Consider the following 57,671-nt stretch of genomic DNA (forward strand, 5'->3'; position numbering starts at 1 on the left):
CAACGCACCCACGGCCAAATGCAACGCCACCAACGACGAACTACACGCGGTATCCACAGTGACCGCCGGACCCTGCAAACCCAAGGTGTAGGACACGCGCCCGGAGATCACGCTGGAGGCGTTGCCGCTACTGACATATCCGTCGAGCACATCAAGCCCGTGGCGCTCGTAGTCGCCGTAGTCGGAACTCATCGCGCCGACGAAGACGCCGGTGTTGCTGCCGTGCAGCGTCTCCGGCCGGATGCCCGCGCGCTCCAGCGCCTCCCAGCAGGTCTCCAGCACGACGCGCTGCTGGGGGTCCATGGACTGCGCCTCGCGCGGGGAGATCCCGAAGAACCCGGCGTCGAATAACTCGACCTCCGATAAGAAGCCGCCCTGTCGCGAATAGCTCTTCCCCACCGCGTCCGGGTCCGGGTCGAACACACCCAGCGCGTCCCAGCGCGCCGGGAACTCACCGATCGCGTCCCCACCCGAGGACAGCAGCTCCCAGAACGCCTCCGGCGAGTCGACACCGCCCGGCAGCCTGCACGCCATCGACACCACGGCGATGGGCGCGCCGCGCTGTGCTTCCAGGTCCGCAGCGCGCTTCTGCAGCGCGCGAATGGCGGGCAGCGCCAGCTCCATCCGGTCCTGGCTTGGGTTAGTCATCACACAACCTCGATCCGGTTCGGCGTCGCCAGGCTCAGAGTTCGAGCCCGAGCAGGGCGTTGAGTTCGGCGTTGATGTCATCGAGCGAGCGGTCGTCCGCGCTCGCCGGGGCAGCCGCGGCGATGGGCACCCCGAGCGCGGACTCGGCCAGGCGCACCATCTGGTCGAGCAGGCCGCTGTCGGCCAGCCGCTGAGGCGAGACCCGGTCGAGCGCCCAGGCGAGCCGCTCGCCGGGGTCCTCCCCGGAATCAGCGGCGCCCGGCGCGAAGTCCAGCAGTTCCAGGAGCAACCCGGTGATGGCGGCCGGGGTCGGGTAGTCGAAGGCGAGCGTGGCGGGCAGCGGTGTCCCAGCCGCCGCTGCCAGCCTGCGGCGCAACTCGACGGCCATGAGCGAGTCCAGTCCGATCCCTTTGAGCACCCCGTGCGGGGAGAGCGACTCGGCGTCGGCGATGCCGAGCACCGCGCCCACCTCAGCCAGCACAACCTTCTCGGCGAGTGCGGCGCGCCCGGCGACAGGCGCGGCGAGCAGCCGGTCGCGCAGCGTCTCCGCGGCCCGCGCGGGCGCGGGCCGCGGAGAGCGCCGGACCAGGGCGCGCACCATCGCGGGGACCTCGTCGGGCTCGGTCCGCGCGCGCAGGTCGAGCCGGACCGGCACCAGATGCGCGGCATCGGCCGCGAGCGCGGCGTCGAGCAGCCGCAGCCCGTCGGCCACCGAGAGGGGCGCGATGCCCTGCCTGCGGATGCGGTCGAGTTCCGGCAGGCCAAGGTGCGCGGTCATGCCGGCGCCTGTCTGCGCCCACAGTCCCCACGACAGGCTGGTCGCGGGCAGGCCCTGGGCGCGCCGGTGCGCGGCAAGGGCGTCGAGGAAGGTGTTCGCGGCCGCATAGGTGCCCTGCCCAGCGGTGCCGAGCGTGCCCGCCACGGAGGAGAACAACACGAAAGCGGTCAGGTCCAGGTGGGCTGTCAGCTCGTGCAAGTGCGCCGCACCATCGGCTTTCGGGGCGAGGACGCCACGCAGCCGGTCGGCGTCCTGACCGGTGAGCAGGCCGTCGTCGAGCACGCCTGCCAGATGCAGCACCGCCGTCCAACTGTCCGAAGTAGACAGTACGCGGGCGACGTCGGCGCGGTCGCCGACGTCGCAGGCGAGCACGTCGACCGACTCGGCGCCCGCCGCGCGCAGGGTCTCGGCCAGGTAGGCCGCGCCAGGGGCGGCGGGGCCGCGGCGCGAGATCAGCACCAGCCTCCGCACACCGTGGTCGCGCACCAGGTGTTCGGCGACGGCGGCACCCAGTTCGCCGGTACCGCCGGTGATCAGCACCGAACCATCCGGGTCGAACGCGACCGACCCGGCCCCGGCCGACGCCCGGACCAGGCGGGCGGCCAGCACCTCGCCGCCGCGCACGGCCAGTTCGGGTTCGTCCGCGACCGCCAGCGCCCGGTCCAGCCCGACGCCGTCGGCGACGTCGATCATCCGGATGACCCGGTCCGGGTGCTCGCGGCGAGCGGTGCGCAGCAGCCCCCACAGCGGCGCCTGGGCCAGACCGGCGACCGCGTCACCGGGAGCCGCGGCCACGGCGTTCCTGGTGAGCCACACCAGATCCGCGTCGGCCAGGCGTGACTCGGCCAGCAGCGCTTGGAGCATCCGCAGCGCCGTGGCCGCCGCGTCCCGCACGACGGACTCTCCGGTGGCGTCCACCAAGACGACCACGGGCCGGTTTCCGCCGTCCAGATGCCGCCGCAGTTCGTCCAGGTCGGCGACCGACGGCAGCCCCAGCAGGCCGGTCCCGCCCAGCACCAGGGCAGGTGGCGCGGTGGGCACGGCGAGGGGAACCGGCTGGAACCGCACCCGATACAGGTCGCGGACCCCGCTCGCCGCCCGAATCTGCGCGGCGGTGGCGGGACGCAGCCGCAGCGTGCCGCGCAGCACGGGCCTGCCCGCGGCGTCCGCGGCCCAGATCGCGGCGCCGGAGCCGTCCACGAGGTCGAACCGGACCCGCAGGGCGGTCACGCCGTCGGCGTGGAGTTCCACATCGGACCACTCGAACGGCAGTTGCACCTGCCCGGGCTCGACTGGCAGCACGGCCGCCAGCGTGTGCAGTGCGGAGTCGAGGGCGGCCGGGTGCAGCCCGAAGCCGCCCGCCGCGACCGACGCGGGCAAAGCGACCTCGGCGTAGGCGGTGTCGCCATCCCGCCACAGGCCGGTGAGCCCCTGGAAAGCGGGCCCGTAGCCGAGACCTCGCTGCGCGAGTTCAGGGTAGAGGCCGCCGATGTCCACGGCGTCCGCCGCGCTCGGCGGCCATTCGCGAAGGTCCGGCGCGGCCGGGGCCGCGCGGTGCTCGGCGAGCGTGCCCGCCGCGTGACGCGTCCAGTCGCCGTCATCGCCTTCGGGCAGGCTGAACAGCTCGATCCCGGTCCCGTCGACGCGGACTTGCAGCCGCACGGGCCCGGCCAGCACCAGCGGGTGCTCCAGGGTCAGCTCACCGATCCCGGCCGCGCCCACCGCGACCGCCGCCGCGACCGCGACGTCCAGCAGCGCCGTGCCAGGCAGGACCACCGACCCGAAGACCGCGTGGTCGGCCAGCCACGGCCAGTCCGCAGGCGCGATCCGGCCACTGAGTACGTGCCCGGCGCCGTCTGCCAGCGCGACGACCGCCGAGAGCCATGGGTGCGCGCCTGGCTCGGCCGCGGCACTCGGGCGCGCCGGGTCGGTCCAGTGGCGGGTGCGCCGGAAGGGATAGGCGGGCAGTCCGACCGGACGCGCGGACGACACGGCGAGCACCTCGTGCCAGTCCAGCCGGTGGCCGTGGCCGTGCAGCGTCACCGCCGCCGCCAGCGGCGACTCCGCGCGCAGGGACGGGACGAACACCCCGTCCGCCAGCGTGGCGGCGGCCATCGCGGTCAGCGTGGAGCCGGGACCGCATTCGAGGAAGCCGCCGATCCCCCGATCTCGCAGGGCGGCCAGGGCGTCGGTGAAGCGGACGGCCTCGCGCGCCTGCCGCTGCCAGTGGGCGACCCAGTCCGCGTGCGCGGCGTGGTCGAGCGGCTGTCCCGTCAGAGTGCTGATGACCGGCGTGTGCGGGGCAGCGAACCGGCAGGTGGCGGCGACAGCGCCGTACTCGGCGAGCATGCCGTCCATGTGGGGGCTGTGGAAGGCGTGCGACACGCGCAGCCGCCGGACCTTGCGCCCGCGCTCGGCGAACCGGTCCGCCAGCAGTTCCACTGTGGACACCTCGCCGCTGATCACGGTCTGGTGCGGCGTGTTCAGCCCGGCCACCGCCACCCCCGCGACGCCGTCCAACTCGGCGCGCACCTCGGCTTCACCGGCCTCGACCGACACCATGGCGCCGCTATCGGGACACTGCTGCATCAGCGCGCCGCGCGCCGCGACCAGCCGGGCGGCGTCGGTGAGCGACAGCACGCCGCCCGCGTGCGCCGCGGCGATCTCGCCGACCGAGTGGCCTGCCAGCGCCGCGGGCTCAAGACCCCACGAGCGCCACAGCCGAAACAGCGCGATCTCCACAGCGAACATGGCGGGCTGGGTGTATGCCGTCTGGTGCACCAGGTCCGATCCGCCGAGCACCAGATCGGCCAGCGGCCGGTCGAGGTGCTCGGCGAATGCCGCGCCCACCTCGTCGAAAGCCTCACGGTAAGCGGGGTATCGCTCGTACAGCGCCGCGCCCATGCCAGGGTGCTGGTTACCCTGGCCGGTGAACAGCACGGCCACGGAACCGTCCCCGGTCAAAACCGGGGCCGTGCCCGCGGCCACGGCCCGCAGTCGGGCCGCCGCGTCGGCCGAGTTGGCGGCGACAACGCCCGCGCGGTGCGTGAAGTGGGTGCGGCGCAGCGCGGCGGTGGCGGCGACCTGGGCCATGGCGGCATCCGGGTGCTCGTCCAACCAGGACGCCCAGCGGTCCGCCTGCGCCCGCACCGCGGTCTCGTCCTTGCCGGACAGCAGGACCGGCCAGTCGCCCTCGGCGGCCTCGGCGGCGGCCTCGATGGGTGGCTCCTCCAGGATCAGGTGCGCGTTCGTGCCGCTGAGCCCGAACGACGAGACCCCGGCGCGGCGGACCCGGTTCGCCGTTCGCGGCCAGGGGGCAGGCTCGTCGACCACCCGGACCGGCAGTTCGGCCCACTCGATGTGCTGATTGCGCGGCGAACTGTGCGCGGTGGCGGGCAGTTCCTCGCGCCGCAGCGACGCCAGGACCTTGACGACGCCCGCGATGCCCGCGGCCGACTCCAGGTGCCCGATGACGCTCTTGGCCGTCCCGATGCCCAGCGGCGCGGATCGCCTGCCGCGGTGCACCTCGGCCAGTGCCCGCACCTCGACCGGGTCGCCGAGCGCGGTCCCGGTGCCGTGGCACTCGACGTAATCGAGGTCCCCCGGCTCCAGCCCAGCGGATCGCAGCGCGCCGCGCAGCACCTCCTGCTGGGCGGACCCGTTCGGCGCGGTGATCCCGCTGCTGGCGCCGTCGTGGTTCACCGCGCTGCCCCGGATCACACCGAGCACGCGGTGTTCGGCCGCCACGGCCGCCGACAGCCGCATCATGGCGACCATGCCGACACCCTCGCCGCGGCCGTAGCCGTCGGCCGCCGCGGAGAACGTCTTGCTCCGCCCGTCCGGCGACAGCGCGTGCGAGCGGCTCAGCGCGATGAACGAGCCGGGGTCGGCGAGCACCTGAACTCCGCCCGCGACGGCGAAGTCGCACTCGCCGTTGCGCAGCGCCGCACAGGCCAGGTGCAGCGCGACCAGCGACGACGAGCACGCAGTGTCCACCACCATGGCCGGACCCCGCAGCCCGAGGTGGTAGGCGACGCGGCCTGCCAGGAAGCTGGGCAGCGCTCCGGTGAGCGTGTAGGTGTCCTGCGGGTCGCCCGCGCGGTGCCTGCCGTACTCGCCCGGACCCGCGCCGACGAACACACCGGTGGTCGAGTCGCGCAGGTCAGCGGGCCGGATGCCCGCGTCCTCCAGCGACGTCCAGGCCGCCTCCAACACCAACCGCTGCTGCGGGTCCATGGGCGCGGCCTCGCGCGGGCTGATCCCGAAGAACGCGGCGTCGAATCCCGCGATGTCCGGGAGCAGCGAGGCGGACCGGACGTAGGTCCTGCCTTCGGCGTCGGGGTCGGGGTCGTACCAGGCGGCAATGTCGAAGCGCTCCGCGGGGATCGCCGTGACGGTGTCGCGGCTCCCGGCGAGCACGTCCCACAGGCTGTCCAGGTCGTGCGCGTCGCCCGGCATGCGCAGCCCGACGCCGACGACCGCGATCGGCTCGTCGGCGCGCGCCCGCGCCGCTTCGGTGCCCGGAATGGCGACGTCGAGGCCGAGTTCGGCCAACAGCCAGCCGATGACCGCATCGACGTTCGGCTGCTCGTAGACGATGGTCTTGGGCACCGCGACCCCGACGCGCGCGGCGAGGTTTGCGCTGAAGGCGACCGCGAGCATCGAGTCGAAGCCCAGGTCCGTGAAGCCGGTGAGCGGGTCGAGCGAGTGCGGGTCGCGGACTCCGAGCACGGCGGCGGCCTCCTCTGCCACCAACTCCCGCACCGCCGCCGCGGCCATGTGCGCCGCCGCGACAGCGGTCGCGGTCGGCCGGGCCTCGGCTATCCCGTCGAGCAGCGGCCGAACGCGGTTGAGCCGATACGCCGCGGCCGCGGGCGACCAGTCGATGTCGGCCACGACGAGGGACCGCCCGGCCACCACGGCCGCGTCGAGCCCGCGCAGGGCGTGGTCCGGCCGCATCGGCCGCAGTCCCATGCCGCGGAGCTGGGCCTCGGCGGTCCCCTGGGCCATGCCGCCGCCCGCCCACGGCCCCCAGGCGACGCTGACGCCCGGCAGTCCCAGCGCCCGGCGGTGCGCGGCCAGCGCGTCCAGTGCGGCGTTGGCCATCGCGTAGTTGCCCTGTCCCGCGTTGCCAAGGACACCGACGACGGAGGAGAACAGGACGAACGCGTCGAGGTCGCGGTCCGCGGTGAGTTCGTGCAGCCACCGCGCGGCGGTGACCTTGGGCCGCATCACCGCGGCGACCGCGTCCGCGTCGAGGTGGGTCAGCAGGCGGTCGCCCAGCACCCCCGCGGTGTGGAAGACCGATCGCACCGGCGTGCCTTCGCGATCGAGCCGGTCGACCAGCCGCGCGAGCTGGTCCCGGTCGGTGACGTCGCACGACTCCTGGGTGACCCGCACACCCGCCGCGAGCAGCTCGTCGCGCAGTTCGGCCGCGTCGTCGGCGCCCCGCCCTCGGCGGGACACGAGCACCAGATGTTCGGCCCCTCGGTCCGCGAGCCACCGCGCGACGTGCCGGGCGAGCGCCCCGCTGCCCCCGGTGACCAGCGCGGTTCCGCGCAGTGCGCACTCGCCGCCCCCGGCGAAGCGCCGCAGCCTGCGGGCGAACCTGCCCTCGGCGCGCAGCGCCACGTGCTCCTCGCCAAGGTCGGCGGCGACCGTGCCGAGTAGACCGTCCACTATGGACTGATCCAGGGTCTCGGGCAGATCGATCAGTCCGCCCCACCGCCCCGACGCTTCCAGAGCCGCCACGTGCCCCAGCCCCCACGCGGCAGCCTGTCCCAGCCGAGGGGCGACGTCTTCGGCGCTCACCGCGACCGCGCCCTGGGTGAGCGCCCAGAGCGGCGCTCGCACCCCCGCGTCGCCCATGGTCTGCAGGACGGCCAGCATGGTCAGCGCGGCGGTTTCCTCGGTGGCGTCAGTGGGGACGATGACGAGGATGCCGCGCGGGCTGCTGTCCAATTCGGACAGCGTCGCGGCGAGTCCGGGCCGGTCGACCGGCGGGAGAACGCGGAGCGTGCCGCCCGCGGCGGCGATCGCATCGGTGATCGGGGCGACGACGGGATGGTCCGGTGTCGCCACCATCAGCCAGTCTCCACCGGCGGCCCCGGTGGGGGCGGGCGAAGGCGTCCAGTGTTCCTCGTAGATCCAGGCGGCGGCACGGTCGGCGTCCGGGCGGACCGGGGCCGCACCTTCCACCCAGTAGTGCTCGTGCTGGAAGGCATACGCGGGGACGTCCGTGAACGGCCCGGTGCCGAGGATCGCGGCCCAGTCGAGTACGCAGCCGCGGGCGTGCAGGGCCGCCGCCGCCGCCAGCGGGTCCGCGCCCGGGATGGCCACGGCCGCGGGCAGTGTCGCGGCGACCATCGCGGTCAGCGTGGTGCCGGGTCCACACTCCAGGAACAGCTCGGTGTCGGCCACTGTGCGCAGCGCGTCGGCGAACCGCACCGGGCCGCGCGCCTGGTCCGCCCAGTACGCCGCGTCCGGCAGGCCGAGCACCGCGCCGGTCACGGTGCTGACGACCGGGATCGCCGCTTCCCGGAACTCACAGCCCGCGGCGATCAGGGTGTACTCCGCCAGCATCGAATCCATGTGGGCACTGTGGAACGCGTGCGAAACACGCAGCTCGCGGGTCTTGCGGCCCGACTCGGCGAACCGGTGCGCCACGGCGGCCACCGCGTCCGCGTCGCCGCTGATCACGGTCTGGTCCGGTGTGTTGATCCCGGCTATCGACACCGCACCCCGATGTTCGGCGAGCGCCGCCCGCACCTCGTCCTCCCCCGCCTGCACCGACACCATCGCCCCGCCGCCGGGGCACTGCTGCATCAGACGCCCGCGCGCGGACACCAGCCGTGCCGCGTCGGCCAGCGACAGCACACCCGCGACGTGCGCGGCGACCAGCTCGCCCACCGAGTGCCCGGCCAACGCCGACGGCCGCAGCCCCCAGAACTGCCACAGCCGGAACAGCGCCACCTCGAAGGCGAACAGCGCGGGCTGGGTGTACCTGGTCTGGTGCACCAGGTCCGAGTCCCCCAGTACCAACTCGACCAGCGGTCGGTCCAGGTGCTCGTCGAACGCCGCGCACACCTGGTCGAGGGCTGCCCGAAACACCGGGTACCGGTCGTAGAGCAGCGCGCCCATCCCCGACCGCTGACTGCCCTGACCGGTGAAGAGCACGGCGGGCTCCCCCGCCCTGGCCTGCCCGGCGACCACGCCTGCCCGCGTCCGGCCCGCGGCCACCGCCCGCAACCCGTCGACAGCCTCGGCGACCGAGTCGGCCGCGACAGTCGCCCGGTGCGAGAAGTGGGTGCGCCGCAACAGCGTCGTCCGTGCGGCGGCCGCGAGATCACCGCCGCTGTCGAGCCGGTCGGCCAGCCGCGCCGCGTTCTCGGCACGAGCGGCCTCGGTCGCGCCCGATACCGCCAGCACGACGGTCTCCGCGGCCGCGGCCGTGCCGGTCACCTCCGCGCGGTCGACAGCGACACCGTCCGACCACAGGCGGGTGGCCGTGGCCTCCAGTGCGGCCCGACCCGGGACGTCCCGCTGCAGGGTCGACACCACGGCCGCGCCGGGGTCGTCGGCCAGCGTGCGCTCCAGTGAGCGGCGCAGAACGGGGTGCGGTCCGATCTCGACAACCCGCAGCCCGCGCGGGGACCGCAGTTCCGCGACCACCTCCGCCACGCGCATCGGCTCGCACATGTTCCTGGCCCAGTAGTCCCCGTCCAGGGCGGAGCCTGCCAGCACGTCCCCGGTCACCGTGGACCAGAACGGCACGGTTCCCGGCCGTCCCGCCACGCCCGCGAGCCGCGCCGCCACTTCAGGAACCAGCGCCCGCAGGCCCGCGCCGTGCGCGCCATAGTCGATGTCGACCCGGTGGACTCCAGGCACCTCGGCCGCCACCGCGGCGAGGGCGTCCTCGTCCCCGGACAGGCAGACCTGGCCCGGCGCGAGGAATCCCGCCACGGTCGTCCCGGTCCGCTCCGCAACCGATCGAGCGTCCTCAGTGGACAGATCGCACACCAGCACGCCGCCTTGCCCACTGGCCCGCGCACCGATCAGCTCGGACCACCGGCCGATGACCTCGGCGCCCTCGGCGATCGTCAGCGCCCCCGCGCACACTCCGGCGGCGACCTCCCCGATGCTCTGCCCGAACACCCCGTCCGGCCGGATCCCCCACGCCCGCAACGTGGCGGCCAGCGCGACTTGGACGCTGAAGATCAGCGGCTGCACGACGTCCGCGCTGTCGCCGCGCGTGCCGCGCACGAGTTCCGCGCGGACCGACCAGCCCAGGATCGGCGCCAGGGCCGCGTCGCACTCGGCCAGCGCGGCACCGAAGGCGGGCTCGGCCAGGAGATCGCGGCCCATCCCCCGCCACTGCGAGCCGTGGCCGGAGAAGGCGAACACGACCGAGGGCGCCCCGGTGTCCGGCCGCTCGGGCCAGGTCAGCGCTTCGCGACGGGACGGCGGCTCGGCGAGGGCGACGTGCGCGTTGGTCCCGCCGAAGCCGAAGCCGCTCACGCCTGCGAACCGGCCCGCCTCCCGCCACGGTTGCCGCTCGGTCACCACGGCCAGCTTCGCGCCGTCGAAGTCGATGTGGGGATTGGGCGTGTCGAAGTGCAGGCTCGGCGGCAGTTCGCCGTGATAGAGCGCCAGCGCCGTCTTGAGCATCCCGGCGACGCCCGCCGCCGGTTCGAGGTGGCCGAGGTTGGTCTTGACCGAGCCCACCCACAGCGGGGCCGTGCGGCCCTCGCTGAACACCGCGCCCAGCGCGGCGGCCTCGATCGGGTCGCCGAGCGGTGTGCCGGTGCCGTGCGCCTCGACGTAGCCGACGCGCGCGGGCGACACGCCCGCCTCGCGCCAAGCCGAGCGCAACACATCGATCTGTGCCCTCGGGTTGGGCGCGGTGAGCCCGTTGGACGCGCCGTCGTTGTTCACCGCGCTGCCCCGGATGACCGCGTAGATCCGGTCTCCGTCGGCCACCGCGTCGGCCAGCCGCCGCAGCACCAGCACGCCGCAGCCTTCGCCGCGCACGTAGCCGTCGGCGTCCGCGTCGAATGCGCGGCACTGCCCGGTGGGGCTCATTGCGCCGAACTTGGTCATCGCGACCGTCGTGTTCGGGTGGAGCATGAGGTTGACCCCACCCGCCATGGCCAGGTCGGACTCGCCGCGCCGCAGGCTCTGCACCGCCAGGTGCACCGCGGTCAGCGACGAGCTGCAGGCGGTGGCGACGGCCATCACCGGCCCGGTGAGGCCGAGCGCGTAGGCGATTCGAGCGGGGATGATCGAGTTGTCGAAGCCGACCGCCGAGTGCGTCTCGATGGCGGCGGCCCGCGCCCCGGTCGCCAGGTGGTACTCCTGGGCCATCGTCCCGAGGAACACGCCCGTCCGGGTGTCGGCGAGCGAGCCGGGCACGATCCGGGCGTCCTCGACGGCCGCCCAGGCGACCTCCAGGGCGAGCCGCTGCTGGGGGTCCATCTGCCGGGCCTCGGCGGGCGAGATGCGGAACAGGCCCGCGTCGAATCCCGCGACGTCGTCGAGGAAGCCGCCTCGACGGGTGCTCATGGCGCCGGGAGCGCGCGGGTCCGGGTCGTACCACGCCTCGGCGTCCCAGCGCTCCCCCGGCACCGCGCCGACGGCGTCCACGCCCGCGCACAGGGCTGCCCACAGGGCCGCCGGGCTGTCGATCCCCCCCGGCAGCCTGCACCCCATGCCGACGATCGCGACCGCGTCCTCGGCCTCGGCCGCCCGCGTCCGCGGTGCGGCCGCGCTGTCCGGCGCGCCGACAAGGTGGGCGGTGAGCGCGGAGATGGTCGGATACCGCCACACCGTCCACACGGGAACTTCCCGGCCGAGCAGTTCGGACAGCTCCCGCACCAACCGCACGGTCCCCCCGGAGTCCACGCCCAGCTCGCGCAGCGGCCGGTCGGTGGGCACGCTGTCCCTGCCGGTCAGCCCGGCCACGGCCGCGCGCAGCAGTTCGGTGATCTGCTCGGGACCAACGGCGGTCTCGCTCATCATCCATCCTCGACGTCGGGAGATCGTTGGTGCGAAAGAGAAAGTGCGAGGGCCCCGCCGGAAAGCGGGGCCCTCGCACGCATGTTGTCTGTCCTTAGTGGACTGTCAGCCGGTCGGCTCCGGGGTGAGCGGACCGGCACCGCCGTACTTGCTCACGATGCTCGGCGTCAGCTTGCGCGAGCCTGCGATCGCGGCGTACACGCCCACGGCCTCGGTCGGGGTGCGCTCCATCGTGGTGCGGTCGACGCGGTACAGGCCGAACCGGGGCGGGTAGCCCTTGAGCCACTCGAAGTTGTCGAGCAGGCTCCAGTGGTAGTAGCCGCGCACGTCGATGCCCTCCGCGCGGGCCTTGGCGATCTGCTCCAACGCGCGCACGAGGTACTCCGCGCGGCGCTTGCCGCTCTCGGTGGCCAAGCCGCTCTCACTGACCACGAGCGGGATGCCCGGGTAGCGCTCGGCGACCTCCTTGAGTACCGGGTACAGGCCCTGCGGGCTGGACTCGTACCCCATGGTCGGCACGAAGTAGGTCGGGTCCACGTGCGGCAGGCACGGCGCGGCGGGGCACGCCTGGACGTCGATCACGGGGAACGCGGGCAGCTCCGGGTTGGCGCTGGGGTCGCTGATCCCGTTGCGCACGTAGAGCTGCGGACCCAGCCAGTCGAGGGTGCCCTTCCACTCGGGGTGGGACTCGTCCATGACGCCGTCGAGGTTGTTGTCGAAGGCTCCCTGCCACAGCGAGTCGAGGAAACTGAAGTCGAAGTACCGCTTGAACCGGTCCCGGGCGGCGATGTCCAGCGGGTTGTCGCTGATCTTCCCGTCGCGCACGGCGGCGTACTGCTGGACGCCGTTGGTCAGGCCGACGCTCGCGGCCACCCGGTCGCGATCGGAGTCGGTGCGGTCCGCGCCCTTGACCGCCCGGTACATGGCCACGTGCGCCCGGGCGTAGTTGCGCAGCGCGCGGGTGAACGTCTGGACGGTCTCCGGCGTGAGGTTCGCCTTGCCCGGCGGGCCGATACCGAAGGAGTGGGCGAAGACCATGTAGACCATCGGCTCGTTGACCGTCACCCATTCGTCGACGACGTCGCCGAAGCGCTGGGCCAACAGGCGCGCGTGCTCGGCCATCTCCTCGACGACCAACTCGCCGCCCCTCGGGTGGTCGAGACCGCACAGGTTGGCGTCGCCGGGACCGTTCGCGCAGCCCGCGTCGGCGGGGTCGTCGACCCACACCGGGTTGGCGAAGTGGTGGATGGTGACCATCGGCCGGATGCCGTTGGCGCGCAACGCCGTGATCAGCTCGCGGTAGTGGCGCAGCGCCGACTCGTCGATGACGTCGCGGCGCGGCTCGACGCGGGCCCACTCGATGCCGAACCGGTAGGAGTCGAGGTTCATCCGCTTGATCAGCGCGATGTCCTCGATGGCCAGGGTGTAGCCGTCCACACCCTCGCCGACGAACTCGTTGTGGCCCAACCCCTCCGGGGCAGGCTGGGTCCACTTGTACCAGTCGGTGTTGTGGTTGTTGTCCTCGATCTGGGTCGCCGACGTGGCCACACCGAACCGGAAGCTTCCCTGCCCGGAGGGCGCCGACAGCGACCCGATCCCGGCGAAGCGGTGCTTCCCATGGCGGGCCGCGGTGTCGGCGGCGTGCGAGGCGGGTGTCATCGCGACGGCCACCAGCACCGCCGCGATCACGGGTAACAGTTTCTTGCTCACGTGACTCCCAACCAGTTTCGCTATGTGGTGCTGACGAACTTCTCGATCGCGTCGGCGGCGACCACGGGGCCGCTGACCGCGCGCATGTCATCCCGCAGCTCACGCACCCGCGCCGCGACCGCGGTGTCCGCCGCGACCGAGGCCGCCGCGGCGGCCAGGCTCTGGGCAGTGACCCGCTCGCGCGGCAGGTGCGTGCCCAGACCCAGCTCCTCGACCCGCAGGCCGTTGGCGCGCTGCTCGTTCATCTGCGGGATCGCGACCATCGGGACGCCGTTGTACAGCGCCTCCATGGTCGAGTTCATGCCGCCGTGGGTGACGAACAGGCTCGCGTGGCCGAGCACGTCGAGCTGCGGAACATGCCTGCTCACCTGGAAGTTGGCGGGCAGCTCGCCCAACTCGGCCGGGTCGACGTGGTCGCCGACGGCCATCACGACGTCCCAGTCGGTGTTCCCGAACGCCTGCAGGCACAGGGTGAAGAACTCCGGCCACCCGGTGGCCGCGGTGCCCAGCGAGATCAGCAGGACCGGCCGCCCGCTGCCCGACGGCGCCCAGGTGCCCTGGAACTTCGACCGGTCGCCGAGGCACGGGCCCGCGAAGACGAACCGGTCATCGAAGGTGTCGCCGTCGTAGTGGAAGCGGCGCGGCACGTAGATGATGCCGAGCTCGGCGATCTGGAAGAAGAACTCCGGCGGGGTGATGCCCGGCAGGCCCATCTCCGGCAGCACCTCGACCAGCTTGCCGATCATCTCCATGATCCGCGGGTCGGTCAGCTCCGCCATCGGGAACCGCTCCTGGATGTTGAAGTGCTCGTTGATCCCGTAGGTCGGGAACATCCGAACTCCGGGAATCCCGTTGCGGGCAGCGACGAACCGGCCACCCCAGGCCATGAAGTCGTGCAGGATCACGTCCGGCCGGTGCTGCCGGTAGAAGCCCTCGACCTGCTCGGTCAGCGCCAGCGCCTCCTGCAGGCACCGCATGCCCTCGCCCGCGTTGGCCTCGGCCGTGTACGGACTGGTGTAGTAGTCGCCGAAGATCGAGTTGTAGCGCACCGGCTCGGCGCCCGCCGCCGCCAGCGACGGGGCCAAGTGGTCTGTCGCGGTGGCGGTGACCCGGTGCCCGCGGCGGGTCAGCTCCTCGATCACCCCCAGCGTCGGGTTGACGTGGCCGTACGCCGGGAAGTTGAAGAACGCGATGTGCAGTGACATGGCTCCTGCCTCAGGTCTGGGGTGGACGGGATCGCGGCGTGTCGCGCGGGCGGGTCAGAACGGCACGGTCATGCCCAGCGCCCCGCGCAGCGCGGCGAGTTGGCCGCCGTGGAAAGTGTCGTGCATCTTGGTCAGCGACAGGGCAGAGCCCGCCTTGCCGAGGCGGGTGCGCCAGTAGTCGTCGAACTGCTCGCCGACCGGCTCGCCGGGCGGCCGGTGCAAGTCCGCGACGGTCATGCCGCACACCAGCTCCCGCAGGCGCTCGTGGGTCTCCCGGTAGATGCCGAACATCTCGGCCACCGACGGCGCGGTCGCGTAGTCGACCTTGCCGCCGTCCTCGGCCCACAGGTCGAAGAACGGCAGCGGGAGGTTCAGCCCGGCTCCCTGGTACAGAAACGAGACGTAGTCCTTGGCGCAGGCCAGGTGCCCGAAGAACCACAGCAGCGGTTGGTGTCCCGGCGGGGCGGTGCGCGCGGTGTCCTCGTCGAACCCGTCGGCCAGCTCGCAGACCATCTCGTAGCCGAGCTCGAACTCCTGCAGCAGGTGCTCGGTGAGGGCCCCGTCCGGGCCCGCGTCGATGGATAAGGTCATGCCCTCTTCTCCCTGTTCACCGGTCGTGCCTTGCCCGCGGCGCGCTGGTCGGCCAGCCGGGCGCGGACCTCGTCGAAGGTGGGCAGGTCCCGGGACTGGCTGGTCCACCGGATGCCCTCCCAGGCGTAGGCGAGGTCGTTGGTCCTGCGCACCGCGTTCATGTGCGGCTTCGAGGTCAGGAACGTCTCCAGCGCGTCCTCGTCCGCCCAGACGGACAGTGCCCGCGAGCTGTTCCAGCACTTGCGCGACCAGGCGAAGGTCGCGCCCAGCAGACCCTTGCGCTGCCACAGGTACTCGATGAGCACCTCGTTGATCTCCCCGGCTATCTCTTCGGCACCCGGCTTCGGCCAGCCGCCGGAGGTGGCGACCACGTGCGGCCGAGGCAGCGGCCCGAGCGGCAGGTGGGTCGCCGGGTCGATCATCGGACCCGTCCACGGGATCAGCGCTTCCAGGTCGGACTCGTCGCAGGCGGCGAGGCCCGCCACCGTGTCGGGCACCGGCGCGGTGACGATCTCCAGTTCACTCATGACATCCCCTCGCAAGCTCGCTCATGACTTTCTCCGCACCGGAACCCGGACGTACTCGGAGACGATCAGGTGCAGCGTGATCAGCTTGGGATCGCCCGCGATCTCCAGGGTGGGCAGCACCGGCAGCAGCGCGCGGAACATCGCCCGCAGCTCGACCTTGGCCATGTTCGCCCCGACGCAGCGGTGCTCACCGTTGGCGCCGAAGGCCAGGTGGCGGTTGGGCGTGCGCGCGATGTCGAACCGGTAGGGATCGGTGAAGACGTCCTCGTCGCGGTTGGCGGAGGGGAAGAACAGCGCGACCGTGTCGCCCTTGCGGATGCGGCTGCCGCGGATCTCGACGTCCTGCCGGGCGGTGCGCAGGAACGCGATGCCCGTCGACGTCCACCGCAGCATCTCGTCGATGGCGCTGTCGAGCAGGCTCGGATCGTCGATGAGCCGCCGCAGTTGATCGGGGTTGCGCAGCAGGGCGTCGACACCGCCCGCGACGACGTTGCGGACGGTGCTGTTGCCCGCCTGCACGAGGTTGAAGAGCTGGTAGGAGATGTCGTGAAACCGCAGTGGATCCCTGCCCACCCGGGCGTTGACCAGCTTGCTGAGCACGTCGTCTCCGCCGTTGCCCGCGTTGGCCATCCGCTCGCGAACCAGCGTGGACATGTAGCCGTCCAGCTCCATCATCGCGGCGAAGAACTTCCGCTGGGCGTCCTCGCCGTCCTCCTGGAAGTCCTTGTGGAAGGCGGAAACGGTGTCCTTGTGCAGGTCGAACAGCCGGTCCCAGTCCGCGCGCGGCGCGCCGAGCAGCTCGAACAGGGCGGCCAGCGGGAGCCTGGCTGACAGGTCGTGGGCGATGTCCGCGGTGCCTTCGGCGTCCAACCGCGCGGTGAAGTCCGCCACGTGCTCGCGCGCCAGCTCGTAGTAGTCCGCTTCCCGCTTGGCGGTGGCTCCCGGGGTGAACAGCGAGTACATCGCGCCGCGGATGTCGCGGTGCAGGGGTGCGTCCATGTAGCCGAGGGCGGCCGGGTAGTCCGGGCGGTGTCCGTTGGCCTGCGCCCGGCGCTCGCGCTCGGTCTCCCACGGCTCGATCTCCTCCGGCGTCTCGATGGCCGTGCGCTGCGCGCAGGAGAACAACTGGGTGTTGCGGGAGACGAACTCGATGTCGGCGTGCTTGGTCAACGCCCAGAACGGCTCGTAGTTGGGCCGCTGGTACCAGTACGCGGGCGCTTCCTGGCGTAACTGGTCCCACGCCGCCCACGGGTAGCCCTGGTCGTCGTAGATGGTCTCGCTGGTGATGTCGATCTGGTCGAGCGTCGGCATGGTGTGCTCTCCGGGCGTCTCAGCTTGGCGTGTGCGCGCGCAGGAAGTCGGCGGCCGCCGAGGGGTCAGGGGTCTCGCACAGGGTTGCTCCTGGGACCTCGGCGGCCAGGCGCTTGCCGAGGGTCTCCGGTTCGGTGCGGGTGCGGCCGGGGACGACCAGCAGCGGTGCCGGGAAGGCGGGCAGCCACTCGTCCGGCACGGCGAAGCAGGCCGGGCCCGCGGGCCAGATGCCGTCGCGGAAGCGGATCAGCAGCGAGATGTACTTCTCCCGGCGCAGCGCGCGGATCTCGGTGCGGAAGGCGGGCTCGTCGTGCAGGCGCTGGGCGAACGGCCCGGCGCCGGGGTTGGCGGCGAAGCGGCCGTCGCGTTCGGCGGCGGCAACCACGGCGTCCATGCCCTCACCGTCGGGGTTGTCGAAGTTGTCCGCCCTCGGCAGGCGCATGGCCTCGTCGAACGGCTCGAAGAAGTCGCCGATGGTGTTGGTCGCGTCGCGGCCCGCCGGCTCCTGGCACACCACCGCCGCCACCCGCTCGGGGGCGTCGTGGACCAGCCGCAGCGCGTGCGCGCAGCCGCTTCCGGCGGCGAACACGTGCGCCCGGTCCGCGCCGACCGCGTCGAGCACGGCGAGCTGGTCGCCGACGGTCTGCTCGTAGCGAAACGGCAGCGCGGGCGCTGCGCTGCGCCCGGCGTGCCGCTGATCCATGGCGATGACCTGGAAGTGCTCGGCAAGCTCGCGCACTGGGTCGAAAGCGGTGGCATCCCACGACTCGATCTGGCTGCTCACCCCGCCGGGGGCCAGCAACAGCACGGGGAACCCCGTGCCGTGGGTCTCGTAGTGGATCCGCGCACCGTCCGGCCGCACGATCTCCGACATTGGTCCTACTCCTTTGACAATGGGGCAGTGACAGCGCCGAGCAGCTCGGCCGCCATCGCCGCCGGGTTCTCTATGGGCGCGGCGTGGGTTCCCTCGATGTGCCGGAGGGTGAACTCGCCGTCGGTGAGCTTGCGCCAACCCGCGACGGTGTCCTCCCCGACCATCGGGTCGTCGCTCGCCGCGACTGCGATGACCGGGATGTTCAGCGATTCGCGGTGGTCGGCCGCGAGCGCCGCCTGGTGCGTTGCGGCCAGCTCGGCGTCGGCCCGCAGGTGCCCGGCGTAGGCCGCGAGCAGGACGCGGTCGCCGAGCACGGCGTCGGGCAGCACCCCGGCGAACGCATCGGCCAGCTCGTCGAGCCCGACGGCGTCGAGGTCGGCCGCCCGCTCGGCGAAGCGACGCAGCCGGGGCGGCGCCTCGGTGAATGGCGGCAGCGCGCACGCGGTGACGAGGGTGACCGGCGGGCAGTCCGGCGCGGCGGTGAGCCGGTGGGCGACCTCCCAGGCCATCCAACTGCCCTGGCTGTGCCCGTAGAGCACGATCGGGCGGTCCAGCCTGCCCGCGAGCGCGGCGGCGATGCCGTCGGCGACGGCGGCCATGTCGGTCGCGGGCGGCTCGTCGGCGCGGCTTTCCCGGCCGGGCATCTGCACGCCGAGGAGTTCGATGTCCCCTGGCAGGTGCCTGATGAGCGGGACGTGGGTGTCCGTGGTGCCGCCGTTGCCCGCGAAACCGACGATCCGGGCGGCGGGCGCCCGCGCGGGCCGCAGCACGCGCAGCCACGAGCTCTGTCCATCCTGGACACTGCCGGTCAGCTCGCCGAGGATGTGTCTGCCGATGGTGGCGCAGCCCGCGTCCCGCAGCAGGTGCGCGGGCACCGTGTGACCGGTGCGCCGGGCGAGCCTGCGACCGAGCCCGGCCGCGGCGAGCGAGTCCAGCCCGAGCTGTTGCAGCGGCTGGTCTTCCGGCAGCTCCGCCAGGTCGATGCCGAGCGCGGCGGCGATCTCGGCGCGTACGGCGGCGAGGACGTCGGCCCGGCCGGTCACGGTCTCCGGTGCCCTGGTTTCCGGGACCGTGCCGCGCTCGCGGTCCACCCAGTACCGCTGCCGCTGGAAGGCATAGGTGGGCAGGTCGGCACGACCCGAGCCGCCGTCGAACACGGCCGCCCAGTCGACCGGTTCCCCGGCGACATGAAGGGCGCCCGCCGCGGCGAGCACAGCGGCGGTCTCGGCGTCTCCGGTGAGCCCGGCGACCGCGACCCGGTCCGGGCCCGTGCACGCGGCGACCATGCCGGTGAGCACCCCGCCCGGTCCACATTCAAGGTAGCGACCGATGCCCGCATTGTCCAAAGTAGACACCGCGTCGGCGAAGCGCACGGCTCGCCTGGCCTGCTCGACCCAGTAGTCCGCCGATCGCATCCCCTGTCCCGGCGCGACATCTGGACCCGTCCATACCCCGGTCGCGGTGCTGACCACCGGCACAGCGGGCGCCGCGAACTCGCATCGCGCGGCCACCTCGGCGAACTCGGCCAGCATGGCGTCCATGTGGGCGCTGTGGAAGGCGTGCGAAACGGTCAGCTCCCGGGTCCGGCGGCCTTGTCCGGCCAGCGTGGCGGCGATCGAAGCCACCGCGTCCGCGTCCCCGGAGAGCACGGTCTGCCTCGGTGCGTTGAGCGCGGCGATGTCGACCCGCCCGCTCGCCGCGGCCACCAGCGGTCGGACCTCGTCCTCGCCCGCCTCCACCGAGACCATGGCGCCCTCGCGTGGGCAGGCCGCCATCAGCCTGCCGCGGGCGCACACCAGCCGGGCGGCGTCCTCGGCGGAGAGCATTCCCGCGACGTGGGCCGCGGCCAACTCGCCGACAGAGTGTCCGGCCACCGCGGCGGGCCGCACTCCCCAGGACTCCCAGAGCCGGAACAGCGCGACCTCGACGGCAAACAGCGCGGGCTGGGCGAACTCGGTGTCGTGCACGAGGTCGGACCCCGTGGCCAGGATCTCGCCGACCGGGCGGCGCGAATGCCGGTCCAGTTCGGCGGTGACAGCGTCGAACGACCGTCGATACACCGGGAACGCCGCGTACAGCGACTGTCCCATGTGGACTCGCTGGCTGCCCTGCCCGGGGAACAGCACCGCGAGTCCGCCCGGGACCGGGCCGCCCTCGGTCACCCCGGGTGCGGGCAGGCCATCGGCCAGCGCCCGCAGCGCGGCGATCGCGTCGCCCGCGACGCAGGCCCGCACGTCGAAGTGGGCCCGGTGCACGGCAGCCGTGCGCGCCACGTCGGCGGCGCGCACGTCCGGGTGCTCGGCCAGCCAGTCCGCCCACCGCCCGGCCAGCGCGCGCAGCGCCGACTCCGAGCGACCGGACAACACCAGGGGGTACGGCAGCGCGGGCGGTCCGCCTTCGGTGGGCGAGGGCGGCGCCTGCTCCAGCACGGCGTGCGCGTTGGTACCGCCCATGCCGAACGAGGAGACTCCGGCCCGGCGCGGCCGGTCGCCCGCATCCCACGGCCGCGACTCGGTGCCGATCTCGAACAGCTCCGGGTCGAGGCCGAGCTCGGGGTTGGCCCGGGCGAAGTGCAGGCTGGGCACGAACCGCCCGTGGTACACCGACAGCGCGGCCTTGATCAGCCCGGCGACACCCGCGGTCGCGTCGGTGTGGCCGATGTTGGTCTTGACCGCGCCGATCACACACGGCTCGTCGCGGTCGGCCGCGCCGAACACCCGTTGCAGCGCCTGGATCTCGATCGGGTCACCCAGCGCGGTGCCGGTGCCGTGCGCCTCGACGTAGCCGATGTCCGCCGGATCCACCCCGGCTACCGCCTGCGCCGCCGCGATGACCCTGGCCTGGCCCTCGACGCTGGGCGCGGCGAAGCCGACCTTGGCCGCGCCGTCGTTGTTGATCGCGGTACCCCTGATCAACGCGTAGATCCGGTCGCCCGCGGCGAGTGCGTCGGAGAGCCTGCGGAGGACCACGACGCCGGTGCCGTTGCCGAACACCGTGCCGTCGCCGCCCTCGTCGAAGGCGCGGCACGCGCCGTCCCGGGAGACGACCAACCCGTCCTGGTGCAGGTATCCGTGCTTGAGCGGGAAGGTCAGCGACGAGGCCCCCGCGATGGCGAGGTCGGCCTCGCCGCGCAACAGCGACGCGCAGGCCAGGTGCGTGGCGACCAGACCGGTTGAGCACGCGGTCTGCACCGTCAGCGCGGGCCCGCGCAGGTCGAGCCGGTGCGCGAGGCGGGTGGCCAGGTAGTCGGCCTTGTTGGCCAGCATCGTCTGGTAGAGCGAGGCGAGGTCGCCCGTGTCGTCGGCGAGGTAGCCGCCGTAACCCGCCCCCGCGAAGACCGCCACGTCGCCCGCGAAGTCCCCGGGGACGACGCCCGCGTCCTCGAACGCCTCCCACGCGCATTCCAGGAACAGCCGGTGCTGCGGGTCCATGATCTCGGCCTCGGCCGCGGAGTAGCCGAAGAACCCGGCGTCGAAGTGGTCGGCGCCGTCCACGTGCCCCTTGGCGGGCACGTACCGCGGATCGGCGAGCAGCGCGGGGTCGACACCCTCTGCCAGCAGTTCGGCCTCGGTGAACCGGCTGATGGAGTCCACCCCGGCGGTCAGGTTGGCCCAGAACACCGCCAGGTCAGGGGCGCCGGGCAGCTTGCAGGCCATCCCGACGACGGCGACCGTGTCGGTGTCCTCGGCCCGCCGCCCGGCACGCACCGGTCGCGCGGGCGGCCCGGCGGCCCCGCGCAGGAACCCAGCGAGCCTGCGCACCGTGGGGTGGGTGAACACCGTCGACAGCGGGAACTCCCGGCCCAGGCCCGCGCAGATCGCCCGGTGCGCCGCCAGCGCGGTCATCGAGGTGGCACCCAGCTCGAAGAAGCCGCGGTCGAGGTCCACTTCGGACTGGTTGAGCGCGTCCGCCCACGCCCGTGCGACCAGCGCGTCGACCGAGTCGGCGCCCGCCGCGGCCGGTGCGGGGACCGCCGACGACGGTGCCAGGCGCAGCAGCGCGTCGCGGTCGACCTTCTTGTTCGGGGTGTGGGGCAGTTCGTCCATCCGCACCAGCCGCGACGGCACCATGTAGGACGGCGTCCGCACGGCGATGTGGGCACTGAGCTCGTCGTCGGAGACCTCGCGCGCGGCCACCCAGTACAGACACAGTTGGGGGTCGTGCGCGACATCGCGGCGCACGACCGCCGCGCACTCGGCGACCGCCGGGTGCGCGCGGGCCACGGCCTCGATCTCACCGAGTTCGACGCGGTGCCCGCGCAGCTTGACCTGCGAGTCGATGCGGCCGCGGAATTCCAGGGAGCCGTCGGCGCGGTAGCTGACGAGGTCGCCCGTGCGATACATCCGGCCGCCCTCAGGGTCGGCGACGAACCGCTCCCCGGTGAGTTCCGGCCGGTTGAGGTAGCCGCGAGCGACGCCGGTTCCGCCGATGCACAGTTCGCCGTGGCCGCCGCGCGGCACGCGCGCCCCGGTCCGGTCGCGCACCGACAGCGTGGTGTTGAGGATCGGCTCGCCCAGGCTGACCTGGTCGCCGGGCTCGACGGTCCAGGTGGACGACCACACCGTGGTCTCGGTGGGCCCGTACATGTTGACGACCTCGCCGCCGCACACCCGGGTGAGCTTGCGGGCCAGCCCCGGGTCGAGCGCCTCGCCGCCGACGAGCAGCCGCTCCAGCCCCCGCACCAGGGACCGGCCCGCCGAGTCGGCGAGCAGCATCCGGGCCAGCGAGGGCGTGCACTGCAGGTGCGTCGGACGCTCGGCGAGATGGGCGGGCCACTGGCCGACGCCACCCTGGGCGACGACCACCCGGTAGCCCCGGGTGAGTGTCCACAGCAGCTCCAGCGTGGAGATGTCGAACGAGAGGCTGGTGACGGCCAGCCAGGTGTAGCCCGGTCCGCCGCCGACGCGCTCGTCCATCGCGTGGCAGAAGTTGGCGAACTGGGCGTGCTCGATCATCACCCCCTTGGGCTTGCCGGTGGAGCCGGAGGTGTAGATCACGTAAGCGAGGTCCGGCAGAGCGGGCCGCCGTGAGTCCACTGTGGATTCGCCGGTGTCCTCCACCAGCACGACGGTCCGGCCGTCGCGGACCACCGCGTCGGCGATGGCCGCGGTCGAGATGACGACACCGAGACCGCTGTCGGTCTGGACGTGGTCCAGCCGCGCGGCCGGGTAGTCCGGGTCGAGCGGCACGTACGCGCCGCCCGCCAGCCAGGTCGCCAGCACGGACACCGCCAGGTCGGCCGAGCGCGGCAGGTGGATGCCGACCAGCGACTCCGGTCCGACCCCGTGCTCGCGCAGCCGCCGGGCGAGCGCGGCCGCACGCGCCACGGTCTGCCGGTAGGTGAGTTCGCGTCCGTCCTCGACCAGGGCCACGGCGTCGGGAGTGCGGTCGGCCTGTGTCAGCACGAGGTCGAGCGCGGTTGCCTGGCCCGGTGCGCCGACCTGGCCGCCCCGGTCGCGCAGCCAGGCCAGTTCGGCCGGGCTGAGCGCGTCCAGTTCGCTGATCGGGCGCTCGGGCGTGCGCACGGCGGCCCGCAGCAGCGCTTCCAGGTTGGCCACCATCCGCTCGGCCGACTCGACGTCCAGCGCGGACGGCAGGAACTCCAACTCGCCGCGATAGCCCTCGGCGGTGGGCGCGAGCGTGAGACCCAGTTCGAACTTCGCCGCTCCGCGCACGTTGCCCGCCGTGCTCCCGGTCGCGGGCAGCCGCCAGGCGTCCGCGCCGTCCCCCACGGTGGGCAGTTCGGCGCTGACGTAGTTGAACGCGGCGCGGAACAGCGGATTCTCCCCGCCCGCGCGTTCCCCGCCCGCGGCCCGCACGATCTCCGACAGCGGCACGTTCTGCCGCTGCATCACACCCAGCACCCGCGGCGTCATCCGGGTCAGCACCTCGCCGAACGCGGGGTCGCCGGTCAGGTCGCAGCGCAGCGGCAGGGTGTTGGCCAGGAACCCCATGGAGCCCGCCATGCCCGCCAGGTCGCGATTGGCCCAGATGGTGCCGATGGCGAAGTCGTCGCGACCGGTGTACCGGGCGAGCAGCACGGCGAAGGCGCTGACCAGCACCGTGTACGGGGTGACCGACTCGCGGGCGGCGAACTCGGCCAGTCCGTCGCGCAGCTCGGCGTCCAAGGCGAAGTACACCGCGTCGCCGCGGGCGGGGCTGTCGCCGCGGGCCGGGAACTCCAGCCGGGGCACGCTCTCCAACTCGGCGGCGAAGTAGCCCAGCGCGTCGTCGAAGCGGCCCTCCTCCGCGCAGCGCCGCTCCCAGTCCGCGTAGTCGCCGATGTGGTGGGTGACCTCGGGCAGTTCAGGCGTGCCGCCCGAAGCGAAGCAGTGATAGGCGGCATGCAGTTCGCGCAGGAACAGCGTCAGCGACCAACCGTCGATGACGCTGTGGTGCGCGGCGAAACACACGAGCTGATCGGCACCAGCCACATCGAACACGCGGCAGCGCAGCAGGGACAGTCCACTCAGGTCGAAGGGCAGCAGTTCCTCGGCGCGAACCCGGCCCGCCAGCTCACCCGCCTCGGCGAGGTGCTCGTGCCGCAGGTCCACAGTGGCCTCGACGCGGACGGCCTGCACGAGCCGACCGTCGCGGTGCTCCAGGCCGGTGCGCAGCGCCTCGTGCCGCAGGGTGATCCATTCCAGCGCCCTGGCGAGCACGTCCGGGTCCAGCCGCCGAGCCACCCGCGCGGTGACGACGGCGTTGTACTGGGCGGTGCCCGGTCGCACCTGCTCCAGGAACCACAGCCTGCGCTGGCCATCGGTCGCGGGACGCACCGACCGCCGCGCCGCCCGCTCCAGTGGCGGCCACGCGGAGTGCTCGGGTAGTTCGCTGAGCAGCTCGCCGAGCAGGTACCCGCCCAGGTCCCCCGCGGTGGGCAGGCGGAAGGCGATGTTGGCGGGCAGCTCCCTGCCGGTCAACTCGGTCAGTCGGTTGCGCAGCCGCAGCGCCATCAGCGAGTCGAGCCCGTCGTCGGCGAAGCGCCGGTCGGCGGCGGACGGCTCGGACGCGCCCAGCACCACCGCGGCCTCGCGCCGGACGACCTCGGTGACCCAGTCGAGGCGCTCGCCGTCGCCGACGGCGGCCAGCCTGGCGGCCCAGGTGTCCGGTGTGGACGATGTGGGCCTGGTTTCCGCATCGGAACCGGCGACCACGGTCGCGCGGGCGTCGATCCAGTACCGCTCGCGCTGGAACGCATAGGTGGGCAGGGCGAGGGTGGTGGTCGCATGGCCGAGAACCCGCGCCCAGTCCACCGGGTGGCCCGCGCAGTGCAGTGCGGCCAGCGCGTCGAGGACCTGTGCCATGCCGCCTTGGTCGCGGCGCAGCGTGCCGGTGACCACCCCGTGGGTGTCCGCCGCGGCGGCGGCCAGCGCCACACTCATCACCGGGTGCGGGCTGATCTCGACGAACACGCCGTGGCCCGCGCCGGTCAGCGCGCTCATAGCCTGGTCGACCCGCACGGTCTGGCGCATGTTCCGGCACCAGTAGTCCGCGTCGAGCCGGTCTCCGGGGACAACCGCCCCGGTCACCGTGGAGTAGAAGGGCACCGTTCCCGCGGCGGGAACGAGCCCGGCGAAGTCGGCGGCCAGCCCCGGCAGCACGGGATCGATGTGCGCGCTGTGCCCGGCGACATCGACCGCGACCCGCCGGACGTAGACGTCGCGGTCGGCCAACTCGGCGTGGAGACGCTCCACCGCGTCGATGTCGCCGGACACGACCACAGATGTCGGCGTGTTCACCACGGCGATCGACAGCGCATCGCCGTAGGGCGAGGCCAGCGCCTCGACCTCGTCGAGGGAGAGCTCGACCTGCGCCATCGCGCCCTTGCCCGCGCATTGGCGGTACTGGGCCTGGCTGCGCAGGGCGGCCAGCCGCGCGCCGTCGGCCAGCGGCAGCGCGCCCGCGACGACCGCGGCGGGCACCTCACCCTGGCTGTTGCCGACCACCGCGTCCGGCGCGACGCCCAGCGACCGCCACACCGCGGCCAATCCGATCATCACGGTGAACAGCGCGGGCTGCAGCACGTCGATCCGGTCGAACGGCGGCAGGTCGGCGCTCTCGGGCTCGGCCAGCAGCCGCCGAACCGACCAGCCGGTCCACGGTCGCAGCGCGGCGTCGCACTGCTCGACCGCCGCCAGGAACACCGGCGACTCGGCCAGCAGCGCCCGGCCCATCTCCCGCCACTGGCTGCCCTGGCCGGGGAAGACAAAGACGACCTTCCCGCGCTCGCGGGTCTGCTGCAGGTCGGCAAGTCCATCCGCCAGCGCCGACAGCGCCCGCGAGGCGTCGTCGGTCCCGCCCGCGCGAACCGCGGCCCGCACCGGCAGGTGGGCGCGCCGCAGCGCGGCTGTCCTGGCCAGCTCCGGCAGCGACTCGTCCGGGTGCTCGGCAAGCCATCGGGACCAGCGCTCGGCCTGGGCGCGCACCGCCGACGGGGTGTGCCCGGACACCAGGATCGGGTACGCGTCGGCGGGCACCGGGACCGGCTTGGCGGGGATGTCCTGGGCGGTCGGGGCCTCTTCGACGATCACGTGCGCGTTGGTGCCGCTGATCCCGAACGACGACACGCCCGCGCGGCGCGGTCGGGTTCCGCGCGGCCACGGCCGGGGCTGGGCGGCCAGCTCGATCCCGCTGTCCGCCCACGCGACGTGCGGACTGGGCCGCTGCGCGTGCAGGGTGGCGGGAACGAGTTCGTTGCGCAGCGCCAGCACCATCTTCATCACGCCCACGACCCCGGCGGCCGCCTGGGTGTGCCCGATGTTGGACTTGGCCGAGCCGAGCAGCAGTGGCCGCTCGCCCGACCGGTCCTGGCCGAACACCTCGATCAGCGCGCCCGCCTCGATCGGGTCGCCGAGGCTGGTCCCGGTGCCGTGCGCCTCGATGGCGTCGATGTCGTGCGGCGACAGGCAGGCCGCGGCCAGCGCGTCGCGGATCACCCGCTGCTGGGCGGGGCCGTTGGGCGCGGTGAGGCCCTGGCTGCGGCCGTCCTGGTTGATCGCGGAGCCGCGCAGCACGGCCAGCACCCGGTCCCCGTCCGCGGTGGCGTCGGCGAGCCGCTTGAGCAGCAGCACCCCGCAGCCCTCGGCGAAACCGGCGCCGCCTGCCTCGGCGGCGAAGCTGCGGCAGCGCCCGTCCGCGGACAGTGCCCGCAGCCTGCTCGACTCGACGAACATCGCAGGGGAGACCATGACCGTCACCCCGCCCGCGAGCGCGAGGTCGCATTCGCGCCCGCGCAGCGCGGTTGCGGCCAGGTGCAGCGCGACCAGCGACGACGAGCACGCGGTGTCGACGGTGAGGGCGGGCCCGCGCAGTCCGAGCGCGTAGGCGACCCGGCCGGAGATCACGCTGCCCTGGATGCCGGTTCCGTGGTATCCGTCCAGCGCGTCGTAGTCGGTGACGGTGGTCGTGTAGTCCGAGCGCATCGCGCCGAGGTAGACGCCCGCTCGCCGCTCGCCGAGCTCGTCGGGGCGGATTCCGGCCCGCTCGAACGCCTCCCAGGCGGTTTCCAGCGCCAGCCGCTGCTGCGGTTCGAGCGAGAGCGCCTCGCGCGGCGAGATGCCGAAGGCGCCCGGGTCGAACAGGTCGAGGTCGGCCAGGAACCCGCCTTCGCGGGCGTAGCTCTTGCCCGGCGCATCCGGGTCGGGGTCGTACAGGTCGAGATCGTCCCACCGGGACGGGAACGGACCGATCGCGTCCACACCATCGGCCAGCAGGTCCCAGTACTGCTCGGGCGTGCTGATCCCGCCGGGCAGCCTGCACGCCATGGCCACGATCGCGATCGGCTCGGCCGCCTTCTCCACCAGTTCCGCGTTGCGCCTCTGCAACTGCAGGATCGCGGCCATCGCACGCCGTAACCGCTCTTCGGTCGTTCGGTCGTTCGCGTTTGTCATCTCTCTCCATCCGGGAGACCCCGGAATTTTTGCCGACGAGTCCAGCGCATCAGGAATGAGTGACGTCAACCAGTCCCGCGCCAACACGCTTTAGGCAGACCCCTGCCGCCTCATTAGCGTGACAGGGAACGCCCGCCACCGTCAAACAGGCTCCAGTCACACTCTAGCGATCCACTAGTTCGCCCGGAAAAACGGTACTGAGCTGGCCAAACGCAAACACCGCCGGTGCGTCCACATTGACGGAACCATATGTCTTCTTGCCAATGCCGGACACTCCTTGAGTGGTTCACCAGCGCAGGTCGAGGATGTCTGATATTCCGTTCGACCGCAGGTTCGGCGAATTCACACCAGCTTGTGCTAACGCGCGCAGCAGCGCCGGGATCTCCAGATTCACGGCCAACTTGCCGAGAATGACGCGGATCAGGTCTTCCGGGCACGGCGTCAACGGCCCGCGGCGCGTCCTGGTCGATCGGGCTCGGCCTGCGGCGCCCAGACGCAGGTCGCCCGCCGCGCCGAACAGCGCGCTAAGATAAAACCGACCAGCCTGTTCATCGACGACCAGCGACCCGCGTGTGCCCGAATGGAGCCCGCCAGATGGACTAACGTGATGCGGAGAATGCGCCGCCAACGAACGTGCCAAGGCTCGCGTTCGCCCGATCGTGCGCCGTGCACGGGCCTGAGCTGCCTCACGTCAACGCGACCGTCGTCACAGCCGGACAGTACAAACCTACTAATCGGTTTCTTTTTTCGGACCGTCCTGTCAGGATCTACCTGCGGGCGCCTCGACAACCTCGACCGCACTGCTCGCGGAAGGGACGACCACAGTGGCACAGCAAGAACGGGCGGAGCGGACCCGCACCCAGATCCTCGACGCCGCCGCCGCCGTGATCGACCAGCACGGCTTCCAGGGCGCCCGGCTCTCTGGAATCCTGGCCGAGGCGGGCGTCACCAAGGGCGCGTTCTACTTCCACTTCTCCTCCAAGGAGGAGTTGGCGCACGCGCTCGTCGACGAGCAGTTCTCCGTCGACACGGTGCCACCCGAGCCGGAGGCGCACGGGCTGCAGCAGGTCATCAACCTCACCCACCAGCTCGCGGACGCCCTGCTGACCAACGTCCGGGTCCGCGCCAGCGTCCGGCTGACCGTGGAGACCGGCAGCTTCGCCGCTCCGCGACCCGAGCCGTACCTGCGCTGGATCGAAGTGGCGCGCAAGCACTTGGAGGTCGCCCGCGAGCGCGGCGACCTGCACCTCGCACTCGACCTCACCGCGGTGGCGACGTGGGTGTCGGGCTCCTTCCTCGGCATCCAGATCCAGTCCGAGGTGCTGACCAGCCGTGCCGACGTGCACGAGCGCATAACCGACATGTGGTCCATCGCGCTTCCCGGCCTGGTGCCGCCGTGGCGGCTGGCGACCTTCATTCCGTCCGGCACGGACGCGCGTGCCGAACTCCCCGGAGGCCCCGATGCGGTTCCAGCAACTGAAGTTGGTCTGTCTCAATCTTGACGGCGTTCTACTGCCCGACACATTCAGCCCGGTCATCCACCGGGTCCTGACCGGCCACGGCGTGGCGTACACCGGCGAACTCGAACGGCTCCTGTTGTCGCAGCCCCGCGAGGTGGCGGGCGCGATCATGGCGTCGGCCGCGAGGCTGCCGTGGACGTGGCAGCAAGCCGTGTCCGAGTTCTTCGCCGAGCGCGAGCGGTACCTCGCCGACAACCCGATGACGCTGTCGAAGGGCGCGGGCGAGATGATCGATCTGCTGCGGGACAAGGGCGCGACGCTCATCTGCTACGGCGGCATGGACCGCGCCAACTTCGACACCTACCTCGGCCCGTGGCGGGACCGGTTCGCCGCGCCCCAGTACATCAGCACCAACGTCTTCCGGCCCGGCATCCGCGAGATCGTCGGCCGCTACGGCTTCGGCTACGACGAGACGCTGTTCATCGACGACGTCAACCGCTTCGCGGAGTTCGCCAAAGACCTGGGCGTGGCGTTCATCGGCATGCCCAACGAGCACCCACACAGTTTCCAGCGCGAGCACATGGTGGAAACCGGTGTGCGGCACCTGGTGTGGTCGCTGCCCGACGTCGACGAAGCCCTGCTCGACCAGATCGATCACGAGGCGTCAATCGGCAAGATCTGGACCTAGTGCGGTGACCATCAGCGCACCAGCCGTTCCGACAACTCCCACAGCGCCTCGGCCCGCTCGGGGTCGGACGCGTAGGCCAGGTGATGGCCTGCGGGCAGGTCGTGGCCGCTCGGCCAGGGTTCGGTGGGCGCGCAGTCCTCCACCACGCGCCCGCCCAACCCCGGCGTCACCGCGGCCCACACGGTGCTGGCGGCGGCTTGGCGCACGGTCTTCCAGCCCGCGTCGCGGCGCGGGTCTCCGTTGTCGTCGATCCACCCCTCGGCGCGCAGTTGGGCCTGGCTGAAGTCGCGGACGATGCTGGTGAACACCATGCCGGGCAAGACCGCGGTGGCCGTGTGCTCGGTGCGGCGGTCGAACTCCAGCGCGAACAGGGCGTTGGCGGTCTTGGACTGTCCGTACGCGTGCCAGTGGTCGTACGGGCGGCGGCGCCAGTTCGGGTCGTCGAGGTCGACGTCCGCGCGGCGGTGAGCGCGCGAGGACAGCACGATCACCCGGGCGTCGATGAGCCGAACACGTCGTGCCAGCGCGAAATGCCCGAGGTGGTTGACCCCGAAGTGCGTCTCGAAGCCGAGTCGCGTGCGGGTCAGCCCGGGGGTCAGCACACCGGCGTTGAGGATCAGCACCGACACCGGCCGAGGCACGGCCAGCGCGGCGATCGAGTCGAGGTCCTCAAGGTCGAGCGCGGCGAAGGCAACCTTGCCCTTGCCGGACATGCGCGCCGCGGCGGCCTCGCCCTTGGTGCGGTCGCGCCCGGTGACGAGCACGTCCGCACCCACGGCGGCCAGCGCCGCCGCCGTCGCCGCCCCGATGCCCGCCGTTCCGCCCGTCACGAGCGCGTAGTGACCGGCCAGATCATGGCCTGCCAGTACGTCGTCGGCCGTCGAGTGCCGATCCATCGTCTCTCCCCCGCGTGGTCCAGGGCCGTATTTTCGGGGGTGTCTCCCGATTGGGCAAGACTGTTTGCGCGGCACGGTTCCAGGTTCGGACGTTGGTGGACGGGTGAAACGGCGCCCCGCCGCGATCCGCCACTCGACGCGGTCGGCGTCCACCTCTACGGTGGCCAGCGGTGCTTCCGCACCGTCAGACGGTCCTTCCGGGACACTCCGCCAAGCGGCGGCACCACCCGCGGCCCGCGTACTGCCGATCTTGGGGTGAATTGGCGAATCTTGGGGTGAACACTGAGTCGATCCCGCGTATCCGGTCAGATCAGGGAAGCCATGGGACACACACGCACACACCACCTGCGCACGTTGACTGCCGCGCTAGACCTCCTGCGCGCCACCGCCAGCCGGTCGGATCCGCTGGACGAGGCGGTGCTGTGCCTGGTCGAAGCCGCTGTCGCGGCCGTGACGGCGGCGGAACGCGCACGGGTGGACTCCTGCCCGGAGGCGGCCCTGCGGGACGTGCTGGGCGCGGCCAGGGCTGCGGTGGGCGCCGCGACGTTCGCCATCGTGGCGGAACGTGACCATGGCGCCGCGGACAGACGTGTCCGCCGCGCTCGCGCGCACGACAACGGACACACCCGCCGAGTCGACGGCGCGCACGAACTGGTCCCCCGCGGCTCCTGATCGGTTCACCGTCGTGACCAGTTCCACTCGGTCAGGCCACGGGAGGAAGTCCGAAGTACTTCTCCGTAGGGGTGTCCATCGCGCGCAGCTCCCCGCCGTTGGTGATCATGATCTTGCCCCCGACAGTCCATGGCCTATCCCCCGCGGCGCTCATGAGCACACCGGTGCAGGTCCAGTGGACGCGGTACAGCAACCGTGGCAACAAGTCCACGGACAAATCCAGGGACACCCTGTCATCGGCCAGTTGCTTGCGCTTGGCGTCCAGCACGAGGGTGAGGTTCGCGAACCGCTTGGCGCTGTGAATCGGATAGACCTGGAGCTCGACATGGTTCGCCCGTGTGACGTAGTAGTACTGGCGGTCGAATCGCACCGTGAAATCGGCGCAGATCCGGTCGACGCGCTCGGAACCGACCAGCATAGTCGAGCGGAAGGTCAGTTTGCGCTCAACGGGCGTCACGCTCGAATCAGCCTCGGCTGTCCCGGTGTGCGGCTCACCGAGTACGTGGTACTCGATCCGCACGGATTCCGGTGGGCTGGCGGACTTGAATCCGTCAATCGTGAAGTTCTCCTCGCGGAGCAACGGCACACCTCTCGCGGCGCCACTGAGCGGGTAGTGGTCAGTCATGCGGACGGTCAGCAAGGCAGCGTGGAGCGCTTCGCCGTCGAGGCCGGTGATCTCGCGGACCGGACGGTCGAGGCTCGGCTGACGCGCGGGCCCTTCGCCTGCACCGAGGTCCAGGGGATTGGCCGGTGCCGGGCCGTCAGGAACACGCGGAACGGGCCGCCGCGCCGGGGTTGACATCACGTCGTCATCGTCCGAGGTGTCGGTGCCGGAATCCTCGCTATGGATTCGATCCGAGTCCGAATCGTCGGACTCCGATCCGGCCGAATCGGAGTCGTCTGGAGTCGCTGCCGCGGCCCGCGGAGCCAACTCGGCCTCCAGGCCGAGCCGTTTACGCATTTCGCGCGTATTCGGCGCCTTCTCGTACGTAGCCATGGCAAAGTCCGTTCCACTCGATCGAAGATCGAGCCTAACGAGGCCAAGCGCGACACCAGAACACGTCACCGGCCACTCCAGGGTGCCGCCTGCGTGACCCTTTCGGGCACAGGTGGCGGTTGCCCGTTACTCAGGGCCGGAGATCACCACCCGCACGAGTTGGTCCACGATCTCCTCGATGGCGCCGGAGCCGTCGACAGTCACGTCCGCCTGCTCGGGCGCCTCGTACGGCTGTCCGACACCGGTCAGGTTCGAGATGAGGCCCGCCTGCGCCTTCCGGTACAGGCCCTTGGGATCGCGGGACCGGCACACCTCCGCCGAGGTGTTGACCCAGGTCTCGACGAAGGTGCCCGGGTCGAACAGGGTTTTCGCGGCCATCCGGTCGGCGCGGAAGGGAGACACCAGGGCGACGATGACGATCAGGCCCGCGTCGCAGAGGAGTCGGGCGGCCTCGGCGACGCGGCGGACGTTCTCGGCGCGGTCGTCGCGGGAGAAGCCGAGGTCCTTGTTCAGGCCCGCGCGGACGTTGTCGCCGTCGAGCACATAGGTGTGCAGGCCCATCGCGTGCAGCCTGCGTTCCAACGCGTCGGCGATGGTGGACTTGCCCGCGCCGGGGATTCCGGTCAGCCACAGCACTCGCGGGGTCTGGCCCTTGCTCCGCGCGCGGGCCGCCTGGTCGACCGAGTAGCTCTGCGGCACGATGTCGGGGGTCCGGTACAGACTGCCCCGAACCATGCCCGCGGCCACGGTCTGCCTGCCGACCCGATCGACGAACAGGAAGCTGCCGGTGGCGCGGTTCTCCCGGTACGGCTCAAGAAACACCGGCCGGTCGGTGACGAACTCGACGGTGCCGATGTCGTTGATCCGCAGGGTCCGGGCGGCGGAGCGCTCGCCGGAGTCGGTGTCGAGCCTGCCGCGCACCGCGGTGACCGTTCCCTGGACGGTGAGCGGACCCACCACCGTCAGGTAGCAGTCGCCCTCGCGCAGCGGTGTCTCACCGGTCCAGACCACTTCCGCGGCGAACGCGGTGGCCCGCTGGGGCGCGAAACCCTCAGCGGTGCCAGGGGAATGCGCGATGAGCACGTCGCCGCGGGCGATGTCGAGTTCGTCGGTCAGGGTGACCGTGATCGGCATGCCCGCGACAGCGCGGGACAGTTCGCCGTCGATGCCGAGAACCCGGTCGACGGTGACCTTCGCGCCGCTGCGGGCCACGGTCACGGTGTCGCCCGGACTGACCGACCCGCCCGACGCCGTGCCCGCGTAGCCGCGGAGGTCGGCGCTGCGCGTCACGTGCTGGACGGGCAGGCGGAAGCCCCAGTCGTGCGGTCCCGACGCCTGTTCGGGATGCCATTCGGCCAGTGCCCGCAGCACCGACGGTCCCCGGTACCACGGCGTCCGGTCCGACAGCGCGGCCACGTTGTCCCCGCTCAGCGCGCTCACCGGGATCGCGACGACGTCCTTGAGTTCCAGTCGGTCCGCGGCGGCGCGCACCTGTTCCGCCTGCTCCTCGAACACCTCGCGGCGGTAGTCGACCGCGTCGAGTTTGTTCACCAGGACCAGGACCGTGCGCACGCCCATCGTCGCGCACACGGCGAGATGGCGCCGGGTCTGGCTGCGAATGCCCTTGGTGCAGTCCAGCAGGAGAATGCCGATGTTCGCGTTGGACGCGGCGACGGCCATATTGCGGGTGTATTGTTCGTGCCCGGGCGCGTCGGCCAGGATCACCCGGCGGCCGGAGGGCAGATGGAGCTGCCGATAGGCGACATCGATCGTGATGCCCTGCTGTAGTTCGGCCTCCAATCCGTCGGTCAGCAGCGAATAGTCCACTCGCCCGGTCGGAATGGTCGAACCGCCGCGGCGGACTCGGCGCGCGTAGTCCAATTCGTCGTCGGTGACGGTGTCGGTCTCCACCAGGAGCCTGCCGATCAACGTGGATTTCCCGTCGTCGACCGAACCACACGCCACGACGTGCACGACCGGGTGAAACAGTGGGCCCGACGCGACCTGGTCCGATGAGTGCTGTCCGCGGTCGCTCAAAAGTAGCCCTCCGTCTTCTTGCTCTCCATCGACGTCGAGCCTTCGCCGTCGATCAGCCTGCCCGCCCGCTCGGATCGGCGGTCCGCGGCCAATTCCGCCAGCAGTTCGTCCAGATTCTCGGCGGCGGACTCGACGCCCGCGGTCAACGGATAGCAGCCGAGGGTGCGAAACCGCACAAGGCGCTGTTGTGGCCGTTCACCGGGGCGCAGCGGAAACCGCTCGTCGTCCACCATGATGAATGATCCGGCGCGCTCGACAACGGTGCGCCGCGCCGCGAAATAGAGCGGCACGACGGGGACCCGCTCCCGACGAAGATAACGCCAGATGTCCTGTTCGGTCCAGTTCGACAACGGGAACACCCGCATCGTCTGACCTTCGGCGAGCTGGGTGTTCGCGGACCGCCAGAACTCCGGGCGCTGGTGCCGCGGATCCCAGCGGTGGCCGGGCTCGCGCAACGAGAACACCCGTTCCTTGGCCCGCGACCGCTCCTCGTCTCGACGGGCGCCGCCGATGGCCGCGTCGTGTCCGCCCAGGTCGAGCGCCTCGCGCAGGGCGGTGGTCTTCATGATTCGGGTGTACTCGTGCGCGCCGTGGGTGAACGGGGTCACGCCGTCGGCCGCGGCCTTGCCGTTGGTGTGCACGCGCAGGTCGAGGTCGAACCTGGCCGCGGTTTCGTCCCGGAATTCGATCATCTCGCGGAACTTCCAGCCGGTGTCGATGTGCACGACCGGAAAGGGCATGCGACCGGGGGTGAACGCCTTCACCGCCAGGTGCAGCAGCACCGACGAGTCCTTGCCCGCGGAATACAGCAGCACCGGTCTGCGAAACGCGCCCGCGACCTCGCGCAGGATATGAATGGACTCGGCTTCCAGGTGATCGAGAACGTGATCCGCCAGTACTTCCACGGAAGATGTCAAAGACATGCGCAGCCCGCCAAATTCGTGTCCGCCGACCCCAGTTCGGTTTCCTCGGACCGAGTCTCTCATGCTGGGAAGACAGCGGGCAACCGACTTGACACGCAGGCTAAACGGGTGCATGGCGACAGACTTGCGCCACCCTGGCGATTGCGAAAGGGTCGTCCGAGTCTTGCATTAGCACTCCATCGGCTGCCGCCCGCACGACATCGGGTCGGGGCCGAGAAGCGTCCGGCCACAAGCACAGCACCAGCAGGGGTGAGAGATGACAACGCGGACAGTTGCGGTGGTCGGCAATGGCGCGGCCGGTGTCATGGTGGGCGCGAACCTGGTGACCGAGTCCGCCGCGCGGGGCGTGGCACTGCGGGTGCTGCTGATCGGGCCCGGTCAGCAGCCCGCCCTCGGTGTCGCCTATTCCACCGATGATCCGCGGCACCTGCTCAATGTGCCCGCGGGTAAGATGAGTGCCCGGATCGGCGACCCCGATCATTTCGTGCACTGGCTCCGGGCGAATCGGACAAACAGCATTTCGCCGGGCGATTTCGTCCCGCGCGGCCAATTCGGCGCCTACCTGACCGACTTCCTCCGCTCGGTCGAGCGACAGGCCACGACGGCCCGTGTCGAGCACATCCGCGACACGGTTGCCCGGATCGGCCGACGCGGCTCGACGGGCCTGACGCTGCACCTGCGCACGGGCAAGGCGGTGCCCGTCGACGCGGTCGTGCTGGCCCTGGGGGCGTTGGCGCCCGGCTGCGACTGGGCGCCGGACGAACTGCGGGAGTCGGACCGGTTCATCGGCGATCCGTGGGCTCCCGACGCCTTGGCCGACGTGCCTGCCGACGACGACGTGCTGATCGTCGGAACCGGGCTCACCATGGTGGATGTCGCCCTCGCGCTGGATCGGCCCGGCCGGGTCGTGCACGCGGTGTCCCGCCACGGTTTGCTGCCCCGAGCGCACAATCCGACGGGCTCCCCGCCGCTGCCGCCGCCGCGCATCGCGCCCGGCGACGACCTGGACTCCGTGTGGCGCTCGATTCGCCGCCACCTTGAGGACTCCATTCGCACCCACCGCGACTGGCGGCCCGCGATCGACAGCCTGCGCCCGATCACCTCCACGATCTGGCGACAGCTCACCGACGTGGACCGGCGCCGGTTCCTCACCGAGCACAGCCGGGTGTGGGAGGTCCTGCGGCACCGGATGGCCCCGGCCGTCGCCGCCCAGGTGGCGGGTATGCGCCGGTCGGCTCGCCTGCGGATCGGCAAGGGCGCGGTCGCGGGCGTCGACCCCGGCGCGCGACTGCGGGTCCGGCTGCACAACGGCCGGGAGCTGGCCGTCGGCACCGTGATCAACTGCACGGGGCCGAGCTGCGATGTCGGGCCGACCGGGGACACGCTGGTCGGCAGGCTGCTCGCGGCCGGGATCACCGCCCGCGGTCCGCTCGATCTCGGCTTCGACACCGCCGACGACGGCCGCGTCGCGGGCTCCGGCGCGCCGGTCTGGGTGATCGGCGCGCTGCGCCGGGGCAACCTGTGGGAGACCACCGCCTTCCCCGAGATCCGGGCGCAGGCCGCCGAGATCGCCGCCGCCGTGCTCGCCACCGCGCCGATCCGGGTCGACCGCCCAGTCCTCGACCGCCCAGTCCTCGATCGCTATGCGCTCCCGCTGGCGGCCACCCGCGCGAGCGCCGCGGCCTACGACGCCGCGCTCGACCGGATCCTGCTGATCCGACCGGGCGCGGACGACCTCCTCACCCGGGCCGTGGCCGACGACCCGGACTTCGCGGTCGGGCACGCCGCGCTCGCGCTGCTGGGGCGCGAGTGGGGTGTCGGGGTCGACGTGCACCGGTCCCTGCGCGCGGCACGGCGCGCCGTGCGGGTCCGCGGCGGCGACCGCGACCGCAGCTTCGTCGCCGCGGTGACCGCGCTGGCGGCCGAACCCGCCGCGGCGGGCCGGGCCGCGCTGCTGCGGCACATCGACGCCTACCCCCGCGACGCGCTCGCGGTGAGCGTCGCGGTACCCACCATCGCCTTCGGCGGGGTCACCGCGGGCAAGGACACCTGGGAGCTGATCGAGCGCCTCGGCCCGGCCTACGGCGACGACTGGTGGTACCTCGGGCAGCTCGCGTTCGTCCGGCAGGACCAGCGGCGCTGGCTCGAAGCGGACGCCCTGGTCGCCCGCGCGCTGGCCGAGCAGCCCGCGTCCGGCCACGCGGCGCACGCCAGGACGCACGTGTACTACGAGACCGGGGAGCACCGCGCGGGCCTGCGTTGGCTGGAGGAGTGGCTCCGGTCGGCCGGGGCGCGGACCGACCATGCCGCGCACTTCTCCTGGCACGCGGCCCTGCACGAGCTGATGCTCGGCCGGGACGACGCGGTCCGCGCCAGGTACGCCACCCAGTTGGCCCCGCCCGCGGCAGACGGCGTCCGAGTGCTCGTGGACGCGGCTTCGTTGCTGTGGCGGTGTTCGGTCACCGGCGCGTGGCACGGGCGACTGCCGATCGGCGCGGTCCTCGACGCCGCGCCGCGGGAGTGGCTGGTGCACCCGCCCAGCGCGTTCGCCGCGATGCACGCCGCGATCGCGCTGGCCGCGGACGGCGACGCGGCGGGCCTGGACCGGCTGCGCGGCCACGCCGACGGGCACGCGTCCCCGGTGTTCGCCCGGGTCATCGCGCCGCTGTGCGCGGGCCTCGCCGCCGTGGTCGAGGGCCGGTGGACGCTCGCGGCGGCCGACCTCGCCACGGCGCTGCGGAGGATCGAGGAGGTCGGCGGGAGCGCGGCGCAGCGGGAGGTCATCGAGGACACCCTCGTGCAGACCCTGGTGTCGGCCGGTCGAAACGACGATGCCGCCCGAATCCTGTCCGTGCGGCTCGATCGGCGTCCGTCGCCCCGGGACCTGCGGCACAGGACCTTCATCGAATCCGGTACCGCGCCATGATCCGGTCGCCGAACAGCGCGGGGCCGCTCCGACTGTCCGAAGCGGACCCGCGCTGTCCTAAGGAGATTCCTAACCGGGCTGGTGCCACACTGTCCTAAACAGACGGTGGGCGGTGGGCCACGACGAGCACGACGCCCTCGCTCTGCGGCCCGTTGACGACCTGCTCCCAATCCACGTTCTCCCCCATCGCGAAGATCTCCGCGAGGTACGGCGGGAGGTCGCCGTTGCGCTGGATGTGCTCGCGCATCGCCGCGTAGGTCTTGGCGAAGGTGTACTTCGTGTACTCGGTGATGTCGGTGGCCTCGTCGAGGACCAGCCCGGCCGCGGTGACGAACCCGGGGTAGTCCGCCGTCCGCACGAGCGGCGCCGCCCGCCAGGCCGCCAGCATCTCGGCCAGCCCGCGCTGATCGTCGTCGTCGGCGGGCGGGGTCAGCTCGATGAAGTCCGTCAGTGCCAGCTTGCCGCCCGGCCGCAGCACCCGACGGATCTGGTCGAGCACCTGGACTCGGTCTGGAATGTGCACAATGGACTCAAGGGCGAGCACCGCGTCGAACGACTCCGGCTCGAACGGCAGGTTCGTCCCGTCGGCGTAGGAGAACCGCACCTGCTCCGCCATGCCCTCGGCCCGCGCCCGCGCGCTCGCGAGCCGGACGTCCTCGGTGCTGACCGAGATCCCCACCACCTGCGCGCCGGTCGCGCGGGCCAACTGCACCGCGGGCTTTCCCGGGCCACAGCCGAGATCGAGCACCCGGTGGCCGGGTTTGATGTCCAGCTTCTCGGTCATGATGTCGGTCAGCCGCTCGGCGGCCACCTCGATGTCGCTGAGGTCGTCCGGCCCGGTCCAGTAGCCGTAGTGCATGCTGCCGCCGAGGAACTCGGCGATCAGTTTGTTGCTCTGGTTGTAGAAGTCGCCGACCTCGTCGGGAGTCGGCAGCGCGTAGCCGGTGTCCACGTCGGTGCGCATCACTCGGTGCCCATCTCGTCGAGCAGCCGCACTGCGTGCCGTTCCATCAGGGCACTCGCCGCCCGGACCTCCGCGGCCATCGGCCGGTCGGCCTCCAGCGGCGGGGAGATCTCGGCCAGCTCCGCCCACACCCCGGTGGTGCCGCGGTCGTGCTCCGCCATCACCGAGAGCTGCGCGACGCCGAGGGCCAGCGACCCGACGACGTGCCAGGCCAGTTCGAGCGCCTCGGAGACCCCGTTGGCGCCGTTGAGCGCCATCGGCACGTGGTCCTGGTTCCACCCGTTGGTCGGCAGCGTGGTCAGCGAGGCCGGGGTGACGAGCTGGCGGATGCGGGAGATGAACGAGGTCGCGCTGATCTGCACGCCCGCCAGGCCACACCCGCGGCCCGCGCGCGGGGTGAGCATCGTCGGCAGGTCGCCGTTGGTCACCGGGCTGGTGATGAGGTTCAACTGCCGCTCGGCCAGGTACGCCGCCATGTGCATCGCGAGACCGGTCTGCTCGGAGGCGAAGCCGACCGGCATGGCGTGGAAGTTCCCGCCGTGCAGCACCCGGCCGTCGAAGGTGACCGGGTTGTCGGTGCAACCGGACGTCTCGCGCGCCAGGGTGTCGCCCGCCGCGGTCAACTGGTCGAGCACCGCGCCGAGCACCTGCGGCGCGCACCGCAGGCTGTAGGGCTCCTGCAGCGGGCGACCCGGGTGCTTGGTCATGCCGTCGGGCAGGTCGTCCCTGATCCACCTACCGACCGTCAACTGGCCGATCTGGTTGCGGACCAGGCCGATGCCGACGTCGAAGTGCTCCGGGTTGGCGCCCAGCACCGCGGCCGAGCGCGCCGTGAGCGCGGCGATCGCGCGGACCAGGCGCAGCGCGGACTGCTGGTTGAGGATCGACACCGCGAGACCGACACCCGTGCCGTTGACGAAGGCGAGCGCCTCCCGGACCGGCCATTCGAGCCGGTTGGCGCCCAGTCCGGCGAGCACGTCCCCGGCGTCCTCGGTCGACCAGCGCCCGCGGGAGTCGCGCACCCACGCCTCGCCGAACCCGGTGAACGTCAGCGCCGCGTGCGCGAGCGGCTGCAGGTCGCCGCTGGCGCTGACCGTGCCGTCGCGCGGGATCGCCGGGGTGAAGCCGCCGTTCCACAGGTCGGCCAGCTTCTGCCAGAACTCCGGCGACACCGCCGAGATGCCCTTGCGCATGCTGTTGAGCCGCAGCCACAGGACGAGCCGGGACACCTCCGGGCTCAACGGCCTGCCCTGGCCGGAGCCCAGGTGGGAGATGAGCGAGATGCCCTGCTCCATCTCCGACTCCGCGCGGAAGCCGACGAACGGGCCGAACCCCTGGGTGAGCCCGTAGACCGGCTCACCGGTCGCCAGGTGCGCGTCGATGGTCTCCGCGCTCGCCGCCATGCGTTCGATGTCCGCGTCGTTGCACGGATCGATCTTGGCGTCCCACGACGCGCTGCGAACGATCTCCGCGAGGTGTTCGGAGCCTGCCATCTCGCCGAGCGATACTTCGGTGACTGTCACGGTGCTACCCCTGCGTCAGCGGTGAGTGATTGGTCTTGGCGCAACTTGCCCATCGCGGACCGGGCGATCCGGTCGACGACGCGCACCCGCCTCGGGCGCACGCCGATGGCGGAGATAGCCGCGGCGAGGTCGAGGTCGTTCAGTTCGGTACCGGGGTGCAATGCGACGAGCAGATCCACGTGTTCGCCGATCATCCGGTCCGACACCGGCTGGACGGCGAGATCGGCGCAGTCCAGCACGTCGCGCAGCGCGTGCTCGACCTGGTCGAGGTCGATCCGCCGCCCGTTGACCTTGACGAGCCTGCCGCTGCGCCCGATGTGCCGGAACGTCCGGTCGTCCACGGCCCGGACGAGATCGCCGGTCGCCCAGGTCGGCGGCGCGGCCTCGCCCGGCCGCGCGGCCAGCCGGGGCGTGCGGACGACCAGCGGGACATCGGCGTCGGCGGACACGGGCTCGGCGAAGCTGACGTCGGCGAACAGCGTCCACGGCGGGGTCTCGCCCCCGCGCCACAGCCGGTACCCGATGCCACCGGTCTCGGTCGAGCCGATCGTCTCCGCGATCACCGCCCGGTCGGGCCCGGCCGCGGCGAGGAACTCGCCCGCGCTCGCGGGCAGCTTCGCGCCGCCGTAGAGCACGGTGACCTGGTCCATCGCGCGCACCCAGTCCAGGTGCGCGAGCAGCAGCGAGAAGATCCACGGCGTGGCCACGACGACGACCCGCTTGGCCCCGGTGTCCGGCAGCCCGCCGAAGAACTCCGAGCGGTACCACACGGGCACCCTCAGGTGCGCGGGCAGCAACCCCGTGGCCAGCGCACCGAAGATGTGGATCGGCGGCGCGAACGCGACCACCGCCCGCGGCTCGCCCGGCCCGACCAGCTCGGCGAGCATGCCCGCCTCGCGCCAGAGGTTCTCCCGCGTGCGCCGCCAGCACCGGCTCGACCCCGTGCTGCCCGAGGTGTGGAAGTCGACGGTGTCGGGCATCGTCTCGGCGACCAGCGCCGCCGGGTCCAGGCCCGCGGCGTCCCACCGCACGTGCCACTGGCCCTCGGCCACCTCGGGCGCGCTGAAGCCCGACGACAGCACCGCCACCGGAGCGAGCTCCTGATAGACCACTGCACTCCTTGTCGTTGCTCTGTCGTCGTTGGTTCTGGTGCGAAAACGGTGATATCCGGCGCGGATGTACCGCCGGTGTACCGCCGGCGGGACAGCCCTTTCGCCTGCCCGCCGCTGTGCTAGCCCACCGCCTGGGCGATATCCATGAGGTAACGCCCGTATTCCGAGTTCTTCATTCCGTGGCCGAGCCGCTGGCAGTCCTCGACGCCGATGTAGCCCATGCGCAGCGCGATCTCCTCCAGGCACGCGATTCGCACGCCCTGGCGTTTCTCGATCACCTGCACATACTGGCTGGCGACCAGCAGCGAGTCGTGCGTGCCCGCGTCGAGCCACGTGAAACCGCGGCCGAGCCGAACAAGCTTGGCCCGCCCCTGCTTGAGATAGGCGAGGTTGACGTCGGTTATCTCCAATTCCCCGCGGGCGGACGGGGTGAGGTCCCTGGCGATCTCCACGACGTCGGAGTCGTAGAAATACAGACCGGTGATCGCGTTGTCCGAGCGGGGCAGCACCGGCTTCTCCTCAAGGGACACCAGTTCGCCGTTGCCGTCGACCTCGCCGATTCCGTAGCGCTCGGGATCGGACACGGGGTAGCCGAACAGCGTGCACCCGTCGATCTCGTCGCGGGCCGCGCGCAGCAGGCGCGGGAACCCGGCGCCGTGGAAGAAGTTGTCGCCCAGGATCAGCGCCGACAGGTCGTTGCCGACGTGGTCGGCGCCGATGAGGAACGCCTCGGCGATGCCGCGCGGCTCGTGCTGCTCGGCGTAGGAGATGTTGAGGCCGAGTTGGGCGCCGTCGGACAGCAGCGCGCGCAGGGCCGGGAGGCTGGTGGGCGTCGAGATGATCAGGATGTCGCGCAGACCCGCCAGCATGAGAATCGACAGCGGGTAGTAGACCATCGGCTTGTCGTAAATCGCGAGCAACTGTTTGGACGTCGACAGCGTCGCCGGATGCATCCGGGTGCCACTGCCCCCAGCGAGGACAATTCCCTTCATCACTAGCCCCGTTCGTGAAGTTCTCCTGCTGTCGGCTTTCGGCGAGACCGTACTCGGCGGACTACCCACTGGCCAACCCCGCCGGGTTGTTTTCGCCGCTGCGCTTGGGGGTCGACAGTTCGTCGGTGTCGAGTGTCGAATCCCGGCGCGCCAGATAGCGCATGAATGGTCCGGTAACCGCGGTGGTCACGATGGCGACGAGCACCAGAATAGTGAAACCGAACTGGTTGATAATACCGTACTGCAGGCCGATGGAGGCTATGACGAGTTCGGTGACGCCCCGACAGTTCATCAGTGCGCCCACTTGTATCGCCTGCATCGGTCGGAGTCCGACCAGGCGGGCGGCCCCGCCCGCGCCGATCACCTTCGTCACCTGCGCGACGATCAGCACACCGATGAACAGCAGCCAGTGGTCGGCCTGGCCGCCGAGCAGGCCGACCGAGGTCTTGAGCCCGACGCCCGCGAAGAACAGCGGCAGCAGGATGAACAGGGTGAACCCCTGGAGTTGGCGGCTGATCCGCTCCACGACCGGCGTGCCGCGGGGCACCGCCGCGCCGAACAGGAACGCCCCGATCAGCGGGTGCAGGTTGATCATCTGGGTGAGCGCGGAGAAGCCGATCGCGCCGACGACGAGCACGGTGGTCAACAACTGCTCGGACCGCATCCGCGCCACCAGCGCGGCGAGCACGTGCCGGACGACCAGGAAGGTCACCAGCACCAGAGACGCGGCCAGCCCGACCGCGGCCGCGACGTTGCCCGCGTCGCCGGACCCGGTGCTCGCGAGGATCGCGGTGAGCGCCAGCCAGGCGACACCGTCGCCGATCGCGGCGGCCGACAGCGCCAGCGCGCCGATCGTGGTGCCCTCGATCCCCAGGTCGACCAGGATCCGGGCGAGCACGGGCAGCGCGGTGATCGCGAGCGCCAGCCCGAAGAACAGGGTGTAGCCGGTGGTCGAGGCACCCGCGCCGGCAAGCATCGGCTGGGCGAGCACGGCCACGGCGACACCCGCGCCGAAGGGCAGGCCCATGCCGCCGAAAACCACGGCGCCGACGGCGCGGACCCGCGGAATCCGGTCCGTGCGCAGCTCGCAGCCGAGCAGGAACATGAAGATGACCAGGCCCAACTGGGCGGCCTTCTCCAGCGCGGTGAGCACGTCGGCCGGGAACAGCCAGGCGGCTCCCGCAGGCCACAGCAGGCCGAGTACGGACGGGCCGAGCACCAGCCCGCCGAGGATCTCACCGAGCACGGGCGGCTGCCGCAGCCGCCGCATCAGCTCGCCGAGGAGGTTGCTGATGAGCAGGATCACGGCCACGACCAGCAGGAACCTGGTGATCGGGTCGACCTTCGCCCCGTCACTCCCCGTGGCCCCCGACGCCCACAGCACGACGGTGGCGATGAGCGCGACCGCACCCGCGCCGAAGCCGACCCAGGTTCGCAGGCCGCGGGCCTGCCCGCTCGGTGCGGGCGCCGCCGTCGGACCAGTCACGGCGCCACGGACGCTTCTCGGCGGCGGGACGAGATACCGCCGCCGGAGCGCGCGTCCAACTCCGGGGCGCCGGTGAAGGTGCGCGATCCGTACAGCAGCGGGCTGCCCGCGCCGATCTCCACGTTCACGACGGTGCCGAACACCACGGCGTGGTCACCGACGACCTTGATGTCGGCCAGCACGCACTCGGCCATCGCGTGGGTGTCCTCCACCAGCCACGGCAGACCGGTCCGCGCCGACCGCTCCCAGGTGACCTGGTCGAACCGGTCCGGTTTGGTCGAGGCGAAGACCTCCGCCGCGCGCCTGCCGCCCGCGTGGAGCAGGTTCACCACGAACCCGGCGCACGAGCGCACCGCGGACAGCGTCCCGCTGCGCTCGTCGAGGCAGATGAGCAGCGTCGGCGGCGACAGGGTCACGCTGGTCAGCGAGTTGCACGTCAGCCCGTGCGGCCTGCCGTCGCCGTCGACCGAGGTGATGATCGCGACGCCGGTGAAGTAGGAGCTCATGAAGCCGCGGAACGCCTCCGGGATCAGCGGCCGCTCGACGTCACCGTGCGGGGACAGTGCGGGCTGCTGCGAGCTGGACTGCATGAACTCCCCTTCCGATCACCGGGCCGCCGTGGTCACTTGTTGATGCTCGCCAGGTACTCGAAACAGCTCGGCAGCGCGGCGACCATCTCGTCGGCCTCGGCCTTGACCCGGGCGAACTCGGCCAGCGCGTTGGCCGGGTCGAGGTGCTTCAGCGCGGGTGTCGCCTGCTTGGGCAGGTGGCCGAGCCCGAGGTTCATCGCGTTCCACGAGTAGCTCTCGAACCCGTGGAAGTACGGGTAGATCGTCTCCTCGTCCAGCAGCCGCGACTCGGCCAGGTCGAGCTTCTCCGCGAGCCCGTGCGGCATTTCGCGGACCTTGGCCTCCTTCCAGTACGGCGTGTCGTCGCGCTGGGCGGCCTTGTAGTGCAGGACGAGGAACTCCTTGACGCCGTCGATCGCGTGCGCCACCCGGGTGTTGTACGCCTCGGTCTGCTTGGGGTCCCAGCGCTCGTCGGGGAAGTGTTTGACGAGCTGCTCGATGGCGTGCTGGATGAAGAAGATTCCGGTCGACTCCAGCGGCTCGACGAATCCGCTGGACAGCCCGATCGCCACGCAGTTGTTGACCCAGGAATTCTCGTTGCGCCCGATCCGCATGCGGATGTGGTTCACCGGGAGGTCGTCGCGGCCCGGCGCCACGGCATTGCGCAGTTCCGCCTCGGCTTCCTCCGGCGAGATGAACTCGTCGGAATACACGTAGCCGTTTCCATTGCGCTGGAACAGCGGAATGGTCCACATCCAGCCCGCGTTCATGGCGGTGGCGGTGGTGTAGGGGGACATGTCCGTGGCCTCTTCGCGCGGAACGCGAAGCGCCACCGCGCGGTTGTTCGGCAGCACGTCGGTGAACGACTGGAACTTCATGCCCAGGGTCTGGTTGATCAGCAGACTGCGGAAGCCGGTGCAGTCGACGAACAGGTCGCCGGAAAGGTCGCCGCTGCCCTCGGTCCGCACGTGGGTGATCCACCCGCGCGCGTCCGTCTGGACGTGCTGGACGTTGTCCACGACCCGTTTCACGCCGAGCCGCATCGCGTAGTCGGCGAGGTAGCGCGCGACCTCGTCGGCGTCGAAGTGGTAGGCGTACGGGAACTGCGCGCGCTGCTCGGCCAGCGTCGACCTGCCGAGCGTGCCGTCGAGGCCGGAGGCGAACAGCGAGCCGTCCAGCATCCGCGGCGAGCGGTTGGCCTCGCACAGCGCGGAGGTGATGAAGCACGAGCGGTCGAACGGCACGTCGCGGTCGCCGAGTTCGAGCCACCAGTCGGCCAGCGAGAAACCGTCGACCACTCGCAGCCGTTCGAACGGGTGATAGAAGTGCTCGCCCGGCTTGCTCCAGTTCTCGAATCGGATGCCGAGCTTGTAGCCGCCGCCGCATTTGGGCAGCCAATCGGCTTCATCGAGCCCCAGGTAGTCGAAGAAATGGCGCACAGTGCTGAAGGTCGCCTCGCCGACGCCGATGCGCGACACCTGCGCCGACTCCACCAGTGTGACGTCGATCTGGTGGGCGAATGCCGCCTTCAGGTAGCTGGCCGTCATCCACCCGGCCGTGCCACCGCCAACGATGACCACAGATCGGATCATTCCACGCTCTCCTAGAGGTATGGGCGCACCGAATTCGGGACCGCAGAAACCGCTCAGACGATCCGCACGTCGGGCACGTACAGGATCCACTTGCCGCCGGACTCGCGAAACGCCTGCTCTTTGGCCATGATCTCGTCGGCATGGTTCCACGCGAACAGCAGCGCGTAATCTGGATACGGATCCGAGAACGCCTGGGGCGGCTGGACCGGAATGTGCGTGCCCGGTGTCAGCCGGTTCTGCTTCGCGGGCGTGCTGTCGCACACGAACGGGAGCAGCTCGGGTCCGATTCCGACGAAGTTCGTCACCGTGGCGCTCTTCGCGGTCGCGCCGTACCCGACCACCCGCTTGCCGTCGGCGGCCAGCCCGCTGAGCAGGGCGGCCAGCTCGTGCTTGGTCGCGAGCACCTTCTCGCCGAACCGCCGCAGGGTGGCGATGTCGTCGAGCTTGTCGGCCTTCTCCTCGGCCAGCAGGTCCGCCACGGCGGCGGTCGGCTGCCGGGCGCCCGCGAGCGCGAGGGTGTAGCGGACCTCGCCGCCGTGCACCGGGATGCGCTCCACGTCCACCAGTTCGAGCCCGTTGCGCGCGGCCATGGCCTGCACGGAACGCGCGGTGAAGAAGAAGAAGTGCTCGTCGTAGATCTGGTCGAACGAGGTCCGCGCGACGATGTCGCCGAGGTACGGGTCTTCGAAGACGAACACGCCGGTCGGCTCCAGCAGCGCCGCGACGCCGCTGAGGATCGACCCGATGTAGGGGATGTGGCACAGCGTGTTGGCCGCGTAGATGACCGCGGCCTTGCCCTCGGTGCGCAGGATGTCCTCGGCTGTCGACAGCTCGAAGAACGACTTGCGGACCTTGATCCCCTTGGCGGCCGCGACGTCGGCGACGCTGCCCGACGGCTCCACGCCGAGGTGCCGGATCCCCGCGTCGGCGAGCGCGCCGAGCATGACCCCGTCGTTGCAGCCGACCTCGACCACGAACGGGTCGTCCCCGGTGAGTTCGGTGGCGAGCAGCCGCTTGGCCAGCTCCTCGAAGTGGGTGCGCATGTAGGCCGAGCCGGACGAGTAGTACGGGTACTCGTCGTGGAACATGCGGTCCCTGGGCACCTCCTCCATCAACTGCACCATCGTGCAGTCGCCGCAGATGCCGGTGGCGAGCCGGAAGAAGAACTCCGCGCTCTGGTCGGCATTCGGCAGGAGAAAGGCATCGGAGAGCGGCTGGCGGCCGAAGTCAAAGAACTCGCGGACCGCACCGCCGCAAACCCGACATTGGGAATCATTCGACATTCAAAGCTCCTGAGGACGGTCCACCCGATAGTAGACGTGTGGTCACGCGCGTTCCCGCTTTGGCCCGCCAACGCAGTAGGAAATCGTACGCAAACAATGCCTGCCCGACCGGCGCCGAGTCTCACACGGAACGCGCCGCCCGCGCAATGAGCGGCTTGCGACGAGTCCGCCTCGCCCCCGGCGCGCTGTCCCGCCAGCGGGACGGTGCCCAGGGCCGACCACGCTGTACGCGGCGGTTTTCCGCGTTGACCCTGCCCGCGAACTCCCACTAGCCTTCACCACTGGCCGTCGGCCGTGTATCACTGTGCTGACAACCACTGTGCCGACACGAATTCCCGCACCACGCCCGAGCGCCGGTGCGGAATGGTCCGGCCAAGGCATGAAGTAATGTCGGGATCGAGCGGGCCGGTCGAGATCCGGCCGCGCTTTGCGGGAACAGCCCGAATACGGACGGGAGGATACCCATGATGACTGCGGGGCTCAACCTGAGCAAGCGCGGCGGTTTCGCCCTCATCCGGGACGGCAAGCTGGAGTTCAGCCACGACATTCACCGGTCGGCGGCCGGGGACGTGGATCTCGCGGAGATTCCGCGGATACTCGCCCGCTACTCGATCGACGTCGCCGAGATCGACGAATGGGCGATCGACGGCTGGGACGGCGCGAAGGCCGGCCAACTCCGGGTCCGCGCGGGCGGCTCGGCCGTCACGGTGGATCTCGCACCGTATCTGGAAACCGAGTGGACCCCGAATCCCGGCGAGCCCGCCCACCTCGGCGAACTCGACCTGGGCGGGCGGCCGACGACCTACGCGAGCTACGCCAAGGTGGCGGGCATGGTGGCCGCGGCCTACTGCACCAGCCCGTTCGCCGTCCGCCAGGAGCCCGCGGTCGTCCTGGTCTGGGACGCGGGCAGCTTCCCGCGGCTCTACCACGTCGACTCGACCGGGCAGGTCGAGCCGGGCGGCGCGCTGCTGGCGCTCATCGGCGACGTCTACGCCCTGGCCTACGCCCGATTCGGCCCGAACCGGGGCCGCGACGTCGCCGACCAGGAGGACACCGCCGCCGTCGACGCCGTGATCACGCGCGCGACCCTCGGCACCGCCCGCGACGAGCTGACCGCGGTGTTCCGCGAGGCGTTCCACACCCGGTTCGAGGCGGACACGCCGGTGGCCAGGGAGTACCGAGAGACGATCACCGGCTGCGGCACGTCCGCGGAGCCCTCGCACACCTACACCCACGAGTACCTCGCCCTGGCCCACGCGCACATGACGCGGCTCGGCGCCCAGAACGACGACGTGATCGCGAGCCTGTACCGCGTCACCGAGGAACTCCTGCTCGACCGGCTCGACCACGCGCTGCGCGACCGGTACCGCGGCGAGCAGGTCAACCTCTGCTTCACCGGCAGTTGCGCGCTCGACGTCACACTGAACTCGACGCTGCGGCGGCAGTCGGCGGTCAAGGAGCTGTACGTCCCGCCGTTCCCGGACGCCTCGGGGTCGGCGATCGGCGTCGCGGCGGCGCACCTCGGCCGCCAGGGCGGACTGCGCGCGCTGGACTGGAGCCCGCGGCTCGGCCCGGAACTCGCGCGCCATCCGCACATGCCGCCCGACTGGTCGATCTCGCCGTGTCGGCCGGAGGAACTGGCCCGGCTCATCCACGTGACCGGCAGGCCCGCGGTCGTGCTGTACGGCCGGGCGCAGCTCGGGCCGCGCCCGCTCGGCGCCAGGTGCGTGCTCGCGCCCGCCGTCGACCCCGCGGTGCGCGACCACCTCAACCAGGTCACCGGGCACGACCAGCACCGCCCGCTCACGCCGATCTGCCTGGCCGAGCACGTGGCGGAGGTGTTCGAGCCGAGCGGGCCGGACCCCTACAGCCAGTTCGAGCACCGGGTCCGGGCCGAGTGGGTGGACCGGATCCCGGCCGCCGCGCATCCCGACGGCACGACCAGGATGCTGACGATCACCCGCGAGGACAATCCGGTGCTCCGGGCGATCCTGCGCGAGTACCGCGGTTGGAGCGGCGTCCCGGTGCTGGCGATGACCGGCGCGGGCGCCCGCGGTTCCGGGTTCTTCCAGGACACGCTGTCCGCGCTGACCTGGGGGGAGATCGACCTGGTCTGGAGTGAGGGCGTGCTGTACCGCCGCGTGCGGCGTCCGCTGACCGAAGCTGGCCGAGGGTAGGAGAGGAAAGACATGCCGGTCGCTCCGCGCGCGATGGCCATCTCGTTCATGAAGTCCGGCACCCACCTGCTGCAGGAGCTGATGCTGGAGCTGGACTACAAGATCGTCGGGGTGCCGCGGCCGTCGCCGCGCACCATGCCCACCTTCGACGACGAGCAGCTCCAGGCCGTCGCCGCGCTCGTGCTGTCCAAAATGGACTATGACGAACTGTTGGAGCTGCGGGGAACCGAAGAGTTCGCCACCCGCACCGGCGACGCCTGGTCCGGGCTGTACTGGCACTGGCAGCAGCGGCTCGGCCAGCACGTGGTCAACCGGTACGGGCAGACCCGGATCGACTTCGCCGACGCGGTCATCACCAACCCGTACCTGCCGTTCACCCGCTTCGCCGACACACCGCCCGGCCTGTGCTGGATCTTCCACGAGCTGGACATCCACCGCGTCGACGGCAGCTTCCTCAACGAGTGGGTGGACACCGAGAGCCCGCCGCTGGTGCTCAACTACCGGGACCCGCGCGACACGGTCATCTCGATGATCAACTTCTTGGAGGGCCGGACCCGCGAGGGGTACGGCAACTTCTTCGAGGCGGACATCTTCAGCGCGATCCTGGCGAGCAAGCCGACCTGGGAAGAGAAGATCGACTACGCCCTGCAGGACCCGGCTTTCCTCGGCCACGACCAGTTCGTCAAGGCGCTCTGGCTGCTGAACCACCCGAAGGTCTGCAAGGTGCGCTACGAGGACCTGGTCGGCCCGCGCGGCGGCGAGTCCCGGGAGCGGCAGGTCGAGACCGTGAACCGGATCCTCGACCACGTCGGCTCCGACCGGGACGCCGAGGCGGTCGCCGACGCGGTCTACAACCCCAACGCGTGGAGCTTCCACGTCGGCCGCAGCGGCGGCTGGCGCGAGAAGTTCACCCGACGCAACATCGACGTCTTCGCCGAGAAGTTCGGCAACATTCTCGTCCAGTACGGCTACGAGTAAGCCAGATCCCTTGGGCGCCAAGGGATCGACAACACCCCGGCCGCCGTCGTGGCCGGACGAGCAGTCGACACCGAGCCACTGACCCGTGGCGCCGGCGGCGAGGAGGAACCGCGTGCTGTCCGCTGAACGCAACGAGACGCTGACCCGATTCGGCCCCGGGACGCCGATGGGCGAGCTGATGCGGCGCTACTGGTACCCGGTCGCGATCAGCGCCGATCTGCCGGTGCGGGATCTGCGCAAGGTCCGCCTGCTCGGCGAGGATCTGGTGCTGTACCGGCTTTCCAACGGTTCGGTGCACCTGCACGAAGACCGGTGCCCGCACCGCGGGACGGCGCTGTCCTACGCGATCGTGGAGTCCCAGGGCCTGCGCTGCGCCTACCACGGCTGGCTTTTCGACGGCACCGGCGCCTGCCTGGAGCAGCCAGGAGAACCCGCCGACTCCACCTTCGCCGACAAGGTTCGGGTCAAGACCTACCCGGTCGAGGAACTCGGCGGGCTGGTCTTCGCCTACCTCGGTCCCCAGCCGACACCGACCCTGCCCCGCTACGACCTGTTCTGCTGGGACGACGCGATCCGCGACATCGGGCACACCATCGTGCCGTGCAACTTCGTGCAGATCATGGAGAACGCGGTCGACCTCGACCACGTCGCGTGGCTGCACGGCCGATACAGCGAGTGGCTCAACAGCCGGGGCCTGCCGGTCGAGATCCCGAAGACGTTCTCCCGGCTCAACCGCGAGGTCCGGTTCGACAGCACCGACTACGGCATCCTGATGCGCCGCCAACTGGAGGGCCAGGACGCCAGCGCGGAGGACTGGTCCATCGGCCACCCGCTGGTGTTCCCGAACATGCTGCGCCTCGGCGGCGGCGGCAGCTTCGGCTTCCACCTGCGCGTCCCGATCGATGACGAGAACACGTGGGTGCTCTGGTACACCGCGTATCGGCCCGGCGGCCTGCCCGTCCCCGCCCCGGGACCGATCACCTCCTACGACGTACCCTGGCGCCTGCCGGATGGCGACTTCCGCCTGGACCACGTCGAGGGACAGGACATCATGGCCTGGGTCACCCAGGGCCGGATCGCCGACCGCACCCGCGAACGCCTCGGCACCGTCGACCGCGGCGTGATCATGCTCCGGCAGATGCTGTTCGACCAGGCTGAACGGGTGCGCCAGGGCCACGACCCGATGGGCGTGTTCCGCGGCCCCGGGTCGGACCGGGTCATCGACCTCCCGCAGGAAGTGGAGAAGTTCGGCGAGGGCACCGGCTTCGTCCGCGACTTCCTCGAAGCCGCCCACGCGAAGTTCAGCACCCGCAAGCCGGAGATCGTCCGCCGGTACGCCGAGGTCGGCCTCGACCTCGGCATCGCCCCATAGCGACGGCCAGGATTCCCGCACATCACCAGCCGGGTCTGGTCGATCTAGTCATACCGACACGCCCGGAGGCGAGCAGTGGTAGCCCTCGAAATCTGGTATGACCAGGTGCCGGCAAACGACTTCGGACCTGGCGAGCAGGCAATCCTGGTGCAGACGCTCGCCGAGGTTGGACGCCCTTGTGGACCGGGTACTGGACGAAACCAAAGACCACGTCGCGCCGCCGATGATCCAGGTCGTATTGGCAGACGTGCGGCGTTCTCCGGTGCTCGAAGTCGGTTTGGGTCGGGACAACGGGTTCATTGGTTACAGCAGTCGAGATGAGGGCGGCTGGTCGCGGGGTGACCAGACCTTGACCGGAACCGTCGCCTATATCTACGCGGGCAGCAGCTCCGAGGTGCCTGCCAGTGCCGAGATTCCGACGGAGCAGGTCCGGCGGGGGCTGGTGGAATTTTGGGAGACGGGGCGACGGCCGAGCACAGTTTCGCCATAACTGCCGTCGGTGGTGCCCGGCGCCGCGTGGCCTCAGATCGTCATGTGTACGGCCTGCTGCTGGATCTGCTCGACCAGCAGTGCCTGCTGCAGCGTGCCCTCGTCATGCGATCGCATGTCGCCGCCGTCGAGGACGGCTCGGACGAAGACGTTGATCATGTTGGGGAACTGGTGGTCGGCGGGCAGGACCAGCTCTTCGCGGTGGTCCTGGCGCTCGATCCGCAGCACCGGGCAGTGCGTGGCCGGGGGGGTGAACGCGCGGTCGAGCAGCATCCGGCCCTTGCTCCCGGCGATGCTGTAGCTGTTGCGGTAGGAGTGCTCCATCCCGAAGGTGAGCTGCGCGGTGACGCCGTGCGAGGTGCTGAGCAGGATGCCGCCCGACATCACCACGTCCAGTTCCCGGTCGCACCGGAAGACCGCGCCGACGACCTGCAGGTCGCTGCCGAGGAAGTGCAGGGCGGCCCGCACGGGATAGCCGCCGAAGTCGAAGAAGGCGCCGCCGCCGACGTTGCGCTGGTAGCGGATGTCGCCCTGCGGTTTCGGCGGGAAGGTGAACTCCGCCGAGAATCCGCGCATCTCGCCGATCACGCCGTCGGCGAGCAGTTTGCGCACCGCCGCGTGCTGCGAGTGGTGCACGAACATGTAGTTCTCCAGCAGCACGAGTCCGCGCGAGCGGGCCAACTCGACCAGGCGCTTGGTCTCGGCGTGGCTGTCGGTCATGGGCTTCTCGGCGAGCACGTGCTTGCCCGCGTCCAGCGCCTTGATGATCCACTCCGCGTGCAGCCTGCCGGGCAGCGGGATATAGACCGCGTCCACGTCGTCGCGCTCGACGAGGGCGTCGTAGCCTTCGAGCGGAACGCCACCGAACTCGTCGGTGAACCTCGTCGCCCGGCGGAGGTCGCGGCTGGCGATCGCGGTGATGTCGATCGACGGGTTCGACGTCATCGCGGGCAGCGTCCGGCGCCACGCGATGTCGGCGCACCCGATCACACCCATGCGCAACCGGTCGGCGGTGTTGACGGTCATCATCGTGGGGAACTCCGCTCGACGAGGATGGAAGGCGTTCGGATGCCGGTCCTCCGCCGCGCAGTCAGCGTGGCGAAGGACCGGCCTTCAAGGCCGCGTAGTGGGCAAGGCAGTCCTCGTACGTCGGTAGCAGCCCGCTTGACATCGCCTCTGCCAGGTTCGGCGCGTTGCCATCTTTTTCCGAGATGATCGGCGGCTCGGTCAGCGCCCACGGAATACCGATATCGGGATCCAGCGGGTTGATCTCAATCATAGTCCCCGGTACGTACGCTTCCGAGCAAAGATAATTCATGCACGCGTCGTCGGTCAGCGCGTGGAACGCGTGCCCCAGCCCGTCGGCGAGATACACCGCGATACCGGACTCCGCATCCTGTCGGGTCACGTCGAATTGTCCGAAGGTCGGCGACCCGACCCGCAGATCGACGACCACGTCCAGCACCGCGCCCCGCACGCAGGTGACCAGCTTCGCCTGTCCAGGCGGGATCGACGTGCCGTGAATGCCGCGCACCGTATTGCGCTGGCTCGTCGAATAGTTCGCCTGACCGATCACGAAAGGGTAGCCGATGACGTCGGAGAGCACACCGGAACGGAACCCCTCGTGGAACGAGCCGCGTTGATCCGGGTGCTGCTCGGGCACTATTCGATAGGCGTTCAGCACCGCCATCTCGCTGACCCTCAGAGAAGTGAACATGACCGACCAGACTCCAAACGCGGCGCGCGACCCAGCGGGACTCGAAGTGCACGGGCAGGGGGCGACATCATCGCCCGACCCACTTTTCCAATTGATCCACTACCTCTACCGGCGACGGCAGCGCCGCCAATTCCTCGGCGACCCGGCCCGCGGCCGCCACGGTGGGCGCGGCGTTCTCCAGCAGCGCCGCGCACCGGTCGACCACCGCGGCCGCGGTGGCCTCGTCCGGGGTCAGGCTCATGCCCGCCCCCGCCCGCCGCACGGCGTCGGCGTTGTCGAACTGATCGTCGAACTGCGGCAGCACGAGCTGCGGGCAGCCCGCGGCCAGTGCGGTCAGCACCGTACCCTGCCCGCCGTGGTTGACCACCAGGTCACAGGTGGGCAAGACCTGCGCCAACGGCAACCGGCCGAATCGGGCACCGGCGCGGGCCGGCGCGGGCAACCCCGCCGCGGCCTCGTCTTCCATCGCGACGACGGGTTCCACCCCGAGCCGCGCCAGACCGTCAAGTACCGCGGGCAATGTCTGGATCGCGGGCAATCCAGCCATCCGCGGCGCCACGGTGCCGAAGCTCACGCACACCCGTGGCGCCGTCCGCGGCTCCAGCACCCAGGACGGCACCAGCGCGTCGCCGTTGTAGGCCACCGCCCGCAGTCCGTGATGGTCCACCGCGTGCGGCAGCCGCATTCCCGGCGGCCAGGCGTTGAGCACCTCGATGGGATCGGGCAGCGCGGCCCCGCCCAGTTCGTCGGCCAGTTCGGCCGCCACGGCCAGCGGGTACTCCGCCAGCGGCGCCACGCCCCACTGGTACTGCACTGAGGGAACGTCGTTCTCCCGGGCGGCGATCGGCCCGGCGTACTCGGCCCGCTCACACACGAGCAGGTCCGGGCGCCACTTCACCACCAGCGACCGCGCCCCGGCCAGGCACGCGCCTGCCATGGCGCCGAACGCCCGACCGTGCGCGAAGTTGCGCTCACCGCGCGACCCGCCAGTGTTGTTCGCAACGGTGTTGTGCACGGTGTCGGCGACCAGGTCCACGAAGTCCACCGCGGGCCCCCACGACACCGCGGGCAGGCCCGACCGCAGCACCGTGGGCACGAGGTTGTCGGTCGTGGCGACCAAGACCTCGTGGCCGAGCGCGCGGGCGGCCCAGGCCAGCGGCACCAGCGGAAAGAACTGGCCGCGCAGCGGGGCAGTCGTGAACAGCAGTCGCATCGTGCTCCAGGTTCGGTTCGGCTCAGCACAGGCTGTGCAGGCAGGCGAGCAGACTACGGGCCTCGATATTGAGGTAGTGGCCGTGCCGCAACAGATCCGTCAATTGGCGCACGGTCATCCAGCACATGTTGGGCGGCACGTCGACCGGCACCTCGTCGCCGACCTCGACGATCTGGTACCTGGTCAGCGCCCGGTAGAATCGGCCGCCCTCCTCGGAGAGCACGTTGTCGTACCGGACCGTCGAGTTCGCCGAGTCCAGCGCGTCGCGCACGAACGAGTCCGGGATGGACGACACATCCATCCCCGGCAGCAGGTGCACCGTCGGGGCCATCTCGACCATGTCCATCAGCCCGTACTCGGGCCGGGCCTGCACCAGCAGGTGCAGCACACCGTCGATGGGGCGCGCGAGAAAGACCGCCCGCCCCTGCCCGCGCGGGTAGAGCAGCGGCTGTGTCCACCGCCGCACTTCCCTGGTGCCGGTCTGCACCTCGACCGCGATGATCCTGAACTGGTCGCGCGCGTCGTCGGCGATCTCCATGTCGTCGCGCGACCAGCCGCCGACCGTGGTCAGCGGCGCGAGCCGAGCCGTCCAGTCGCACCGGGTCTTCGACTCGGTGAACCAGCTCAGGATCTCCCCCGCCGTGTGCTGCGCGTGGTTCTCGCTGCCGTCGGTCAGGTACCGGTACGATCGCGCGAGGCTGTCGGCGAAGGCGTCGCCGGTCGAACTGTCGGCGTCGGGCTCGGCGAACGGCATGCACGACAGCACCGTGCGGGCGTCCATGTTGACCAGGTTCTCCGCCTGGGTCAGCTCGCGGATCTGGGCGAGGCTGAGCCAGCAGAAGTCCTCGTGCACCGGGACGTCGCCACTGACCAGCACAACCATGTTCCGGTTGCGCTTGCGCCAGAACCAGGCGCCCTGCTCGGACTGCAGCACGTCGACGAGCACCTGGCCGCGGTCGGGTCCGACGAAGTACTCCAGGTAGCGGGTGCTGCTGCCGCGGTGAACCTGCGTGTAGTTGCTGCGGGTGGCCTGCACGGTCGGGGAGAGCTGCAACGTGTTGATGTTGCCGGGTTCCATCTTCGCCTGCATCAGGCAGTGCAGGACCCCGCCGAACTCCTTGACCACGATGCCCAGGATGCCGATCTCGGGCTGGTTGATGATCGGCTGCGCCCAGGTGTCCAGTCCACCGTCGCGCACCTGCAGGCCCTCGATGGTGAAGAAGCGGCCGCTCTCGTGCCCAAGATTGCCGGTGCCCGCGTCGAAGACCCACGCGTCCAGCGCGGAGAAGGGGATCTGCTCGACGACGTGGCCGGACCCGTCGCGCTGCGCCCACCAGTCGTAGAAGTCGACCGTGGACATCATCGCCGCGTCGTTGGTCGCCCGCCGCCGGTGGTTGAGCGCCACCTGTGTTGCCGTCAGTAGCTCCATGCCGATCATCCCTCCCCGTTTCTCGGTCGCGCTCAGACGGTCGCCAGCACGTCGCGGACCTTGTCCACGACCCGCTCCTGGTCGAGGTCGGTCAGCGAGGCGAACATGGGCAGCGAGAAGATCTCGCCCGCCACCTCCTCGGTGACCGGCAGGGAACCCGTCCCGTACCCGAGGTGGGCGAACCCGGACTGGGTGTGCACCGGCCACGGGTAGCTGATGTTCAGGAAGATGTCGTGCGCCTTGAGCGCCTCGATGATCTTGTCGCGCTTGGGGTGGCGGACCACGTAGACGTAGTAGACGTGCTCGTTGCCCTCGGCGATCTTGGGCACGACCAGGTCGGTGCCCGCGAACGCGTCGGCGTACCGGGCCGCGATCGTCTGCCGCTTGGCGATGTAGCCGTCGAGCCTGCCGAGCTTGCGGCGCAGGATCTCGGCCTGCACCTCGTCGAGGCGGCTGTTGTACCCCGGCGTCGAGACGACGTAGTACTGGCTTTCCATCCCGTAGTACCGCAGGCGCCGCAGGTTCGCGTGCACCTCGGCGTCGTCGGTGGTCGCCGCGCCGCCGTCGCCGTAGGCCCCGAGGACTTTGGTCGGGTAGAAGGAGAATCCGGCGGCCTTGCCCATCG

34 protein-coding genes and 1 pseudogene (1 of these 35 running past the window's edge) are annotated in these 57,671 nt (G+C 71.2%); 8 read left to right on the forward strand and 27 right to left on the reverse strand.

Going from position 1 to position 57,671, the window contains the following annotated elements:
- The 10 genes and pseudogenes from ACT4N7_RS09340 to ACT4N7_RS09385 form a co-directional block, all read right to left on the reverse strand.
- A partial coding sequence (locus tag ACT4N7_RS09340; protein WP_444828226.1) for a beta-ketoacyl synthase N-terminal-like domain-containing protein occupies window positions 1-651 on the reverse strand: 651 nt, incomplete at its 3' end.
- Window positions 652-682: 31 nt separating this feature from the next.
- A complete protein-coding gene (locus tag ACT4N7_RS09345) occupies window positions 683-11,440 on the reverse strand; it encodes an SDR family NAD(P)-dependent oxidoreductase (protein ID WP_444828227.1) in 10,758 nt (3,585 codons plus the stop codon).
- A 105-nt stretch (window positions 11,441-11,545) separates the two neighbouring features.
- Complete coding sequence (locus tag ACT4N7_RS09350; RefSeq protein WP_444828228.1) at window positions 11,546-13,150, reverse strand: glycoside hydrolase family 1 protein; 1,605 nt, start codon at window positions 13,148-13,150, stop codon at window positions 11,546-11,548.
- Window positions 13,151-13,170: 20 nt separating this feature from the next.
- Entirely contained in the window at window positions 13,171-14,355 is a 1,185-nt protein-coding gene (locus ACT4N7_RS09355) for a macrolide family glycosyltransferase (protein ID WP_444828229.1), read from the reverse strand.
- 54 nt (window positions 14,356-14,409) lie between these two features.
- Window positions 14,410-14,946 (reverse strand): DinB family protein, encoded by a 537-nt coding sequence (locus ACT4N7_RS09360; protein WP_444828230.1) that lies wholly within the window; start codon window positions 14,944-14,946, stop codon window positions 14,410-14,412.
- Entirely contained in the window at window positions 14,943-15,473 is a 531-nt protein-coding gene (locus tag ACT4N7_RS09365; RefSeq protein WP_444828231.1) for a hypothetical protein, read from the reverse strand. Before ACT4N7_RS09365 ends, ACT4N7_RS09360 begins: the two co-directional genes overlap by 4 nt.
- A gap of 21 nt (window positions 15,474-15,494) precedes the next feature.
- Complete coding sequence (locus ACT4N7_RS09370; protein WP_444828232.1) at window positions 15,495-16,784, reverse strand: cytochrome P450; 1,290 nt, start codon at window positions 16,782-16,784, stop codon at window positions 15,495-15,497.
- Window positions 16,785-16,803: 19 nt separating this feature from the next.
- Entirely contained in the window at window positions 16,804-17,658 is an 855-nt protein-coding gene (locus tag ACT4N7_RS09375) for an alpha/beta fold hydrolase (RefSeq protein WP_444828233.1), read from the reverse strand.
- Between the two features lie 5 nt (window positions 17,659-17,663).
- Window positions 17,664-27,446 (reverse strand): annotated as a pseudogene (locus ACT4N7_RS09380) (amino acid adenylation domain-containing protein); the annotation flags it as partial.
- Window positions 27,447-27,837: 391 nt separating this feature from the next.
- A complete protein-coding gene (locus ACT4N7_RS09385) occupies window positions 27,838-28,179 on the reverse strand; it encodes a hypothetical protein (protein ID WP_444828234.1) in 342 nt (113 codons plus the stop codon).
- A gap of 196 nt (window positions 28,180-28,375) precedes the next feature.
- Between ACT4N7_RS09385 and ACT4N7_RS09390 the strand changes: the two genes are divergently transcribed.
- Together ACT4N7_RS09390 and ACT4N7_RS09395 are read left to right on the forward strand one after the other, a co-directional pair.
- Window positions 28,376-29,053: a ScbR family autoregulator-binding transcription factor gene (locus ACT4N7_RS09390; RefSeq protein ID WP_444828235.1), complete on the forward strand. Its 678-nt coding sequence runs from the start codon at window positions 28,376-28,378 to the stop codon at window positions 29,051-29,053.
- Window positions 29,013-29,699, forward strand: a complete 687-nt coding sequence (locus tag ACT4N7_RS09395) for a hypothetical protein (RefSeq protein WP_444828236.1) — start codon at window positions 29,013-29,015, stop codon at window positions 29,697-29,699. The genes ACT4N7_RS09390 and ACT4N7_RS09395 overlap by 41 nt, the downstream gene beginning before the upstream one ends.
- Before the next feature lie 11 nt (window positions 29,700-29,710).
- Here ACT4N7_RS09395 and ACT4N7_RS09400 read toward each other — a convergent pair whose 3' ends face one another.
- Window positions 29,711-30,595, reverse strand: coding sequence for an SDR family NAD(P)-dependent oxidoreductase (locus ACT4N7_RS09400; RefSeq protein WP_444828237.1), 885 nt, complete (start codon window positions 30,593-30,595; stop codon window positions 29,711-29,713).
- Window positions 30,596-30,916: 321 nt separating this feature from the next.
- Here ACT4N7_RS09400 and ACT4N7_RS09405 point away from each other — a divergent pair, with 321 nt between their 5' ends.
- Window positions 30,917-31,267, forward strand: a complete 351-nt coding sequence (locus tag ACT4N7_RS09405) for a hypothetical protein (protein ID WP_444828238.1) — start codon at window positions 30,917-30,919, stop codon at window positions 31,265-31,267.
- 31 nt (window positions 31,268-31,298) lie between these two features.
- On the opposite strand, the gene ACT4N7_RS09410 is transcribed toward ACT4N7_RS09405, so the two are convergent.
- The 3 genes from ACT4N7_RS09410 to cysD all read right to left on the reverse strand — a co-directional run bounded on the left by ACT4N7_RS09410 (window position 31,299) and on the right by cysD (window position 35,206).
- Window positions 31,299-32,264: a hypothetical protein gene (locus ACT4N7_RS09410; RefSeq protein ID WP_444828239.1), complete on the reverse strand. Its 966-nt coding sequence runs from the start codon at window positions 32,262-32,264 to the stop codon at window positions 31,299-31,301.
- A gap of 126 nt (window positions 32,265-32,390) precedes the next feature.
- Window positions 32,391-34,301: an adenylyl-sulfate kinase gene (cysC, locus tag ACT4N7_RS09415; RefSeq protein ID WP_444828240.1), complete on the reverse strand. Its 1,911-nt coding sequence runs from the start codon at window positions 34,299-34,301 to the stop codon at window positions 32,391-32,393.
- Window positions 34,298-35,206, reverse strand: a complete 909-nt coding sequence (gene cysD / locus ACT4N7_RS09420) for a sulfate adenylyltransferase subunit CysD (RefSeq protein WP_444828241.1) — start codon at window positions 35,204-35,206, stop codon at window positions 34,298-34,300. The genes cysC and cysD overlap by 4 nt, the downstream gene beginning before the upstream one ends.
- A gap of 274 nt (window positions 35,207-35,480) precedes the next feature.
- Here cysD and ACT4N7_RS09425 point away from each other — a divergent pair, with 274 nt between their 5' ends.
- Window positions 35,481-38,150, forward strand: a complete 2,670-nt coding sequence (locus ACT4N7_RS09425) for an FAD/NAD(P)-binding protein (protein ID WP_444828242.1) — start codon at window positions 35,481-35,483, stop codon at window positions 38,148-38,150.
- A gap of 94 nt (window positions 38,151-38,244) precedes the next feature.
- Here the strand turns inward: ACT4N7_RS09425 and ACT4N7_RS09430 are convergent, their stop codons facing one another.
- The 8 genes from ACT4N7_RS09430 to ACT4N7_RS09465 form a co-directional block, all read right to left on the reverse strand.
- Window positions 38,245-39,114, reverse strand: a complete 870-nt coding sequence (locus tag ACT4N7_RS09430; RefSeq protein WP_444828243.1) for an SAM-dependent methyltransferase — start codon at window positions 39,112-39,114, stop codon at window positions 38,245-38,247.
- Entirely contained in the window at window positions 39,114-40,637 is a 1,524-nt protein-coding gene (locus tag ACT4N7_RS09435) for an aromatic amino acid lyase (protein ID WP_444828244.1), read from the reverse strand. The genes ACT4N7_RS09430 and ACT4N7_RS09435 overlap by 1 nt, the downstream gene beginning before the upstream one ends.
- Window positions 40,634-41,749 (reverse strand): AMP-binding protein, encoded by a 1,116-nt coding sequence (locus ACT4N7_RS09440; protein WP_444828245.1) that lies wholly within the window; start codon window positions 41,747-41,749, stop codon window positions 40,634-40,636. Before ACT4N7_RS09440 ends, ACT4N7_RS09435 begins: the two co-directional genes overlap by 4 nt.
- A gap of 119 nt (window positions 41,750-41,868) precedes the next feature.
- On the reverse strand, window positions 41,869-42,741 hold the full coding sequence (gene rfbA, locus ACT4N7_RS09445) for a glucose-1-phosphate thymidylyltransferase RfbA (RefSeq protein ID WP_444828246.1): 873 nt from the start codon (window positions 42,739-42,741) through the stop codon (window positions 41,869-41,871).
- A 61-nt stretch (window positions 42,742-42,802) separates the two neighbouring features.
- The gene (locus ACT4N7_RS09450) at window positions 42,803-44,227 is read right to left on the reverse strand and encodes a cation:proton antiporter (protein WP_444828247.1); all 1,425 of its coding nucleotides are present in this window, start codon (window positions 44,225-44,227) and stop codon (window positions 42,803-42,805) included.
- Window positions 44,224-44,817 carry a flavin reductase family protein gene (locus tag ACT4N7_RS09455; protein ID WP_444828248.1) on the reverse strand — a complete coding sequence of 198 codons (594 nt, stop codon included), beginning with the start codon at window positions 44,815-44,817 and terminating at the stop codon, window positions 44,224-44,226. The genes ACT4N7_RS09450 and ACT4N7_RS09455 overlap by 4 nt, the downstream gene beginning before the upstream one ends.
- Window positions 44,818-44,849: 32 nt before the next feature.
- Complete coding sequence (locus tag ACT4N7_RS09460; protein ID WP_444828249.1) at window positions 44,850-46,388, reverse strand: tryptophan halogenase family protein; 1,539 nt, start codon at window positions 46,386-46,388, stop codon at window positions 44,850-44,852.
- Between the two features lie 53 nt (window positions 46,389-46,441).
- Window positions 46,442-47,671 carry a methyltransferase domain-containing protein gene (locus ACT4N7_RS09465; protein ID WP_444828250.1) on the reverse strand — a complete coding sequence of 410 codons (1,230 nt, stop codon included), beginning with the start codon at window positions 47,669-47,671 and terminating at the stop codon, window positions 46,442-46,444.
- Between the two features lie 467 nt (window positions 47,672-48,138).
- Between ACT4N7_RS09465 and ACT4N7_RS09470 the strand changes: the two genes are divergently transcribed.
- The 4 genes from ACT4N7_RS09470 to ACT4N7_RS09485 all read left to right on the forward strand — a co-directional run bounded on the left by ACT4N7_RS09470 (window position 48,139) and on the right by ACT4N7_RS09485 (window position 52,688).
- Window positions 48,139-49,848, forward strand: a complete 1,710-nt coding sequence (locus tag ACT4N7_RS09470; protein WP_444828251.1) for a carbamoyltransferase N-terminal domain-containing protein — start codon at window positions 48,139-48,141, stop codon at window positions 49,846-49,848.
- A 12-nt stretch (window positions 49,849-49,860) separates the two neighbouring features.
- A complete protein-coding gene (locus tag ACT4N7_RS09475) occupies window positions 49,861-50,826 on the forward strand; it encodes a hypothetical protein (protein ID WP_444828252.1) in 966 nt (321 codons plus the stop codon).
- 112 nt (window positions 50,827-50,938) lie between these two features.
- Window positions 50,939-52,198: a Rieske 2Fe-2S domain-containing protein gene (locus tag ACT4N7_RS09480; RefSeq protein WP_444828253.1), complete on the forward strand. Its 1,260-nt coding sequence runs from the start codon at window positions 50,939-50,941 to the stop codon at window positions 52,196-52,198.
- 166 nt (window positions 52,199-52,364) lie between these two features.
- The gene (locus ACT4N7_RS09485) at window positions 52,365-52,688 is read left to right on the forward strand and encodes an Imm1 family immunity protein (RefSeq protein WP_444828254.1); all 324 of its coding nucleotides are present in this window, start codon (window positions 52,365-52,367) and stop codon (window positions 52,686-52,688) included.
- A gap of 32 nt (window positions 52,689-52,720) precedes the next feature.
- Here the strand turns inward: ACT4N7_RS09485 and ACT4N7_RS09490 are convergent, their stop codons facing one another.
- The 5 genes from ACT4N7_RS09490 to ACT4N7_RS09510 form a co-directional block, all read right to left on the reverse strand.
- Complete coding sequence (locus tag ACT4N7_RS09490; protein ID WP_444828255.1) at window positions 52,721-53,713, reverse strand: Gfo/Idh/MocA family protein; 993 nt, start codon at window positions 53,711-53,713, stop codon at window positions 52,721-52,723.
- A gap of 64 nt (window positions 53,714-53,777) precedes the next feature.
- Window positions 53,778-54,377 (reverse strand): dTDP-4-dehydrorhamnose 3,5-epimerase family protein, encoded by a 600-nt coding sequence (locus ACT4N7_RS09495; RefSeq protein ID WP_444828256.1) that lies wholly within the window; start codon window positions 54,375-54,377, stop codon window positions 53,778-53,780.
- 94 nt (window positions 54,378-54,471) lie between these two features.
- Window positions 54,472-55,617, reverse strand: coding sequence for a nucleotide disphospho-sugar-binding domain-containing protein (locus tag ACT4N7_RS09500; RefSeq protein WP_444828257.1), 1,146 nt, complete (start codon window positions 55,615-55,617; stop codon window positions 54,472-54,474).
- A 22-nt stretch (window positions 55,618-55,639) separates the two neighbouring features.
- Window positions 55,640-57,046: an NDP-hexose 2,3-dehydratase family protein gene (locus tag ACT4N7_RS09505; protein WP_444828258.1), complete on the reverse strand. Its 1,407-nt coding sequence runs from the start codon at window positions 57,044-57,046 to the stop codon at window positions 55,640-55,642.
- A gap of 32 nt (window positions 57,047-57,078) precedes the next feature.
- Window positions 57,079-57,671 carry the 3' portion of a DegT/DnrJ/EryC1/StrS family aminotransferase gene (locus ACT4N7_RS09510; RefSeq protein WP_444828259.1) on the reverse strand. 517 nt of this gene lie beyond the right edge of the window, so only the last 593 of its 1,110 coding nucleotides appear in the window; its start codon lies beyond the right edge, outside the window — the gene reads right to left on this strand; the stop codon is at window positions 57,079-57,081.

Source organism: Actinokineospora sp., assembly GCF_052390155.1.
Taxonomy (GTDB): Bacteria; Actinomycetota; Actinomycetes; order Mycobacteriales; family Pseudonocardiaceae; genus Actinokineospora.

Coding starts and splice junctions, on each gene's coding strand:
- ACT4N7_RS09345 (WP_444828227.1), bottom strand. CDS start 11,440: ATGAGCGAGACCGCCGTTGGTCCCGAGCAGATCACCGAACTGCTGCGC.
- ACT4N7_RS09355 (WP_444828229.1), bottom strand. CDS start 14,355: ATGTCACTGCACATCGCGTTCTTCAACTTCCCGGCGTACGGCCACGTC.
- ACT4N7_RS09360 (WP_444828230.1), bottom strand. CDS start 14,946: ATGACCTTATCCATCGACGCGGGCCCGGACGGGGCCCTCACCGAGCAC.
- ACT4N7_RS09365 (WP_444828231.1), bottom strand. CDS start 15,473: ATGAGTGAACTGGAGATCGTCACCGCGCCGGTGCCCGACACGGTGGCG.
- ACT4N7_RS09370 (WP_444828232.1), bottom strand. CDS start 16,784: ATGCCGACGCTCGACCAGATCGACATCACCAGCGAGACCATCTACGAC.
- ACT4N7_RS09375 (WP_444828233.1), bottom strand. CDS start 17,658: ATGTCGGAGATCGTGCGGCCGGACGGTGCGCGGATCCACTACGAGACC.
- ACT4N7_RS09395 (WP_444828236.1), top strand. CDS start 29,013: ATGCGGTTCCAGCAACTGAAGTTGGTCTGTCTCAATCTTGACGGCGTT.
- ACT4N7_RS09400 (WP_444828237.1), bottom strand. CDS start 30,595: ATGGATCGGCACTCGACGGCCGACGACGTACTGGCAGGCCATGATCTG.
- ACT4N7_RS09405 (WP_444828238.1), top strand. CDS start 30,917: ATGGGACACACACGCACACACCACCTGCGCACGTTGACTGCCGCGCTA.
- ACT4N7_RS09410 (WP_444828239.1), bottom strand. CDS start 32,264: ATGGCTACGTACGAGAAGGCGCCGAATACGCGCGAAATGCGTAAACGG.
- ACT4N7_RS09425 (WP_444828242.1), top strand. CDS start 35,481: ATGACAACGCGGACAGTTGCGGTGGTCGGCAATGGCGCGGCCGGTGTC.
- ACT4N7_RS09430 (WP_444828243.1), bottom strand. CDS start 39,114: ATGCGCACCGACGTGGACACCGGCTACGCGCTGCCGACTCCCGACGAG.
- rfbA (WP_444828246.1), bottom strand. CDS start 42,741: ATGAAGGGAATTGTCCTCGCTGGGGGCAGTGGCACCCGGATGCATCCG.
- ACT4N7_RS09455 (WP_444828248.1), bottom strand. CDS start 44,817: ATGCAGTCCAGCTCGCAGCAGCCCGCACTGTCCCCGCACGGTGACGTC.
- ACT4N7_RS09460 (WP_444828249.1), bottom strand. CDS start 46,388: ATGATCCGATCTGTGGTCATCGTTGGCGGTGGCACGGCCGGGTGGATG.
- ACT4N7_RS09465 (WP_444828250.1), bottom strand. CDS start 47,671: ATGTCGAATGATTCCCAATGTCGGGTTTGCGGCGGTGCGGTCCGCGAG.
- ACT4N7_RS09470 (WP_444828251.1), top strand. CDS start 48,139: ATGACTGCGGGGCTCAACCTGAGCAAGCGCGGCGGTTTCGCCCTCATC.
- ACT4N7_RS09475 (WP_444828252.1), top strand. CDS start 49,861: ATGCCGGTCGCTCCGCGCGCGATGGCCATCTCGTTCATGAAGTCCGGC.
- ACT4N7_RS09490 (WP_444828255.1), bottom strand. CDS start 53,713: ATGACCGTCAACACCGCCGACCGGTTGCGCATGGGTGTGATCGGGTGC.
- ACT4N7_RS09495 (WP_444828256.1), bottom strand. CDS start 54,377: ATGGCGGTGCTGAACGCCTATCGAATAGTGCCCGAGCAGCACCCGGAT.
- ACT4N7_RS09500 (WP_444828257.1), bottom strand. CDS start 55,617: ATGCGACTGCTGTTCACGACTGCCCCGCTGCGCGGCCAGTTCTTTCCG.
- ACT4N7_RS09505 (WP_444828258.1), bottom strand. CDS start 57,046: ATGGAGCTACTGACGGCAACACAGGTGGCGCTCAACCACCGGCGGCGG.